General features: G+C 72.1%; 42 protein-coding genes. 11 read left to right on the top strand and 31 right to left on the bottom strand.

The genetic code is table 11. The features are described 5' to 3' along the window. Nucleotides 1-91: 91 nt before the first annotated feature. Nucleotides 92-1,276: a type VII secretion-associated serine protease mycosin gene (mycP, locus tag AB0K65_RS23520; RefSeq protein WP_365719568.1), complete on the bottom strand. Its 1,185-nt coding sequence runs from the start codon at nucleotides 1,274-1,276 to the stop codon at nucleotides 92-94. Beyond that, nucleotides 1,273-2,700, bottom strand: coding sequence for a hypothetical protein (locus AB0K65_RS23525; RefSeq protein WP_365719570.1), 1,428 nt, complete (start codon nucleotides 2,698-2,700; stop codon nucleotides 1,273-1,275). The genes mycP and AB0K65_RS23525 overlap by 4 nt, the downstream gene beginning before the upstream one ends. A 109-nt stretch (nucleotides 2,701-2,809) precedes the next feature. Here AB0K65_RS23525 and AB0K65_RS23530 point away from each other — a divergent pair, with 109 nt between their 5' ends. Continuing rightward, nucleotides 2,810-4,012, top strand: a complete 1,203-nt coding sequence (locus AB0K65_RS23530) for an amino acid deaminase/aldolase (RefSeq protein ID WP_365719572.1) — start codon at nucleotides 2,810-2,812, stop codon at nucleotides 4,010-4,012. A 36-nt stretch (nucleotides 4,013-4,048) separates the two neighbouring features. Here AB0K65_RS23530 and AB0K65_RS23535 read toward each other — a convergent pair whose 3' ends face one another. From AB0K65_RS23535 to AB0K65_RS23550, 4 genes are all read right to left on the bottom strand, one after another. Then, nucleotides 4,049-4,969: a DUF2510 domain-containing protein gene (locus tag AB0K65_RS23535; RefSeq protein WP_365719574.1), complete on the bottom strand. Its 921-nt coding sequence runs from the start codon at nucleotides 4,967-4,969 to the stop codon at nucleotides 4,049-4,051. A gap of 263 nt (nucleotides 4,970-5,232) precedes the next feature. Next, nucleotides 5,233-6,015, bottom strand: coding sequence for a 3-oxoacyl-ACP reductase (locus tag AB0K65_RS23540; protein ID WP_365719576.1), 783 nt, complete (start codon nucleotides 6,013-6,015; stop codon nucleotides 5,233-5,235). Between the two features lie 4 nt (nucleotides 6,016-6,019). Then, complete coding sequence (locus AB0K65_RS23545) at nucleotides 6,020-7,393, bottom strand: aldehyde dehydrogenase family protein (protein WP_365719578.1); 1,374 nt, start codon at nucleotides 7,391-7,393, stop codon at nucleotides 6,020-6,022. Nucleotides 7,394-7,401: 8 nt separating this feature from the next. Further along, nucleotides 7,402-8,766 carry a glutamine synthetase family protein gene (locus AB0K65_RS23550; protein ID WP_365719580.1) on the bottom strand — a complete coding sequence of 455 codons (1,365 nt, stop codon included), beginning with the start codon at nucleotides 8,764-8,766 and terminating at the stop codon, nucleotides 7,402-7,404. 204 nt (nucleotides 8,767-8,970) lie between these two features. Here AB0K65_RS23550 and AB0K65_RS23555 point away from each other — a divergent pair, with 204 nt between their 5' ends. The 3 genes from AB0K65_RS23555 (at nucleotide 8,971) to AB0K65_RS23565 (ending at nucleotide 12,024) form a co-directional block, all read left to right on the top strand. After that, a complete protein-coding gene (locus tag AB0K65_RS23555; RefSeq protein WP_365719650.1) occupies nucleotides 8,971-9,660 on the top strand; it encodes an FCD domain-containing protein in 690 nt (229 codons plus the stop codon). A 142-nt stretch (nucleotides 9,661-9,802) separates the two neighbouring features. Then, nucleotides 9,803-11,257: an ethanolamine permease gene (gene eat / locus AB0K65_RS23560; RefSeq protein WP_365719582.1), complete on the top strand. Its 1,455-nt coding sequence runs from the start codon at nucleotides 9,803-9,805 to the stop codon at nucleotides 11,255-11,257. A 32-nt stretch (nucleotides 11,258-11,289) separates the two neighbouring features. Continuing rightward, entirely contained in the window at nucleotides 11,290-12,024 is a 735-nt protein-coding gene (locus AB0K65_RS23565; protein WP_365719584.1) for a gamma-glutamyl-gamma-aminobutyrate hydrolase family protein, read from the top strand. A 36-nt stretch (nucleotides 12,025-12,060) separates the two neighbouring features. Here the strand turns inward: AB0K65_RS23565 and AB0K65_RS23570 are convergent, their stop codons facing one another. After that, entirely contained in the window at nucleotides 12,061-13,011 is a 951-nt protein-coding gene (locus AB0K65_RS23570) for a LysR family transcriptional regulator (RefSeq protein ID WP_365719586.1), read from the bottom strand. Nucleotides 13,012-13,081: 70 nt separating this feature from the next. On the opposite strand from AB0K65_RS23570, the gene AB0K65_RS23575 reads away from it, so the two are divergent. Further along, nucleotides 13,082-14,239, top strand: coding sequence for a TDT family transporter (locus tag AB0K65_RS23575; RefSeq protein ID WP_365719588.1), 1,158 nt, complete (start codon nucleotides 13,082-13,084; stop codon nucleotides 14,237-14,239). Here AB0K65_RS23575 and AB0K65_RS23580 read toward each other — a convergent pair. The 4 genes from AB0K65_RS23580 to AB0K65_RS23595 all read right to left on the bottom strand — a co-directional run bounded on the left by AB0K65_RS23580 (nucleotide 14,166) and on the right by AB0K65_RS23595 (nucleotide 18,700). Continuing rightward, nucleotides 14,166-15,065 (bottom strand): helical backbone metal receptor, encoded by a 900-nt coding sequence (locus tag AB0K65_RS23580; protein WP_365719590.1) that lies wholly within the window; start codon nucleotides 15,063-15,065, stop codon nucleotides 14,166-14,168. The two genes, AB0K65_RS23575 and AB0K65_RS23580, sit on opposite strands and share 74 nt — an antisense overlap. Continuing rightward, nucleotides 15,062-15,613, bottom strand: coding sequence for a cupin domain-containing protein (locus AB0K65_RS23585; protein ID WP_365719592.1), 552 nt, complete (start codon nucleotides 15,611-15,613; stop codon nucleotides 15,062-15,064). Before AB0K65_RS23585 ends, AB0K65_RS23580 begins: the two co-directional genes overlap by 4 nt. A gap of 170 nt (nucleotides 15,614-15,783) precedes the next feature. Beyond that, entirely contained in the window at nucleotides 15,784-17,595 is a 1,812-nt protein-coding gene (locus tag AB0K65_RS23590; RefSeq protein ID WP_365719594.1) for an ABC transporter permease/substrate binding protein, read from the bottom strand. Continuing rightward, nucleotides 17,588-18,700 carry a glycine betaine/L-proline ABC transporter ATP-binding protein gene (locus tag AB0K65_RS23595; RefSeq protein ID WP_365719596.1) on the bottom strand — a complete coding sequence of 371 codons (1,113 nt, stop codon included), beginning with the start codon at nucleotides 18,698-18,700 and terminating at the stop codon, nucleotides 17,588-17,590. Before AB0K65_RS23595 ends, AB0K65_RS23590 begins: the two co-directional genes overlap by 8 nt. A 585-nt stretch (nucleotides 18,701-19,285) precedes the next feature. On the opposite strand from AB0K65_RS23595, the gene AB0K65_RS23600 reads away from it, so the two are divergent. Together AB0K65_RS23600 and AB0K65_RS23605 are read left to right on the top strand one after the other, a co-directional pair. Next, entirely contained in the window at nucleotides 19,286-20,191 is a 906-nt protein-coding gene (locus tag AB0K65_RS23600) for a 5'-3' exonuclease (RefSeq protein WP_365719652.1), read from the top strand. A gap of 85 nt (nucleotides 20,192-20,276) precedes the next feature. Beyond that, nucleotides 20,277-21,113 (top strand): siderophore-interacting protein, encoded by an 837-nt coding sequence (locus AB0K65_RS23605; protein ID WP_365719598.1) that lies wholly within the window; start codon nucleotides 20,277-20,279, stop codon nucleotides 21,111-21,113. Between the two features lie 328 nt (nucleotides 21,114-21,441). On the opposite strand, the gene AB0K65_RS23610 is transcribed toward AB0K65_RS23605, so the two are convergent. Next, nucleotides 21,442-22,080 carry a MerR family transcriptional regulator gene (locus AB0K65_RS23610; RefSeq protein WP_365719600.1) on the bottom strand — a complete coding sequence of 213 codons (639 nt, stop codon included), beginning with the start codon at nucleotides 22,078-22,080 and terminating at the stop codon, nucleotides 21,442-21,444. A gap of 178 nt (nucleotides 22,081-22,258) precedes the next feature. On the opposite strand from AB0K65_RS23610, the gene AB0K65_RS23615 reads away from it, so the two are divergent. Beyond that, a complete protein-coding gene (locus AB0K65_RS23615) occupies nucleotides 22,259-23,167 on the top strand; it encodes a hypothetical protein (protein WP_365719654.1) in 909 nt (302 codons plus the stop codon). A gap of 49 nt (nucleotides 23,168-23,216) precedes the next feature. Further along, the gene (locus AB0K65_RS23620) at nucleotides 23,217-24,155 is read left to right on the top strand and encodes an ADP-ribosylglycohydrolase family protein (RefSeq protein WP_365719602.1); all 939 of its coding nucleotides are present in this window, start codon (nucleotides 23,217-23,219) and stop codon (nucleotides 24,153-24,155) included. A 52-nt stretch (nucleotides 24,156-24,207) separates the two neighbouring features. Here AB0K65_RS23620 and AB0K65_RS23625 read toward each other — a convergent pair whose 3' ends face one another. The 12 genes from AB0K65_RS23625 to AB0K65_RS23680 all read right to left on the bottom strand — a co-directional run bounded on the left by AB0K65_RS23625 (nucleotide 24,208) and on the right by AB0K65_RS23680 (nucleotide 37,313). Continuing rightward, complete coding sequence (locus AB0K65_RS23625) at nucleotides 24,208-25,632, bottom strand: cytochrome P450 (protein WP_365719604.1); 1,425 nt, start codon at nucleotides 25,630-25,632, stop codon at nucleotides 24,208-24,210. Nucleotides 25,633-25,850: 218 nt separating this feature from the next. Beyond that, nucleotides 25,851-28,682, bottom strand: a complete 2,832-nt coding sequence (locus AB0K65_RS23630; RefSeq protein WP_365719606.1) for a DEAD/DEAH box helicase — start codon at nucleotides 28,680-28,682, stop codon at nucleotides 25,851-25,853. A 195-nt stretch (nucleotides 28,683-28,877) separates the two neighbouring features. Further along, on the bottom strand, nucleotides 28,878-29,780 hold the full coding sequence (tatC, locus tag AB0K65_RS23635; protein WP_365719608.1) for a twin-arginine translocase subunit TatC: 903 nt from the start codon (nucleotides 29,778-29,780) through the stop codon (nucleotides 28,878-28,880). A 104-nt stretch (nucleotides 29,781-29,884) separates the two neighbouring features. Next, nucleotides 29,885-30,169, bottom strand: a complete 285-nt coding sequence (tatA, locus tag AB0K65_RS23640) for a Sec-independent protein translocase subunit TatA (RefSeq protein ID WP_365719610.1) — start codon at nucleotides 30,167-30,169, stop codon at nucleotides 29,885-29,887. A gap of 184 nt (nucleotides 30,170-30,353) precedes the next feature. Beyond that, on the bottom strand, nucleotides 30,354-30,551 hold the full coding sequence (locus AB0K65_RS23645) for a hypothetical protein (RefSeq protein WP_365719612.1): 198 nt from the start codon (nucleotides 30,549-30,551) through the stop codon (nucleotides 30,354-30,356). A 91-nt stretch (nucleotides 30,552-30,642) separates the two neighbouring features. Continuing rightward, nucleotides 30,643-30,906 (bottom strand): hypothetical protein, encoded by a 264-nt coding sequence (locus AB0K65_RS23650; protein ID WP_365719614.1) that lies wholly within the window; start codon nucleotides 30,904-30,906, stop codon nucleotides 30,643-30,645. A 123-nt stretch (nucleotides 30,907-31,029) separates the two neighbouring features. Next, the gene (locus tag AB0K65_RS23655) at nucleotides 31,030-31,986 is read right to left on the bottom strand and encodes a WYL domain-containing protein (protein ID WP_365719616.1); all 957 of its coding nucleotides are present in this window, start codon (nucleotides 31,984-31,986) and stop codon (nucleotides 31,030-31,032) included. Between the two features lie 16 nt (nucleotides 31,987-32,002). Next, nucleotides 32,003-32,959 carry a WYL domain-containing protein gene (locus AB0K65_RS23660; RefSeq protein ID WP_365719618.1) on the bottom strand — a complete coding sequence of 319 codons (957 nt, stop codon included), beginning with the start codon at nucleotides 32,957-32,959 and terminating at the stop codon, nucleotides 32,003-32,005. Between the two features lie 152 nt (nucleotides 32,960-33,111). Beyond that, complete coding sequence (locus AB0K65_RS23665) at nucleotides 33,112-33,483, bottom strand: FKBP-type peptidyl-prolyl cis-trans isomerase (RefSeq protein ID WP_365719620.1); 372 nt, start codon at nucleotides 33,481-33,483, stop codon at nucleotides 33,112-33,114. A 61-nt stretch (nucleotides 33,484-33,544) separates the two neighbouring features. After that, nucleotides 33,545-34,477, bottom strand: a complete 933-nt coding sequence (locus tag AB0K65_RS23670; RefSeq protein ID WP_365719622.1) for an FKBP-type peptidyl-prolyl cis-trans isomerase — start codon at nucleotides 34,475-34,477, stop codon at nucleotides 33,545-33,547. Nucleotides 34,478-34,619: 142 nt separating this feature from the next. Further along, the gene (gene pafA, locus AB0K65_RS23675) at nucleotides 34,620-35,981 is read right to left on the bottom strand and encodes a Pup--protein ligase (protein WP_365719624.1); all 1,362 of its coding nucleotides are present in this window, start codon (nucleotides 35,979-35,981) and stop codon (nucleotides 34,620-34,622) included. A 9-nt stretch (nucleotides 35,982-35,990) separates the two neighbouring features. After that, the gene (locus AB0K65_RS23680; RefSeq protein WP_365719626.1) at nucleotides 35,991-37,313 is read right to left on the bottom strand and encodes an MFS transporter; all 1,323 of its coding nucleotides are present in this window, start codon (nucleotides 37,311-37,313) and stop codon (nucleotides 35,991-35,993) included. Nucleotides 37,314-37,434: 121 nt separating this feature from the next. Here AB0K65_RS23680 and AB0K65_RS23685 point away from each other — a divergent pair, with 121 nt between their 5' ends. Next, nucleotides 37,435-38,454: a LacI family DNA-binding transcriptional regulator gene (locus AB0K65_RS23685; RefSeq protein ID WP_365719628.1), complete on the top strand. Its 1,020-nt coding sequence runs from the start codon at nucleotides 37,435-37,437 to the stop codon at nucleotides 38,452-38,454. A gap of 71 nt (nucleotides 38,455-38,525) precedes the next feature. Here the strand turns inward: AB0K65_RS23685 and prcA are convergent, their stop codons facing one another. From prcA to arc, 6 genes are all read right to left on the bottom strand, one after another. Further along, nucleotides 38,526-39,287: a proteasome subunit alpha gene (gene prcA / locus AB0K65_RS23690; RefSeq protein ID WP_365719630.1), complete on the bottom strand. Its 762-nt coding sequence runs from the start codon at nucleotides 39,285-39,287 to the stop codon at nucleotides 38,526-38,528. A gap of 75 nt (nucleotides 39,288-39,362) precedes the next feature. Continuing rightward, complete coding sequence (gene prcB, locus AB0K65_RS23695) at nucleotides 39,363-40,202, bottom strand: proteasome subunit beta (protein ID WP_365719632.1); 840 nt, start codon at nucleotides 40,200-40,202, stop codon at nucleotides 39,363-39,365. Further along, nucleotides 40,154-40,531, bottom strand: a complete 378-nt coding sequence (locus tag AB0K65_RS23700) for an endonuclease domain-containing protein (RefSeq protein WP_365719634.1) — start codon at nucleotides 40,529-40,531, stop codon at nucleotides 40,154-40,156. The genes prcB and AB0K65_RS23700 overlap by 49 nt, the downstream gene beginning before the upstream one ends. A 191-nt stretch (nucleotides 40,532-40,722) precedes the next feature. Beyond that, the gene (locus tag AB0K65_RS23705) at nucleotides 40,723-40,935 is read right to left on the bottom strand and encodes a ubiquitin-like protein Pup (RefSeq protein WP_365719636.1); all 213 of its coding nucleotides are present in this window, start codon (nucleotides 40,933-40,935) and stop codon (nucleotides 40,723-40,725) included. A gap of 148 nt (nucleotides 40,936-41,083) precedes the next feature. Further along, nucleotides 41,084-42,595 (bottom strand): depupylase/deamidase Dop, encoded by a 1,512-nt coding sequence (gene dop, locus AB0K65_RS23710; protein WP_365719638.1) that lies wholly within the window; start codon nucleotides 42,593-42,595, stop codon nucleotides 41,084-41,086. Nucleotides 42,596-42,824: 229 nt separating this feature from the next. Then, complete coding sequence (gene arc, locus AB0K65_RS23715) at nucleotides 42,825-44,591, bottom strand: proteasome ATPase (RefSeq protein ID WP_365719640.1); 1,767 nt, start codon at nucleotides 44,589-44,591, stop codon at nucleotides 42,825-42,827. Nucleotides 44,592-44,847: 256 nt separating this feature from the next. Between arc and AB0K65_RS23720 the strand changes: the two genes are divergently transcribed. After that, nucleotides 44,848-45,159: a ferredoxin gene (locus AB0K65_RS23720; RefSeq protein ID WP_365719642.1), complete on the top strand. Its 312-nt coding sequence runs from the start codon at nucleotides 44,848-44,850 to the stop codon at nucleotides 45,157-45,159. Between the two features lie 21 nt (nucleotides 45,160-45,180). Here the strand turns inward: AB0K65_RS23720 and AB0K65_RS23725 are convergent, their stop codons facing one another. Then, nucleotides 45,181-45,750, bottom strand: a complete 570-nt coding sequence (locus AB0K65_RS23725; RefSeq protein WP_365719644.1) for a hypothetical protein — start codon at nucleotides 45,748-45,750, stop codon at nucleotides 45,181-45,183. Nucleotides 45,751-45,954: the final 204 nt, after the last annotated feature.

Raw genomic sequence — 45,954 nt, forward strand, 5'->3', positions numbered from 1 at the left:
AGCGCTCACGGCGCATGCCCCCGGTCCGGGTCGGGAGCCCGGGGCCGACGGGCGCGGGGCGGGGGACGGGGGACGGGAGGGCGGTCGGGCCTCAGCGGGGCGGGCGGGGGCCGGTGTGGGCGGTGCGCCACAGCACCACCGCGGCGGCGAGCAGCAGGGCGCCGAGGCCTCCCGCGACGGGGGCGAGCAGGCCGACCGGTTCGCCGTCGTCGGCGGCCGGGCTCGGTCCCGGCCCGAAGTACCGCCCGCCGTAGCCGGCGGCGGCGTTCTTGATGTCGGAGCCCTTCAGCGAGGCCCCGGCCTCGATCGCGGCGGCCGGGTCGACCGTCCCGTACCCCTTGGCGTCGCTGCGCCCGGCCTTGGGGCGGTTGCGGGCGGTGTCGGTCAGCAGCCTCTTGACCTGGGCGGGGGTCAGGTCGGGGTGGGCGGAGCGGACCAGCGCCACGGCGCCGGAGACGAAGGCGGCGGCGGCGCTGGTGCCCCAGCCCTGGTAGTAGCGGCGGTCGGGGTCGGCCATGACGATGTCGACGCCGGGCGCGCTGACCGTGGCGTACCAGCGACTGGTGGAGAAGGAGGCGTGGGTGCCGTAGCGGTCGACCGCGGTGACGGCGATGACGCCCGGGTAGGCAGCGGGGAAGGAGATGTGGTCGCCCTTCTCGCCGCCGTTGCCGGCCGAGGCCACCACCGAGACGCCCTTGGCCAGGGCGTACTGGACGGCGGCGTCCTCGCCGGCGTCGGGGTGGGCGGACTCCGAGTCGTCGCCGAGGGAGAGGTTGATGACGTCGGCGCCGTGGTCGACGGCCCAGCGAATGCCCTGGGCGAGGGCGGTGCCACGGGACTTGCGGGCCTTGTCCCGGGCCTTGTCGGTGCCTTCGAGGATGACCCGGACGGGCAGGATCCTGGCCTGGGGCGCGACGCCGAGGACCCCGTCCTGGCGGTCGGGGCCGTGGCCGTGCCCGGCGATGATGCCGGCCATGGCGGTGCCGTGACGGGCCCAGGCGCGATCGCCCTGCCGCGCCCCGAAGCCGATCAGGTCCTTGCCGGTGAGGACCGAGCCGGCCAGGTCGGGGTGGTCGGCGTCGACGCCGGTGTCGAGGACGGCGACGGTGACGCGCTCCCCCTCGGTGGTGCGCCACGCCTCCTCGGTGCGCAGGGCTTCCAGGCCCCACTGCTGGGCGCGGATGCTGTCGGCGTGTGCGGGGGTGGTGGTGGCGGGGAGGACGGCGAAGGCGGCGGCGAGGAGGGTCGCGGCGGTACGCGTACGGCGGGCGGTCACCGGTCGTCGTCCTTCGTCACGGCCGCGGCCACGGTCGTGCGCAGGCCGCGCTCGACGCCGTCGGCGACTCCCTTGGCCTCATGGCCGAGGCCTGCCTGGGCGGGCGCGGTGGTCCGGTCGGCTGTCATGGCCTGGGCGGCGGGCTCGGGGCTGACGGAGCGGCCGTCGGCGAACCCGGAGACGGAGAAGACGACGACGGGCAGGTCGGGCAGGGCGCGCGTCCACCAGCTGGCGCGCTGGCCGGCGCCGAAGCGTTCGGCGACCGTGCCCGGCGCGGACAGCGGCGGGGGGACGTCGTCGCCGATCAGCGGCCCGCCCAGGGAGCGCATGGTGGCGGGGTCGGCCGGGGTGAAGGCCATGCCGACGGTGATGACGCTGCTGGCGGTGGCGTCGGTGTACGTGGCGCGCAGGACCCGGTCGCAGCCGGCGGGGCGCAGGGCCGTGAGAACGCTCCGGGGCAGGACGGCGGCGGAGCACGGGGCGTCGGGGGCGACGACGACGCGCGTCCAGGTGCGGGCCGCGCCGCCGGGGCCGGCCTCGGGTCCCTTGAGGGTGCGGGGGAAGAGGGTGTCCACGGGAGCGTTGTGCCAGAGGGTCCTGGTCAGGGAGAAGCCGGGGGGCTCCGGGGGCTCGCCGACGTCGCTGGCCGCGAGGACCGCCCCGGCGGCCGCGCCGCCGATGAGCCCGAGTCCCACGACGAGGCACACGCCGGCCGCGGCGACGCGCCCGACCCGGCGCTCGCGGATGGGGCGGAGCCGTGTGGTCGTCTCGGTGAGCGTCTCGGGCGGCACGGTGTACGCCCGGTAGGCGCCGTAGGTCCCGTACGCCTGCTCCGGCCGCGCCTCCCGCTCCGGCCACTCCGCCTCGGGCCGGGCGGAGCCGGCGTACGCGGGCCCGGGCGGAGCGGCGGGCCGGGGCGGCTCGGGGCGGCGGGGGTCGCTTGGCGTGCGGGGCGCGTCCGTGGCGTGCTCGGGGCGGCGGGGGCCGCCCGGCGTGCGGGGCGCGTCGGGCTGCCGCGCGGCGGGCGTCGTGCCAGGGCGGGGTGCGGTGCCGGAAGAGGGGCCGGTGCCGCGGATCGGCCGGAGCCGGGCCGTCGTCTCGACGGCGGGCGCCTCGGCCGGCTGCGGCGGTACGCCGGGGCGGCCGCCGCCTCGGCCGGTGGACGGTGCGCCGCCGGGTCGCGAGGGCGGGCTGCCCGGCATGCGCGGGGGCCCGGCGGGGTGCGGCGGGGCGTTCTCGGGCGCGGAGGGGCCGGACGCGTACGCGCCGGACGTCCTGGAGGAGGGAAGCGCCGTGGAGGAGCCGGGCGGGGTGGAGGGGCGCGCGTCGTCGGCGGGGCGCGAGGGGGCCGGAGCGGGGGGCGTCGGCGGGAGCAGTGCCTCGGTGATGCGGGACGACGTGGGAGGGTGCGCGTCGGTGGTCATACCCGTCCCCCTGGTCGTTCTGGCAATGCCCGTCACTCTACGGGCTGTTCCCCCCTGCGCGGGAACCGAGGGGCTACCCTGCCGTAACCCCGTCTGGCAAGCTCGGCCCATGACTCCCCGCGCCGCCGACCGGGCCCGGTACGACCGGGCCACCGCCGATCTCGACGCGCCCGTGGCGATCGTCGACCTGGAGGCGTTCGACGCCAATGCCGACGATCTCGTCCGCCGGGCCGGCGGCAAGCCGATCCGGGTGGCGAGCAAGTCCGTACGGTGCCGCGCGCTGCTGGAGCGGGTCCTGGCGCGCGAGGGTTTCGCCGGGATCATGTCGTTCACGCTCGACGAGTCCCTGTGGCTGGCCCGCGCGGGCTTCGACGACGTGCTGCTCGCCTATCCCTCCGCCGACCGGGCCGCCTTCGCCGAGCTGGCCGGCGACCCCAAGCTCGCCGCCGCCGTCACCGTCATGGTGGACGACCCGGCGCAGCTCGATCTGATCGACCACGCCCGGGCCGGCGGTGACGAGGAGATCCGGGTCTGCCTGGAGCTCGACACCTCCCTCCGGCTGCTCGGCGGGCGGATCCGGGTCGGCGCCCTGCGCTCCCCGCTGCGCGAGCCCGCCCAGCTCGCCGAGCTGGCCCGGTCCGTCGCCCGCCGCCCGGGCTTCCGGCTCGTCGGGATCATGGCGTACGAAGGGCATGTGGCCGGCGTCGGGGACGCGCTCGCCGGGCGGCCGCTGCGCTCCCGGGCGATCCGGCTGATGCAGGCCGCCGCCCGCAAGGAGCTGGCGGAGCGCCGCGCCGCCGTGGTCCGTGCGGTGCGGGCGGTCGCGCCGGACCTGGAGTTCGTCAACGGCGGCGGCACCGGCAGCGTGCAGCACACGGCGGCCGAGGAGGCGGTGACCGAGATCGCCGCCGGGTCGGGGCTCTTCGTGCCGCGCCTCTTCGACAACTACACGTCCTTCACCGGCCGTCCCGCCGCGCTCTTCGCCCAGCCGGTCGTGCGGCGTCCCGGCGTCGGCGTGGTGACGGTGCTCGGAGGCGGCTATCCGGCGTCCGGCGCGGCGGGGCCGGACCGGCTGCCCGTGCCGTACCTGCCGGAGGGGCTGCGGTACGACCCGCAGGAGGGGCCGGGCGAGGTGCAGACGCCCCTGCTCGGCTCCCCCGCCGACGACCTGCTCATCGGGGACAAGGTGTGGTTCCGGCATGCGAAGGCCGGTGAGCTGTGCGAGCGGTTCGACAGCCTGCGGCTGGTCGAGGGCGACCGGATCACGGCGACGGTGCCGACCTACCGGGGCGAGGGCCGCACGTTCCTCTGAGCCGCGCCGGGATCCGGCCGGTCAGGATCCGGCCGGTCAGGACCCCGGGGTGATCGGGGCGCCCACGCCGCCGTTCGTCGTGCTGCCGATGGGGAGGATCCCCCGGATGATCTCGTCCATCGCTGCGAGCGGCGGGCCGTCGGGTCCCGCGTCGAAGGCGAAGCGGACGACGACCGGGGACTCGCTGCCGAGCGGGGAGGGGAAGGCCAGCGACTGGACGTAGGCGCCGGGCCCCTTGCCCGTGGTGACCCGCCAGCGCACCAGATAGCCAGTGCGGCCGGCGACGACGGCGGGGCGGGCCGCGATCTGCCGGTGGGAGACGATCCCGCCGTAAGGGCGGTTGCCGAGGACGTCGTCCTCGTAGAAGGCGTCGGCGGCCAGGGCGATGTCCTCCTTCGCGAGCGCCTCCGGGGTGGCGGCGTCCGTGCCGGACGGCGTGCGGGAGTCGACCGTGCCGCGGCGGCAGTCGACGGTGGGCGCGCCGGGGCAGGGATAGGTGCCCACGGTCGTGACCGTCGGCATGCCGCCCGCGGTGTAGCGCGGCTTCTCCCAGCCGTCGATCACGGGCAGGCTGATGCCGTTGAGCTGGTCGGCCACACGCGTCGGGTCCTCGCTCGACGGGTCGGCCGAGGACGACGTGGTCGGGGCCGCCGAGGTGGTGGTCGGGCTCGCCGGGGGCGGTCCCGCGGTCCCCGGGTCCTCGTCCTCGCCGCCGAGGACGAGGACTCCCACGACCACGGTCGCCGCGACGGCGGCGACCGCCGCCGCGCCCAGGGCGACGGACCTGCCCGGTCGGGCGCGCGGAGGAACGACGACCGCTTGCGGAGCGGTGACCGGGAGCGGGGCGACGCCCGGCAGGAGCCGGGTGTGGGCGCTCCAGGCCGTACCGTCCCACCAGCGTTCGACGGTGGGCGTGGTCGGGTCCGGGTACCAACCGGGAGGGGTCGTCATGCTCATCCGGCCACCCTAGAGGGCGGGTTCGGGGCCCGTGCACGGAGTCCCGCCGGCCGGCCGCCGCGCGCGCCCGGCTGCCGGGCGGGAGCCTAGGGGCCTGTTGCGAGAGCCCCGCCGGGCACGCGACGCCTGGCACGCCCGCTCGTCGCGTGGTCGGGATCGTCCGAGCACACCCAGACGAGGACGATCCTCCGCCGTGCGAGCGCACGCACCAGACCCCGCGGGGCCCGCCCTTCGGGCGGGCGGCGGGACTTTCGCCACGCGCCCTAAAGCGGGGTCACGTAGGCGCCGGAGATGCCGCCGTCGACGAGGAAGTCGGTGGCGTTGACGAAGGAGGAGTCGTCGCTGGCGAGGAAGGCGACGGCGGCCGCGATCTCCTCGGCCTCGGCGAAGCGGCCGACCGGGATGTGCACGAGGCGGCGCGCGGCGCGCTCGGGGTCCTTGGCGAACAGTTCCTGGAGAAGGGGGGTGTTGACCGGCCCCGGGCAGAGCGCGTTGACGCGGATGCCCTCGCGGGCGAACTGGACGCCCAGCTCGCGGGACATGGCGAGGACGCCGCCCTTCGACGCGGTGTACGAGATCTGGCTGGTCGCCGCGCCCATCACGGCGACGAAGGAGGCCGTGTTGATGATCGAGCCGCGGCCCTGCTGCCGCATGTAGGGCAGGGCGGCCTTGCAGCAGAGGTACACGGAGGTGAGGTTGACGTCCTGGACGCGCTTCCACGCCTCCAGGCCGGTGGTGAGGATGGAGTCGTCGTCGGGCGGCGAGATGCCGGCGTTGTTGAAGGCGATGTCGACGGAGCCGTACGTGTCGAAGGCGGTCTTGAAGAGCGCCTCGACCTGCTCGGGGTCGGTGACGTCGACCTGGACGAAGGTGCCGCCGACCTCTTCCGCGGCGGCCTTGCCCGCGGTCGCGTCGATGTCGCCGCAGACGACGTTCGCGCCCTCGGAGGCGAGGCGGCGGGCGGCGGCGAGCCCGATGCCGCTGCCGGCCCCGGTGATGACGGCGGTACGGCCGACGAGGCGCCGGCAGACGATCGAGTCGGTCATGGGGTTAGGCCTCCGTGCTTTCCGTGCTGATGAAGACGTTCTTGGTCTCGGTGAAGGCGGTGAGCGCGTCGGGACCGAGTTCGCGGCCGAGGCCGGACTGCCGGTAGCCGCCGAAGGGGGTCCAGTAGCGGACGCTGGAGTGGGAGTTGACGGACAGGTTCCCGGCCCGGACCGCCCGGGAGACGCGCAGCGCGCGGCCGACGTCCCGGGTCCAGATCGAGCCGGACAGTCCGTACTCGGTGGCGTTGGCGAGCCGGATCGCGTCGGCCTCGTCCTCGAAGGGCAAGGCGACGGCGACGGGACCGAAGATCTCCTCGACGGCGCAGGGCGCGTCCTCGGCGACGCCGGTGAGGACGGTCGGCGGGAACCAGAAGCCCGGGCCTTCGGGGGCCTTGCCGCGGATGGCGGGCGCGGAGTCGGGGACGTACGCCCGTACGCGCTCCAGCTGGGCGCGGGAGATCAGCGGACCCATGTGGGTGCTCTCGTCGGCGGGGTCGCCGACGACGATCTCCTCGATCGCGGGGGTGAGCAGTTCGAGGAAGCGGTCGTACACGGATCGCTGGACGAGGATGCGGGTGCGGGCGCAGCAGTCCTGGCCGCTGTTGTCGAGGAAGGACATCGGCGCCGCGGCCGCCGCCGCCTCGATGTCGGCGTCGGCGAAGACGATGTTCGGGCTCTTGCCGCCGAGTTCGAGCGTCACTCGCTTCACCTGGTCGGCGCACTTCGCCATGATGCCCTTGCCGACCCGTGTCGAGCCGGTGAAGACGATCTTGGCGATGCCGGGGTGCTCGACGAGCGCGTCGCCCGCGACGGCTCCCTCGCCGGGCAGGACCTGGAAGAGGCCCTCGGGGAGTCCTGCCTCCAGGGCGAGTTCGGCGAGGCGGAGCGCGGTGAGCGGGGTGGTCTCGGCGGGCTTGAGGATCACCGCGTTGCCTGCGGCGAGGGCCGGCGCGGTGGCCCAGGCGGCGATCGGCATGGGGAAGTTCCAGGGCGCGATCACGCCGACGACGCCGAGGGGTTCGAGGAGGGTGATGTCGATCCCGCCGGCGACGGGGATCTGGCGGCCGTTGAGCCGCTCGACCCCTCCGGCCGCGAAGTCGAGCAGGTCGCGGACGTTGCCCGCCTCCCAGCGGGCATTGCCCAGGGTGTGACCGGCCTCGCGGACTTCGAGGAGGGCCAGCTCCTCGGTGTGGGCGTCGACGACGGCGGCGAAGCGGCGCAGCAGCCGGGCCCGGTCGGCGGGGGCCGCGGCGGCCCAGGCGCGCTGGGCCTCGGTCGCGCGGACGACGGCGGCGTCGACGTCCTCGGGTGTGGCGGCCGGGACGGTCGCGACGACCTCTTCGGTCGCCGGGTTCAGGACAAGCAGTTCGTGCGGCAACTCGTTCCTCACATGCGTTCGAAGGAGCGGCGCAGTTCCCAGTCGGTCACCGCGGCGTCGTACGCGTCGAGTTCGACGCGGGCCATGTTGCGGTAGTGGGCGACGACCTCGTCGCCGAAGGCGGCCTTGGCGATGGGGCTCGTCTCCCAGAGCTCGGCGGCCTCGCGCAGGGTGGTGGGGACGTGCGCGTAGTCGGCGCTGTAGGCGTTGCCCTCGCAGGCCGGCGGCAGCTCGAGCCGCTGTTCGATGCCGTACAGACCGGCGGCGACGAGTCCGGCGACTGCGAGGTGGGGGTTGACGTCCCCGCCGGGGAGACGGTTCTCGAAACGCGTCGAGCGGCCGTGGCCGACCACGCGCAGGGAGCAGGTGCGGTTGTCGACTCCCCAGGCGACGGCGGTGGGGGCGAAGGAGCCGGGCTGGAAGCGTTTGTAGGAGTTGATGTGGGGGGCGTAGAGGAGGGAGAAGTCGCGCAGGGCGGCGAGCTGCCCGGCGAGGAAGTGCCGCATGGTCTCCGACATCCCCCCGGGCCCGTCACCGGCCATGACGTTCGTACCGTCGGCGTCCTGCAGGGAGAGGTGGATGTGGCAGGAGTTGCCCTCGCGCTCGTTGTACTTCGCCATGAAGGTGAGCGAGACGCCCTCCTGGGCGGCGATCTCCTTGGCGCCCGTCTTGTAGACGGCGTGCTGGTCGCAGGTGACCAGGGCCTCGTCGTACCGGAAGACGATCTCGTGCTGCCCCGGGTTGCACTCGCCCTTGGCGGACTCGACGGTCAGTCCGGCTCCGGTCATCTCGTTGCGGATGCGGCGCAGCAGGGGTTCGATCCGGCCGGTGCCGAGGACGGAGTAGTCGATGTTGTACTGGTTGACCGGGGTGAGGCCCCGGTAGTTCGCGTCCCAGGCCTGCTCGTAGGTGTCCTTGAAGACGATGAACTCCAGCTCCGTGCCGACGTGCGCGGTGTAGCCGTGCTCGGCGAGCCGTTCCAGCTGGCGGCGGAGGATCTGGCGGGGCGCGGCGACGACGGGTGAGCCGTCGTTCCAGGCGAGGTCGGCGATGAGCATCGCCGTACCCTCGTTCCAGGGGACGCGGCGCAGGGTGGAGAGGTCGGGGAGCATGGCGAAGTCGCCGTACCCCCGGTCCCAGGACGACATCGCGTATCCGCCGACCGTGTTCATCTCGGTGTCGACGGCCAGGAGATAGTTGCAGCCCTCGGTGCCGTGGTCGAGGACGTCGTCGAGGAAGAACGGTGCGGCGAACCGCTTGCCCTGGAGCCGCCCCTGCATGTCGGGGAAGGCCAGGACGACTGTGTCGATCTCACCGCTCGCGACGAGGGCACGCAGGTCCTCGACGGAGAGCGGGGCTTGGCGGTCTGCCACGGGATGACTCCTCCTTCGGCCAGCCGGAAGCCATAAGGTATTGCCGAAGACCATTGCTTGGGAAGGGGAAACCGCGACGTGGCGAAGATCGGCGGAGAGACGGACCCGGCGCCGGGCGCGACCGCGGGCGCCGACGCGGGTGCCGCGTCGGGCCCGGGGAGGGGCCCCGGCACGGGCGCCGGCGCGCCGGACCGGCTCACGCCCGTGCTGCGGCCGGTGCGGGCGGGCAACGGCTTCGAGGAGGCGCTGGAGCAGATCCTCCAGGTGGTACGCCTCGGACTCGTGCCCGGCGGGGAGCGCCTGCCGGCCGAGAGGGAACTGGCCGACCGGATGGGCATCAGCCGCGTCACCCTGCGCGAGGTCCTGAAGGTCCTCCAGGAGCAGGGGCTGGTGGAGAGCCGCCGGGGGCGGTACGGCGGAACGTTTGTGCTGCCCCGGACCCAGACGGCCGACGAGGACGAGCTGCGGCGCCGGATCGCCACGGTCGACATGGAGGACACCCTGCGGTTCCGCGAGGTCCTGGAGGTCGGCGCCGCCGGGCTCTGCGCCGCCCACGGCCTCGACGACGAGGGCGCGGACCGGCTGCGCGCCGCACTGGTGGCGACGCACGACGCCCCGCTGGGCGACTACCGCCGCCAGGACACCCTGCTGCACCTCACGCTGGCCGAGCTGTCGGGGTCGCCGACGCTCACCGCGCAGTACGCGGGCGTCCGGGCGACGGTGAACGATCTGCTCGACTGCATCCCGCTGCTCGTCCGCAACCTGGAGCACTCGCAGCACCAGCACACCGCCCTGGTGGAGGCCGTGCTGGACGGGGACGCCGACGCGGCCCGCGAGGTCATGCGCGAACACTGCGGCGGCACGGCGGCGCTGCTCCGCGGCTTCCTGACGTGAGGAGCCATGACGCCCGGCCGGGCCGCGCCGGGGCGGCGGCCCCCGTAACGCGAAAGTAACGCACGGGGGTTGCGTTCCCGCCGACCCGGCGCAAAGGTATGGGGCCAATCCATTGGGCCCGCTGCGGGGAGCTGACGCTGCCATGACGCTCGAAGACACCACCGGGGACAAGACCGGGGCCACGGCCGCCCCCGACGACTATCTCGAACGCCGCGCCCTGCGGCGCGGCAGCGCCGGCTGGCTGCTGCTCACCGGACTCGGCGTCGCCTACGTCGTCTCCGGGGACTTCTCCGGCTGGAACATCGGTCTCTCCAAGGGTGGTTTCGGCGGACTGGCCGTCGCCACCGTGCTGATGGGCGCGATGTACGCCTGTCTCGTCTTCGCGCTCGCCGAGCTCTCCGCCATCCTGCCGACGGCGGGCGGCGGTTACGGCTTCGCGCGCCGCGCTCTGGGCACCTGGGGCGGTTTCCTCACCGGCACCGCGATCCTGATCGAGTACATCCTCGCCCCCGCCGCCATCTCCATCTTCATCGGCGACTACGTCGAGTCGCTGGGCCTCTTCGGCCTCGAGTCGGGCTGGCCCGTCTACCTCGCGTGCTTCGCGGTCTTCATCGGGATCCACCTGTGGGGCGTGGGCGAGGCGCTGAGGTTCAGCCTGGTCGTGACGGCGATCGCGGTCGCGGCGCTCGTGGTCTTCGCGCTCGGCGCGCTGAGCGACTTCCACGTCGCCGGGCTCGACGACATCCCGGTCGACGGCGAGGCGTTCGGCGCCAACTCCTGGCTGCCCTTCGGACTGCTCGGGATCTGGGCGGCGTTCCCCTTCGGCATGTGGTTCTTCCTGGGCGTGGAAGGCGTACCGCTCGCCGCCGAGGAGGCCAAGGACCCGGTCCGTTCCATGCCGAGGGCTCTCGCGATCTCGATGGGCGTCCTGGTGCTCCTCGCCGTGGTGACCTTCCTCGCCGCGACGGGCGCCCGCGGCTCGGCCGCCATCCAGGAGGCGGGCAACCCGCTCGTGGTGGCGCTCCAGGGCGACGGGGAACCGACGGCGCTCAGCCGGTTCGTGAACTACGCCGGGCTCGCGGGGCTCGTGGCCTCCTTCTTCTCCCTCGTCTACGCCGGCTCCCGGCAGCTCTTCGCCCTCTCCAGGGCCGGCTACCTGCCCCGCTTCCTGTCGCTGACCAGCCGCCGCAAGTCGCCCTACCTGGGGCTGCTCATCCCGGGCGCGATCGGCTTCGCGCTCGCGGCGGGCACCGGGAACGGAGCGCGGATGCTGAACATCGCGGTGTTCGGCGCCACCATCTCGTACGCCCTCATGGCGCTGTCGCACATCGTGCTGCGCCGCCGGGAGCCCGGCCTGTACCGGCCGTACCGCACCCCCGGCGGTGTCGTGACCTCGTCGGTGGCGTTGGTGCTCGCCCTGTCGGCGCTGGTGGCGACGTTCCTGGTCGACCAGGACGCGGCCCTCATCGCCCTCGGGGTGTATGTGATCGCCCTCGCCTACTTCGCCTTCTACAGTCGGCACCATCTGGTGGCCAAGGCGCCGGAGGAGGAGTTCGCGGCGCTGGCGGCGGCCGAGTCCGAGCTCGAACGCGACTGAATCCCCCCGTACTCCCTCCTGGAGGCTCCCTCATGACCAAGCCGCTCATCGGTGTGACGACCTATCTGGACCAGGCCCGCTGGGGGGTGTGGGACATGCCCGCCGCGCTGCTTCCCGCGCGGTACCCGCAGCTGGTCCAGGCGAGCGGCGGCCTCGCGGTGATGCTCCCGCCGGACGATCCGTCCGCCGCGGCGGGGGTGGTGGCGCGCCTCGACGGCCTGGTGGTGGCGGGCGGCGCGGACGTGGAGCCCGTACGGTACGGAGCCGCGCCCGATCCGCGCACCGGACCGCCGGCCCGCGCGAGGGACGCGTGGGAGCTGGCCCTGGTGGAGGCGGCGCTGGCTTCGGGGGTCCCGCTGCTGGGCATCTGCCGGGGCATGCAGCTGCTGAACGTGGCCCTCGGAGGCACGCTGGTGCAGCACCTCGACGGGCATGTGGAGTCGGTCGGCGTGATCGGCCGCCACAGGGTCGAGCCGGTCCCGGGGACGCTGTACGCCTCCCTGGTGCCGGAGCCGGCGTCCGTTCCGACCTACCACCATCAGGCGGTGGACCGCCTGGGCCGGGGCCTGACCGCCTCGGCGTACGCGGAGGACGGCACGGTCGAGGCGGTGGAGCTGGCCGAGCCGGTCTGGGCCCTGGGCGTGCAGTGGCATCCGGAGATGGGCGAGGACCCGCGGGTCATGGAGGGCCTGGTCCGGGCGGCGTCGTCCGAAACCGCGGCGGGGAGGAACGACGCACCGGCCCTGGCCCACGCGGCGGGCGCCTGAGGCCCGCGCTGCCCTCCCGCCGGCCCCCTCTTCCCGCTACCCCCGCGTCAGGGAGAGCAGGTCCCGCGCCGGGCCCGTGGGGCGGTGGCCCGTGGGCCAGACCGCGCGGAGGTCGCGGCGGAGGAGGACCCCGGCGACCGGGATCGCGACCAGGCGGCGGGAGGCCAGCTCCTCGGCGACCGCGAGTTCGCTGAGGACCGCGGGGCCCGCGCCGCTGACCGCCGCCGCCTTCACGGCGGTGGTGGAGGCCAGCTCCATGAGCGGCTGGGCGAGGCCACCGTGGGCGGAGAGCGCCGAGTCGAGGACCTGGCGGGTGCCCGAGCCGCGTTCGCGCAGGATCAGCGGGGTGGCGGCCAGTTCGGCGGGGTCGAGCGGCCTGCTGCGGCGGGCCCACGGGTGGGAGGGGGCGGCGACCACCGCGAGCCGGTCGTGGGCGACGACCGCACCGTCCAGGCCGTCGGGCACGGCGAGTCCTTCCACGAACCCGAGGTCCGCCTCGTCGGCGAGGAGCTTCTCGGCGACCACCGCCGAGTTCCCCGCCATCAGGGACACGGCCGTGTCCGGGCGTCCGGCACGCAGCGCGATCAGCCAGCCCGGCAGCAGGTACTCGGCGATCGTCATCGACGCGGCGACCCGCAGCCGCGAGTCCCGCCGCCCGCGCAGCGCCTGGGCGCCCGCGTCGAAGGCCTCGGCTGCCTCCACGATCCGCCGGGCCCAGTCCGTCACCAGGGCACCGGCGTCGGTGAGCCGCGAGCCGCGCGGCGAACGGTCCACCAGGGCCACCCCGAGCTGCCGCTCCATCGACCGGATCCGGCTGCTCGCCGCGGGCTGGGTGATCCCGACCTCGCGGGCCGCCCGGCCGAGGCTTCCGTGGCGCGCCACGGCCAGGAGGAGTTCGAGCGCGCCGAGGTCGGGAACCCGGTGGGACAGGGGGGCGCCGCCCCCGTGCGGGTGGTCACCGCTCGCGCTGCTCATCTGACCGGTCATAAAGCCAGCTTATGGCGTCATAGGCCCATGATCCCTGGTGGGGCCGGTCCGGCCGGACGACGGTGGGGTCATGGCAACACTCGCACCCTCCCGTCCGGCTCCCCTCGCCACCACCCCCGGCGGGCGGGCGGCCTCGGTCCGTCATCTCGGCCCCCACTGGTACGCCTCGGTGATGGGCACCGCCGCCGTCGCCACGGCGGGAGCGAGCCTCCCGGTGCACGTCCCCGGACTCCGCACCGTCTGCACGGCCGTCTGGGCGCTCTCCTTGGTCCTTCTCCTGACCCTGCTCACGGCCCGCGCCCTGCACTGGATCCACCATCGCGACCGGGCCGGGGAGCATCTGATGGATCCGGCCGTGGCCCCCTTCTACGGCTGTCTGTCGATGGCCCTGCTGGCGGTCGGCGGCGGCACGATGCTGCTGGGCCGGGACTGGATCGGGCTTCCCGCGGCCCTCGCGATCGACACGGTCCTGTTCACCGCGGGAAGCGCGATCGGGCTGGCCGCCGCCGTGGCGATCCCGTACCTCATGGTGGTGCACCACCGGATCGAGGCCGCCTCCCCGGTGTGGTTGCTGCCGGTCGTCGCGCCGATGGTCTCCGCGGCGCTCGGTCCGCTGCTGGTGCCGCACCTGCCGGAGGGGCAGCCCCGCCAGACGCTGCTGATCGCCTGCTACGCCATGTTCGGCATCAGCCTGCTCGCCACCCTCGTCATGCTGCCGCTGGTCTTCGGCCGGCTGGTCACCGCCGGTCCGCCGCCCCTGGCGCTCACCCCCACTCTCTTCCTGGTCCTCGGACCGCTGGGCCAGTCCACGACCGCGGCGAACACGTTCGCCGACACGGCCCCGGGCGTGCTGCCCGCCGCGTACGCCCACGGCTTCGGCGCTTTCGCCGTCCTCTACGGCGTGCCCGTCCTGGGCTTCGCGCTGCTGTGGCTGGCCCTCGCCGGGGCGCTCGTGCTGCGGGCGCGGCGGCGGGGCATGGGGTTCGCCCTGACCTGGTGGGCGTTCACGTTCCCCGTCGGTACGTGCGTGACGGGAGCGGAGGGGCTGGCGCTGCACACCGGACTCGAGGTCCTCCGCTGGCTCGCGGTCGGGCTGTACGTCCTCCTCGTCGCGGCCTGGCTGGTGGCGGCCCTGCACACCCTGCGCGGTGTGGTCAGCGGCGCGCTGCTCGCAGGGCCCGGCCCAGCACGGCCGGCGCCTCGGCGAGCGAGGGTCCGTACCACGTGAGGTGACGTCCGCTGACGAGCGCGGCCGGGATCGCCGGAAAGGCCTCGGGTCCGTCGTCGGGCGTGAAGCGGTACGGCTCGTCGGGCAGGACGACGAGGTCGGCCCCCGCGGCACACAGCTCGTCGAGGGGGACGCGGGGGTAGCGCTCGGCGTGATCGGCGTACAGCTGGCGGATCCCGAGCCGGGCGAGCAGGTCTCCGGCGAACGTGTCCCGGCCGAGGACCATCCAGGGGCGCCGCCAGATCGGCACGACGGCGGCCGGGGCGGGCCCCACCGTCGCTTCCCGGCCCTCGGCCGCCGCTGCGGCGGCCGCCGTGGCGGGCTCGGCGGCGCCGACGGCCGGTGCGGCGGTCCCGGCGGGGTCGCCGGCCGGCAGGTCGAGGGGGTCTTCGGCCGACAGGTCGACGGGGTCCACGGGCGGCACGTGGGCCCCCACGGCGGCCCACGCGGCCTCGGCCTCGTCCAGCCAGCGGGGGCGGGTGGCCACACCGCAGGCCCGCAGCACCCGGTCCAGTTCGACGAACGCCTGGTCGAGGGTACGGATCTCGGTCACCAGGACGTCGATCCCGGCGGCGCGCAGGGCCGCCAGGTCGGGGGCCCGGTTCTCCTCCTCGTTGGCGATCACGAGGTCGGGGCGGAGGGCGGCGATGGCCGGGACGTCCGGATTCTTGGTCCCGCCGACGCGTACGACGTCGAGATCGGCCGGGTGCGTGCACCAGTCGGTGGCGCCGACCAGGAGGCCGGGGGCGGTGACGGCGACGGCCTCGGTCAGCGACGGCACCAGGGAGACGACCCTCCGCGCCCCTCGCGACACGGCCGCGCTCATGCGTCGGTGGCCTCGATGTGCTCGGCGACGGCGACGACGAGGAGGCGGGTGCCGGGCTCGGTGGCGCGCCACCGGTGACGCACGCCGCCGGAGAGGTAGAGCGTGTCGCCGCGCTCGAGCCGGTACGCGCGGCCTTCGGCCTCGACCTCGGCCGCGCCGTCGGCGACGTACAGCAACTCGTCGTTGCGGTGGAGGAATTCACGCCCCGCGTCCTGCTCGCCGGTGAACTCCAGGGCGTGCAGCTGGTGCCGGCCCCGCACCACGGTGCGTACGCCGGGGGGCAGGTCGCCGGGCGCCTCGTGGGAACGGACGATGTCGACGGTGCGGGCGGCCTCGGCGGCGGCGAGCAGCTCGCCGGCCGTGGTGTCCAGGGCCTCCGCGACGAGCTGGAGGGAGCGCGTGCTGGGGCGGGCCCGCTCGTTCTCGACCTGGCTGAGGAAGGGCACGGACAGGCCGCTGCGGGAGGCGACGACGGCGAGGGTGAGCTGCAGTGCTCTGCGGCGCCTCTTGACGGCCGCGCCCACGCGAAGTGATTCCTTGTCGTCCATGCCGGCTCCCTCCCTCGTGTCTCAGGCTCGTACCGCGTACTGGTCGGTTACCTGCACCTTACGCAGCTTTGGGGCGGGGTTTCGCGTCGTGGCGAAAAGGGGTGGCCGCCGAATACGCTCGGCGACCACCCCTTTTCGGACAGCAGTCGGACATCGTGCCCCGGTGACCCTTACTGCGGGGTCAGCTTCTCCGCGAGGCCGGGGTTCTTCTCCAGCCAGCCGCGGACGGCGTCCTGCTCCTTGCCCTTGCCGGTCTTCTGGATGACGGCTTCGAGATCCGTGAGCTGCTTCTCGGTCAGCCTGAAGTTCTTCAGCCAGGCCCCGACCTCGGGGTTGTCGGAGGCGAAGCCCTTGCGGGCGAGGGTGTGAACACCGTCACCCTTGCCCCAGCTGCCCTTGGGGTCCTTCAGCTTCTTGAGGTCGTAGGTCGAGTACGCCCAGTGCGGCGACCAGAGGGTGACGGCGACGGGCTCCTTCTTGTCGTACGCGCGCTTCAGCTCGGACAGCATGCCGGGGGTCGAGCCGTCGAGGACCTTGTACTCCCCCGCGAGGCCGTAGTCGTTCAGCACCTTGTCCTTGAGGATGCCCATCATTCCGGCGCTCGGCTCGATGCCCACGATCCGGCCCTTGAACTGCCCGGCCTTCCCCTTCAGGTCGTCGAGGGTGTTGACGTCCTTCATGTAGGACGGCACGGAGAGCTCCAGGGAGGTGGGTCCGTACCAGGAGCCGAGGTCCTCCAGCTTGTCGCGGTACTTCTCCCAGTACTGGGCGTGGGTGACGGGGAGCCAGGCGTCGGTCTGGAAGTCGATCTGACCGCTGGCCAGTCCGGTGTAGAGCGCGCCGGCCTCCAGCTGCTTGGTCTCGACCTCGAAGCCGCGCCGTTCGAGCAGTTCCTTCCAGAGGAAGGTGGAGGCGATGCCCTCGTCCCAGGGGATGTAGCCGAGGCTGATCTTCTCGCCCTGGCCGACGTTCTTGCCGCCGTCGGCGGTGGGGGCCGTCGAGCCGCCGGCGCCGAGGAATCCCATGCCGCCGGCGACGAGGGCGAGGACGACCACGCCGACGAGCGCGGTGACGGGCTGCGGGCGGTGGCTCCAGATCTTGGCCCCGGCCCGGGAGGCGACCGCGGCACGGGCCTTGGCCAGCGACCGGCGGCCGAGCGGCGAGACCTGACGGCCGAGCGCGCCGGTGATCCGGTCCAGGTACATGGCGAGGATGACGATGGAGATGCCCGCCTCGAAGCCGAGGCCGATGTCGACGTTGCCGATGGCGCGGTAGACGGCGCCGCCGAGTCCGCCGCCGCCGACCATGCCCGCGATGACGACCATCGACAGGCCCAGCATGATCACCTGGTTGACGCCGGCCATGATCGTGGGCAGGGCGAGCGGCAGCTGCACCCGCAGCAGGGTGGCGCGCGGGCTGGTGCCGAAGGCCTCGGCGGCCTCGACGAGTTCGCCGTCGACCTGGCGGATGCCGAGTTCGGTCATCCGTACGCCCGGCGGGAGGGCGAAGACGATGGTGGCGATGATGCCGGGGACCACGCCGACGCCGAAGAAGATGATGCCGGGGATGAGGTAGACCATCGCCGGCATGGTCTGCATGAAGTCCAGGACCGGGCGGAGCACGGCGCTGACGGTCGTGGAGCGGGCCGCCCAGATGCCGAGCGGGACGGCGATCACGAGGGTGACGAGGGTGGCGACGAGGACCAGGGAGAGGGTCGACATGGCGTCGTCCCACAGCTCGATGGAGTCCACGAGCGCGAAGCCGGCGAAGGCGAGCACACCGGCGGTGAGGCCGCGCAGCCACCAGGCGACGACGGCGAGGATGCCGGCGAAGAGCAGCGGTTCGGGCGCGGAGAGGACCGCGTCGATCCCGTCGTAAAGGCCGGTGACGGCGGTGCTGATGGCGTCGAAGAGCCAGGAGAGCTGGACCTGGAGCCAGTCGACGGCGCTGTCGACCCACTGGCCGAGGGGGAGCCTAGGCATGCGCGGGGACCTCCTCGGTGCCGGTTCCCGGGGCGTCGCAGGCGGTGGGGGGCCTCTGCTCGTCGCCGATGAAACCGATGAGACGGGACTGCGGTACGACGCCGAGGACGGTGCCGTCGGCGTCCTTGACCGCCACCGGGTGGGGGACGCGGGCACTGACGGCGCACAGGTCGGCGACGAGCGTGTCGGGGCCGACGGTCTCGCAGCCGCAGGCGTCGGCCGCGGCGCGGCCGGATCCGGAGACGCCCGTTCCCGCCGGGCCGGGCTCGGTCATCACGGCGGCGGCCGTGAGGACGCGGGAGCGGTCGACGTCCTGGATGAAGGAGGCGACGTAGTCGTTGGAGGGGCGGATCAGGATGTCCTCGGCGGTGCCGAGCTGGACGATCCGGCCGTCCCGCATCACCGCGATCCGGTCGCCGAGGCGCATGGCCTCGTTGAGGTCGTGGGTGATGAAGACGATGGTCTTCTTCAGCCGCTTCTGCAGTTCGAGGAGCTGGTCCTGCATGTCGCGGCGGATCAGCGGGTCGAGGGCGCTGAAGGACTCGTCCATGAGGAGCAGGTCGGCGTCGGTGGCGAGGGCGCGGGCGAGGCCGACGCGCTGCTGCATGCCGCCGGAGAGCTCGTCGGGCCAGGAGTCCTCCCAGCCGGCGAGCCCGCACAGCTCGAGCGCCTCGCCGGCGCGGGCCAGGCGCTCGGCGCGCGGGACGCCCTGCACCTCCAGGCCGTAGGCGGCGTTCTCCAGGACGCTGCGGTGCGGGAAGAGCGCGAAGTGCTGGAAGACCATGCTGATCTTGGTGGACCGCACGGCGCGCAGGTCGCGGGGGCTCAGCGCGGTGAGGTCCTTGCCGTCGAACAGGACGCGGCCGGCCGTGGGCTCCAGCAGGCCGTTGAGCATGCGCAGCAGGGTCGACTTGCCGGATCCGGACAGACCCATCACGACGAAGATCTGGCCCGGCTCGACGATGAAGGAAGCGTCGATCACGGCGGCCGTCGTGCCGTCCGCGCGCAGGTCGTCGCGGTCAGCGCCGTCGGCGAGCTTCCGGACGGATTCATCGGGTCGTCTGCCGAACACCTTGTACAGGTGATCGGCCTGGAGCCTGGACACATATACCTCACGTGTAGCAACGAAAACGGCCCTCCCCCCAGGACTCCGTCCCGGGGAACCGGAGCCCCCACCCCGCAGCCGGGCCGTGGAGCGGGGCGGTTTCGGCCCGCTTCTCCCTGCGCACGGGATTCGATCGTTGAATCCCGTACCGGGTCCGCTCCGGGCCCGCATCTGCCCGGGGGCCGGAGGGCCAAACGCGATGGTGACGGGGCTCACGGCACGCGGCCGGCGGTGAGGGTCGCGCAGGTCGGCGCCATGTGGGGGCGGCGGACCGCGTGAGGGCCATGGCGGCGTCGCGGCGCAGGGGTGCGGCGGCGCGGGGCGGTCGGTGGGGGCGGGGGGACTGGGCAGTCGGTGGGGGCGGGGGGACGGCCGGGTGGGGGAGAGCGATCGGTGGCGGCGGCGCGACGGCCGCGGCTGGGGCGAGGACTGGGCGGCGGGGTGATGTCGTGACGCCCGGGGCGAGGGACGTCGGCCGGGGCGGGGGCTCGGCCCCTTCGTGGGGGACGGCGTCACGACGAGGCACTCGCCAGGCGGGTCGATGTCGGTGGGGTGCGGCATGATCGGGGTGTGACGCCACGCCTGATGCTCCTGGACACCGCCTCCCTCTACTTCCGTGCCTACTTCGGCGTGCCGGACTCCGTCCGGGCCCCCGACGGCACCCCGGTCAACGCCGTGCGCGGACTGCTCGACTTCATCGGCCGCCTCGTCCAGGACCACCGTCCCGACGAACTCGTGGCCTGCTGGGACGCCGACTGGCGGCCGCAGTGGCGGGTGGACCTGATTCCCTCCTACAAGGCACACCGGGTGGCCGCGGAGACGGAGACGGGCCCGGACGAGGAGGAGATCCCCGACACGCTCTCGCCGCAGGTACCGGTGATCGAGGCGGTCCTCGACGCGCTGGGCATCGCCCGCGTCGGGTCGGCGGGTTACGAGGCGGACGACGTCATCGGCACGCTGGCCGGGCGGGCGAAGGGCCCGGTGGACATCGTGACCGGCGACCGCGACCTCTTCCAGCTCGTCGACGACGAGCGCGGGGTGCGGGTGCTGTACCCGCGCAAGGGCGTCGGGGACTGCGACCTGGTCGACGACGAGATGATCCGTACGAAGTACGGCGTGCGCCCCGGCCAGTACGCCGACTTCGCGGCACTGCGCGGAGACGCCAGCGACGGCCTGCCCGGCGTGAAGGGGATCGGCGAGAAGACGGCCGCGCAGCTGATCACGGAGTACGGCGATCTGGCGGGCGTGCGTGCGGCCGCCGTCGACCGCACGTCGAAGCTGACTCCGGCCAAGCGGCGGGGGATCGTGGAGGCGGCGGCCTATCTGGACGTGGCTCCGACGGTCGTCCGGGTCGCCGGCGACGTACCGCTGCCCGGCTTCGACCCGGCCCTGCCGAAGGCGCCTCGGGACCCGGCCGCCCTGGAGGCACTCGTGGCCCGATGGGGGCTGGGCGGCGCGGTGGGCCGACTGCTCACGGTGCTGGAGCGGTGACGGCGGATTCTGGGCGGAGTCCGCGAGGGGTGCTAGCTTAGGTGAACCTAAGTTCATCTCAGTTCACCGAAGCCAGGGAGACGTCGTGGCAGAGCAGCCGGCGCGCAAGGGACCGAAGGCCCACGAGGCACGGGTCGTGCGCACGGAGCGGATCACTCCGCACATGGTGCGGGTGGTGCTGGGCGGGGCGGGCCTCGACGCCTTCGAGATCGGCGAGCACACCGACCACTATGTGAAGCTGCTGTTCGCCCCCGAGGGCGTGAGCTATCCCGAGCCGTTCGACATGGACCGCGTCCGCGCCGAGTTCCCGCGCGAGCAGTGGCCCACCACCCGGACGTACACGGTGCGGAGTTGGGACCCGGCGCAGCGGGAGCTGACCGTCGACTTCGTGGTCCACGGGGACGAGGGACTGGCCGGACCCTGGGCCGCGCGGGCGCAGGCCGGGGAGGTCATGCGCTTCCTCGGGCCGGGCGGCGGGTACGCCCCGGACCTCGCCGCCGACTGGCACCTCCTCGTGGGTGACGAGAGCGCGCTGCCGGCGGTCGCCGTGGCGCTCGAGCGCCTGCCGGAGGGGGCGACGGTGCACGCGTTCCTCGAGGTCGCGGACGCGGCGGAGGAGCAGAAGTTCGCGACGGCGGCGGGCGTGGAGGTGACCTGGCTCCACCGCGGTGACCGGCCGACGGGCGAGGCCCTCCTGGACGCCGTGCGCGGCCTGGACTTCCCGGCCGGCGAGGTCCACGCCTTCGTCCACGGCGAGGCGGGCTTCGTGAAGGACCTCCGTCGCCATCTGCGTCTGGACCGTGGCGTCCCGCGCGAGCGGCTCTCGATCTCGGGCTACTGGCGCCTGGGCAAGACGGACGAGGCCTGGCGCGCGATCAAGCGCGACTGGAACGACCAGGTGGAGCGCGAACAGGAATCCTGACCGCCACACCCCCGCCCACGCCCGGCCCGCTCCCCCGCCGGCCGCCGCACCCGCCGGCACCGCTTCAGGCGCGCGGGCGCGACGGAGAACACCGGCCCCCGGGCGGGGGCCGCCCGGGGGCCTTGCCCCTCGCGGACGGGCCGCCACCGCGGAACGGCCACGCAGCGCGGACACCACCGAACAACGCGTACGCCCCCGGTGAGGAGAAGCGACGCCGGGGTCCCGGTGGCACTCATGACCGGGACGACAGGAGCAGCTGACGCCCCATGAGGGCGCGCCCTTCCGCGGCGCGGGAGCCGCTCCTCGCACCTCCGCTCGCCGCGCCCTCTTACACTCCTTCACCGAACGCGCGTCCCGACGCGTCCACATGGGCCATCCGCCGCAGCGCCGCGAACACCGCGTCCCCGAGCACGGTCCCCACCACCGCGGCCTCCACCAGCTCTTCCCGCGCCACACCGCCGCGCGTCACGTACCCCAGGTCCGCCCGGGCGACCTCTTCCGCCGCCTCGGCATAGGTGTCGAGCAGTTCGGCGAACGTCCCGTGGCCCACCTCGTCCAGCGCCGCGAGCGCCACCGCCAGCGCCTCGCCCGCCGGGCCGCCGCCCGCCTCCGCGCGCCAGCCCCGCCGCCCGACCAGCTCGGCCACCACCTGCCGTGCCTCGATGACGCCGGCACCCGGATCCTGGTCGTAGCGGGGCACCAGACGGTCCGCCGCCGCGCCCAGCACCTTGTGGACCGGCCGCTCCCGGTCGTCGATGGCCGTCATCACCTCGCGGATGGCCGCGACCGAGAGCCCTCCGACCTCCAGAAGCGCCCGGATCAGGCGGATCCGCGCTTCGTGGGACTCGTCGTACGACGCCTGGTTCGGGCTCGTCAACTGCCCTGCCGGCAGCAGCCCTTCGCGTACGTAGTACTTGATCGTCGGCACCGAGATTCCGGTCCTGCGACTCAACTCGCCGATCCGCACAGCGGGTTCACCTTTCCGATGTCACCACGGCCTTGCAGCCCACACCCCCATCATAGATAGTGGAACTATCAGATAGTGGGGAGTGCCACTATCTATTCTCTGACGGGGGTCAGCCATGTCCTTACCGATGCCACGCCTGCGCGACCTGCACCGCCCGCTCGTCTGGTTCTCCGCCTCCATGGTGGCGCTGGCGTTCGTCTCCGCCTTCGGTCTGCTCCTGGACGACCGCGTCCTCGTCGGAGCGCCCATCTGGTACAAGCCGTTCAAATTCGCGGTCTCCTTCATCGCCTACTGCGTGACCCTCGCCTGGATGCTCACCCTGCTCCCCCGCGCCCGCCGGGCCGGCTGGTGGGCGGGCACGGTCGTGGCAGTGGCGAGCGCCGTCGAGATGGCCCTCATCACCCTCCAGGTGGTCCGCGGAAGGCAGAGCCACTTCAACAACGAGACGGCCTTCGACGCCGCCGTCTTCCGGGCGATGGGCCTCACGGTCGTCGTCCTCTGGCTCGCCGCACTGGTGATCGCCGCCCTCCTCCTACGGGCCCGGATCCTCGACCGCGCGACCGCCTGGTCCGTGCGTCTCGGCTCGCTCCTCGCCCTCGCCGGCGCGGCCGTCGGCTTCCTGATGGTCCGCCCCACCCCTGATCAGCTCGCGGCCGGTGACGGCGCCGGAATCATCGGCGCCCACAGCGTCGGCGTCCCGGACGGCGGTCCGTCGATGGCGGTGACCGGCTGGTCGACGACCGGCGGTGATCTGCGCATCGCCCACTTCTTCGGCATGCACGCCCTCCAGGTCCTTCCCCTGTTCCTCCTCGCCCTCGTCGCGCTCGCCCCGCGCTTCGTCCGGCTCCGTGACGACCGGGTGCGACTCCGGCTGACGCTCGCGGCCTCGGGTTCCTACGCGGCGGTGTTCGCGCTCGTCACCTGGCAGGCCCTGAGCGGCCGCCCCCTGCTCACCACCGACGCCCCCACGCTCATCGCCGCGGCCGCGATCGCCCTTCTCTCGGCGGGCGCGACCGTCCTGGCCCTGCGCACTCCCTCCCGCCCCGTGTCGCCCCTCCCCGACCAGGAGTTCGCTGCCCGGGTATGAGGCCCCGGTTCCCGAGGACGTCCCCGAGACGGTCGCCTAGGCTGCCCCCATGCGCACCATCGACCGGGCCGTGGGGGCTGTCCTGGGCTCCGCCGTCGGGGACGGGCTGGGCGCTCCCTTCGAGTTCGGGCTGCCGGGTGTCTTCCGCGAGCGCTTCCCCGACGGAATCGGCACGATGTGCGGAGGCGGCGGCTGGGACCCGGGCGAGGCCACCGACGACACGCAGATGGCCGTCCTCGTCGGCGAGTCGCTCCTCGACCGGGGCGGCCTCGACCTTCCCGACGTGTTCGGCCGCTTCCGCAGATGGGCGGCGGCCGAACCCAAGGACATCGGGCTCCAGACCGAGGACGTCCTCACGAGCGGAGAGTCCTGGGACACGGCCGCCGCCCTCCACTTCCAGATCAACGGCCGCGCGGCGGGCAACGGATCCCTGATGCGGGCCTCGACCTCAGCGGTCTACTTCGCCGCAGCGGGACGCGCGGCCACGATGGCCGCGGCCCGGCGCCTCGCCGCCCTCACGCATGGCGACGGTGCCGCGTGGGAGGGCACGGCCGTGCTCCACGAACTCGTCCGCGTCGCCCTCCTCGGCGAGGACCCGCTCACCGCCCTGCCCGCCACCCTCGCTGCGGTCGCCCCCGCCCACCGGGAGCGCTGGTCACGCGTCCTCGCCCCCCACTGGCACCCGGACGACGCCACGGAGTTCAACGGCGCCGTCTGGCCCTGCCTCGCGTCGGCGGTCTGGGCTCTGCGCACGACCACGTCGTTCGAGGCGGCGCTCGCCCGCGCGATCGACCTCGGCGGGGACACCGACACGGTGGCGGCGGTCACCGGCCTCCTCGCCGGCGCGGTCCACGGCCCGACCGCGATCCCGACCCGCTGGACCGCCCCGCTCCACGTACCGCTGCCCGGCTTCGGCGCCCGCGTGCTGACCACCGACGACCTGTGCGAGCTGGCCGAGTCCCTCACCCGCGCGGGATCGGCGCGCTGACGCTCCCCCACCCCCGCGATCCCGTCACAGGAGGTGCGACCCGGCCCTCGCCCTAGCCCTGGGGTGCCGCCTCGCCCTCCTGGCCGTCGGCCCTCACAGGACGTGCGTGGACCGTGGCGAGGACCTCGCGGTCCGGCTGGAGGGTAAGGCTGGGGACGGGCAGCACCTGAGCCGGGTCGACGGCGAGGGAGAACCTGCGGGCCAGTACGGCGAGGACGAGGACGGCCTCGACCATCGCGAACCGGGTACCGAGGCAGACGCGCGGTCCGCCGCCGAAGGGGAACCAGGCGTACTCCGGTATCTCCTCGGCGGGTTCGCCCCCGGTCGCCCCCCAGCGCTCGGGACGGAACTCCTCCGGGTCGGTGAACCAGCGGCCGTCGCGGTGGGTGGCCCACTGGCTGCTCCACACCCGCGTGCCGACGGGTATCGGCATGCCTCCGAGGGTCGCTCCCTCCTTGGCGATGCCGGTGAGGAGCCAGATGGTCGGGTAGAGCCGCAGGGTCTCCTTGACGACGGCCTGGGTGTAGGTCAGCCGGGCGTAGTCGTCGAAGCCGGGCTCCCGGTCCCCGAGGACCCGGTCCAGTTCCTCGGCGAGGGCGCGGCGGACGCGGGGGTTCTGGGAGAGGAGCTGCCAGGCCCAGACGAGGGTGGAACTGGTCGTCTCGTGTCCGCCGATGTAGAGGGTGACGGTCTCGTCGCGGATCTCCCGGTCGGACAGGTGGGCCCCGGTCTCGTCCTGGGCGGTGAGGAGCCGGCTGAGGAGGTCGGGACGCTCGTGGTCGCCCTCGCGGTGGCGGGCGACGACCCGGCCGACTTCGGCGTCGATGACGGCGGTGGCGCGTTTGATGCGGGCACGCCCCGGAGTGGGCACCCAGTCGGGGAGCAGGGCTCCCAGGCCGCTGAACTCGGCTCCGATCTCCTTCTGGGCGATGTCCATGGCCTTGCCGATCGCCTCGGCGTCGGCCGCGGTGTCGACGCCGAAGATGGTGCGGACCGCGATGAGCTGGGTGAGGGCCGCCATCTCCTTCTTGATGTCGACCCGCTGACCGTCGGTCCACCGGTCGGCGAGGTCGATCGCGCATCCGGCCATCGTGTCGGCGTAGGACCGCACCTGCCTGGGCCGCACGGAGGGCTGGACGAGGGAGCGCTTGCGTCGCCAGTCCGCGCCCTTGGCGACCACGACGCCGTTACCGAGGAGGGTACGGAAGGCGATGCCGAGGTCGGGCTGGTCGAAGGTCCGCTCGACCTCGGTGAGGAGCTCGCCGATCGTGTCGGGATGGGCGATGAAGAGGGCACGCCCCCGGCCGAACCGCCAGCTGACGAAGTCCCCGCGCTCCCGCAGCCGCTCGAAGAAGGCGAGAGGATCCCCGCCGAACTCCGGCAGGTTTCCCAGCAGCGGAACGCCCCGCGGCCCCGGCACGATCTTCTGTCCGCCGGTCGCCTTCTCGGCGGCGGCCGGACCGGCTTGCGTGGTCACGAGCGTTCCCTCCCCCTGGTGTTGCCCGGTGTGTGAGTCCATGGAATCGGAGAGCACCGACACTCCGCCACCCCTGTGGACAACTGCCTGTGGACAAAGGCGTGCACGGAAAGCGGAAGAAGGCCCGTGGTGTCGACCACGGGCCTTCTCAGGCGACTTCACGCATCCCCCCGACCGTCGGACTCGTCACCTCACGAGCCCGACGGCAGGAAACCTCGTCAGGTCACGGAGCTGTAGGCGACGACGCCCCTCAGAAGCGCGTCGACGGCCTTGCGCGCGTTCTTGGCGACGGTGCTGTCACCGTCCCTCGGCGCCGCGGCGGCGATCTGCCCGAGGACGTCGATCACCTGCTTGCACCAGCGGACGAAGTCGCCGGCGGGCATCTCCGCCTCGCGCAGCACCTCGTCGAGTCCCCGGTCCGAGGCCCACTGGTGAGCGGCCCAGGCGAAGCCGAGATCGGGTTCACGCTGTCCGACCCCCTCCGCCTGGTTGATCTTGAACTCCTCTTCGAGAGCGTCCAGTCGCCCCCAGATCCGCACCATCTCGCCGAGTGCGGCCTTGGCGTTGCCCGTGGGCAGCTTCGGCGGGACGGCGTCGTCGGCCTGCCGTGCCTCGTAGACCAAGGCGGAGACGCAGGCGGCGAGTTCGGCCGGATTGAGTCCTTCCCAGACGCCTTCGCGCAGGCACTCGCTGGCGAGCAGGTCCAGCTCGCCGTAGAGCCGGGCGAGCCGCTTGCCGTTGTCGGTGACCTCGCTGCCGCGGAGATAGTCCAGCTCCGTGAGGAGGGCGACGATCCGGTCGAAGGTGCGGGCGATGGTGTTGGTACGGCCTTCGATGCGCCGTTCCAGCTGGCGGGTGTCGCGCTGGAGACGGTGGTAGCGCTCGGCCCAGCGGGCGTGGTCCTCGCGCTCGTCGCAGCCGTGGCAGGGGTGGGCGCGCAGCTCGGTACGCAGCCGGGCGATCTCGCGGTCGTCGGCGGCGGGCGAGCGGTCCCTGCGGTGCCGCTCCGGGTTGATGTGCCCCGCCTTGGTCCGCAGGGCGGAGGCGAGGTCGCGGCGGGACTGCGGGGAGCGCGGGTTGAAGGACTTGGGGATCCTCATCCGCTCCATGGCCTCGACCGGGATCGGGAAGTCGATCGAGGCGAGCCGCTTGACCTGGCGCTCGGCGGTGAGCACGAGCGGGCGGGGCCCGTCGTGGTGCTCGAAGCCGCGGTGGCCGTTGGTGCGTCCGGCGGGGATGCCCGGGTCGAGGACGAGGGCGAGCCCGGCGAACTTGCCGGTGGGGACGTGGATGACGTCGCCCGGCTTGAGTCGCTCCAGCGAGGCGGCGGCCTGGGCCCGACGCTGCGCGGCGCCCTGCTTGGCCAGTTCGGTCTCGCGGTCCTTGAGGTCACGGCGCAGCCGTGCGTACTCCTCGAAGTCCCCGAGGTGGCAGGTCATGCCCTCCCGGTAGCCTTCGAGCCCCTCTTCGTTCTTCTGCACCTGGCGGGAGATGCCGACGACGGACCGGTCGGCCTGGAACTGCGCGAACGACGTCTCCAGCAGCTCGCGGGAGCGGTGCCGGCCGAACTGGTCCACGAGGTTGACGGCCATGTTGTACGACGGCTTGAAACTGGAGCGCAGCGGGTACGTACGGGTGCCGGCGAGGCCGGCGAGGTGGCCGGGGTCGAGCCCGCGCTGCCAGAGCACGACGGCGTGGCCCTCGATGTCGATGCCCCGGCGGCCCGCGCGGCCGGTGAGCTGGGTGTACTCACCGGGGGTGATGTCGGCGTGCTGTTCGCCGTTCCACTTGACCAGCTTCTCCAGGACCACGGAGCGGGCGGGCATGTTGATGCCGAGGGCGAGGGTCTCGGTGGCGAAGACGGCCTTGACCAGGCCGCGGACGAAGAGCTCCTCGACGACCTCCTTGAACGTGGGCAGCATGCCGGCGTGGTGGGCGGCGATGCCCCGCTCCAGGGCCTCCAGCCATTCGTAGTACCCGAGGACGTGCAGGTCCTCGGAGGGAATGGAGCTGGTGCGCTCCTCGACGATCTCGCGGACGCGTCGGCGGGCGTCGTCGTCGTTGAGCCGCAGGCCGGCGTAGAGGCACTGCTGGACGGCGGCTTCGCAGCCGGCGCGGCTGAAGATGAAGGTGATGGCGGGCAGGAGCCCCTCGGCGTCGAGCCGTTCGATGACCTCGGGCCGTCCCGGCGTCCAGATGCGGGAGCGCTGACGGCGCTCGCGTTCGCGGTCGGCTTCGCGGATCATCTTGCCGCGGCGCCGGTCTCGCGGGTTGTACGTGCGGGAGTTCTCGGTGTGGGCGAGGCGCAGCAGGTCGGGATTGACCTCGCGGCGGGACGCGCCGCGGCCGCCGTGGTCGGTCTCCTCCTCGAAGAGGTCGTACATCCGGCGGCCGGCCAGCACGTGCTGCCACAGCGGCACGGGGCGGCTCTCGGAGACGATGACCTCGGTGTCGCCGCGCACGGTGTCGAGCCAGTCGCCGAACTCCTCGGCGTTGGAGACGGTCGCGGAGAGTGAGACGAGCGTCACGGACTCGGGGAGGTGGATGATCACTTCCTCCCAGACGGCGCCGCGGAAGCGGTCCGAGAGGTAGTGGACCTCGTCCATGACGACGTAACCGAGCCCGGACAGCGCCTGGGACCCCGCGTAGAGCATGTTGCGGAGGACCTCGGTGGTCATCACGATGATCGGCGCATCGCCGTTGACGCTGTTGTCGCCGGTCAGCAGGCCGACCTTGGCGTTGCCGTACCGCTTGACGAGGTCGGCGTACTTCTGGTTCGACAGCGCCTTGATGGGCGTCGTGTAGAAGCACTTGCGCCCTTGCAGCAGGGCGAGGTGGACGGCGAACTCGCCGACGATGGTCTTGCCCGAGCCCGTGGGTGCCGCGACGAGCACGCCTTTGCCCGCTTCGAGAGCCTGGCATGCCTCGATCTGGAAGGGATCCAGGCCGAACTCGTACATCTCGCGGAAGGGGGCCAGCGCGGTGGCCTGCTCGGCGTTGCGGGCCCGGGCAGCTGCGTACGCTTCGGCTGGTGTGAGGTCCTCTGTCATCTTGTTGTCGAGCCTACCCGCCACCTCTGACAGTGACGCGATCTTTAACGACCTGTGCCAGGAAGGGCGGGAGCGGGGGCTCGCGGACACGGAGCGCCGCCGATGCGCGACGCGCGGTGAGGGCCGCCGCTCCCGCCCTCACTCCGGGCACGGGCGCCCCCCGGGGGGACGAGGTCCGGGGGGGTGCGTCCGCGATCAGGTGATGTCGTCGTAACCGATCTGCCGGTGCGCTCGGGCACCGTCCGGCTCGCCGGTGGCCTGCTCGGGCAGGGCGCGCGAGGCGCCGACCGGCTCGACCGCTCCGACGGCCTCAGGGGTGAGGTCGAGGCTCGACGCCTCGTCGTCGGCGAGTTCGGCGTCGGGGTTGTTCCGCTTGCGGCGCCGGTCGTTGAGGAGCGAGAAGCCGACGGCGGCGAAGTACAGGACGGTGATGGGACCCGCGAGGGCCAGCATGCCGATCGGGTCCGTGGTGGGGGTGATGATGGCGCCGAAGACGAAGACGCCCATGATCACGCCGCGCCACCAGCCGGCCATCCGCCGACCCGTGAGGACACCGGTGATGTTGAGCATCACCAGGACGAGCGGCAGCTCGAAGGCGAGGCCGAACACGAGCACCATGCGCAGGGTGAAGTCGAGGACGTCACCGAGCGAGAGGATGTTCGCGGAACCTCCGGGCGTGAGGCTGATGAGCACCTTCACGCTGATGGGGAGGATGAGGTACGCGAGGTAGGCGCCTGCGGCGAACAGCGGGACCGCCGCTCCGACGAAGGCGTACGTGTACTTCTTCTCGCTCTTGTGCAGGCCGGGCGCGATGAAGGCCCACAGCTGGTACAGCCAGACCGGGCTCGCGACGACGAGACCCGTGACGAGGCTGACCTGGATCGTCGTGCTGAACGGGGCGATCAGCGTGTTGAAGGAGACGACCGCGCAGTTTCCGCCGTCGCCCATCGTGCCCTGCGCACACTTGGGCACGGACTTCGTCAGGAACTGCATCAGGTCCTCGCTGTACACGAGGGCCACGACGGTGACCGCGGCGACGGCCAGCAGGCCTTTCGCCATACGGTTGCGAAGTTCACGCAGGTGTTCCACGAGGGGCATGCGACCCTCGGGATCCTTCTCCTGCTTGCGGGCAGACTTGGGCAACCCACGTCCTCATCTCGTGCGGCAGCCGCCGCTCGGTGCGGCGGCCGCGGCGGACCGGGTCAGCGCTTGGTGGTGTCCGTGGGCTCGGTCACCGGTCGTGCGCTGGTCACGTCGCCGGGCGCGGCCTGGATGGTCCTCGGGGCGGTCTGCTCCGGGGTGCCGGGGTGAGGCGGGTCCGCGGGGGCGCTCTGCTGGTCGTCGGACTTCATCGCCTTGGCCTCGCTCTTGAGGATGCGAGCCGACTTGCCCAGCGAACGGGCCATGTCGGGAAGCTTCTTGGCGCCGAAGAGCAGGATGATGACGACGAGAATGAGGATGATCTCGGTGGGGCCGAGCCTACCCATAGCTGTTTACCTTCTTCACCGAGGCGACATGGAGTGCGTGTCCGGCGAGTCGGACATGCGTCCGGCCACCGCGCTGTCAGCGATCGTAACCCGCGGGAGTAAACGAGGGGCAATGCCTGTGCATACTCGCGATTGCGGCCCGCGCCCCCTCACGAGGGCGCTTTGTGCAGCGTACGGCACGCCCTCAGCGCAGCGCCTCGCCGGTGCGGGCCAGGTCCGAGGCCGCCTTTTCGAGGTCTTCCGCCGCGCGGTTGATGCGCTCGGCGGTACCGGCGACCTGGCGGCCGAGCCGCTGGACCTCCAGGAAGACCTTGATGCCGAGGACGCCGAGGACGGCGATCCCGAGGAATCCGAGTGCGATGGCGAGCATGGGCCAGAACATGTGCCGAGCCTAGAGGTAGGAGGGGTGCCGGTGCGCCGGCCGGGACCGGCGCCGGGGCGCGCCGGGTCCGTGGGCGGAGCGAGCGGGGGCGTCAGACGGTGGAGTGCAGGCGCAGGGTCCGTACGCCGCCCCCGGTGAGGAGTTCGATGATCCTTTCCCCCGCGGGCTTGCGCACCGCGCTGCCGCACTCGGGGCAGGTGAAGGAGTAGAAGGTGGTGCGGCGGCTGCCGCCGATCGCGAGCCGCAGCGCGCTCGCGGAGAGTTCGCAGCGGGAGCGGCAGTCGGGGCAGGCGGCCTTGAAGAGGACCGGTGCGATCGACGCCGTCATTCCGTGCATCACGGACATTTCCCTCATCCCTCTCGACTCCCGCGCTCTCGTGCCTCCGTCGGCTCCGCAAGGAACAGCGCCGACTTCGCGGGGAATGTCACATCCCCCTCACTTCCCGGCCCCCGCCCACCGCCCCGGGAGGGGGGCGGCTCACTCCACGCCGTCGTAGGCGGCCAGGGCGGCCGCCGCGGCCGACCGCGCGCTGTCGGCCAGCTCGGGCGGGGAGACGATCCGTCCGTCGCTCCCCAGCCGCAGCGCGAGGCGCCGCAGCGAGGCGGGGGCGGGGGTGCGGAGCGTGATCCGCAGCCCCCCGTCGGCCAGCTCCTCGGCCCGGTCGTGCGGGTAGTACTCCGCCACCCAGCGGCCGCCGGGCCCGACCTCGACCACGACCTCCGGGTCGTCGGCGGAGGGCTGGACCAGCCCTTCGGAGAGATCGCGCAGCTCCAGCTCAGGCGGCGCCGCGTGCTCGTCCAGGATCCGGATCTCGGCGACCCGGTCGAGCCGGAAGGTGCGGCGCGCCTCGGAGAGCCGGCACCACGCCTCCATGTACGTGTGCCCCACGGCGAACAGCCGGATCGGGTCGACCTCCCGCTCGGTCAGCTCGTCGCGCGCGGGCGAGTAGTAGCGCACCCACAGCCGCCGCCGCTCCGAGATGGCCCGGTCGACCTCCGCGAAGACACCGCCTTCGGATTCGAACGTCACCGAGAGGCGCGCGCTCGCGCCCGCTGCCTCGCCGGCCGCCGCCTCCAGCTTCGCGGTGGCTCGCAGCAGCGCCTCACGGTCGCTCTCGCGCAGGCCGGGCAGGGTGGACACGGCCCGCGCGGCGACAAGGAGCGCGGTGGCCTCGTCGGCCGCCAGACGCAGCGGCGCCGCCACGTCGTCCGGGTTGTGCCACCAGATCCGGTCGCCGTCGGTGTCGATGTCCAGCAGGTCGCCGCCCCGGAAGCTGGTCCCGCACATGGGCAGCACGTCGAGGTCGGAGATCAGCTCGTCCTCGGTGATACCGAAGGCACGGGCGACGTCGGCGACGTGCGCACCGGGGCGTTCCCGCAGGTAGGTGACGAGGGAGAGCATCCGCCTCGTCTGGTCGATCGCGTTCGCGGCCATGCCGTACGTCTCCCCTTCAGCCCTTGGCCACGGCGCGCAGCCGGTCCACCACATCGGCCCGCAGGTCCGCGGGTTCCAGTACGACGACATCGGGGCCGAACTCGACGAGCCAGGCGTCGAGGCCGTGCCCGTACGGGATCTCCAGCTCGTCCCAGCCGTCCGCGCCTTCCCGTACGGACTGGGCCCTGGCCCGCAGGGGATAGCCGCAGCCGGTGCGCAGCCGGATCCGGGCGGAGCGGGTGGCGGTCTCGCCCGCCCAGCTCTCGACCGTCTCGCGGACGGTGACGACGTCGGGCACGGGCGCGGTGAAGGCGCCGGCCCGGGAGCGGACCTTGCCGGTGATCCGGGAGAGGCGGAAGACCCGCTCGGCGCCCCGGTCGCGGTCCCATCCGGCCAGGTACCAGTGGCCCCGCCAGCACTCCAGTGTCCAGGGTTCGACCTGGCGCGTCTCGGGGCGGGCCGCCGTGGCCTTGCGGTAGTCGAAGACCACGGGCCGCCGGTCACGGCAGGCCAGCATCAAGGGCTCGAAGGCGGTCTCGTGGACGGGGATGCGGGGTTCCAGGGCGCTGTGCTGGATGTCGTACGAGTCCTCCGCCTCGGGCATCCCGGCGGCGCGGAGCTTCTGCAGGGCTCCGCTGGCGGCGCCGGCGAGACGGGCCTGCTGCCAGACCTTGGCGGCGAGGCCGAGCGCGGCGGCCTCCTCGGCGTCGAGGGTGATGGGCGGGAGCCGGTTGGAGTCTCGGCGGGCGAGATAGCCGGTCTCGCCCTCCAGGTTCTCGACGGTCTCGATGACCAGGCCGAGCTCGCGCAGATCGTCCTTGTCGCGCTCGAACATTCGGTTGAAGGCGTCGTCTCCGCCCGCTTCGAGATAGGCCTCGATGGAGCCGCGCAGCTCACGCTTGCTCAGTGGGCGGCGGGTTCCGAGCAGGCACAGGGCCAGATTCATCAGCCGCTCGGCCTTGGCAATCGCCATCGACGCCCCGCACCTCTTCTGCCGGATTGACTTCTCAGACGTCCGACCGTACCGCCCCGGGGTGTCGCGGCAAAAGCCGAGGGCCCATGCCGGACGGCATGGGCCCTCGGGGTGATCGGTTCCGGGTCGGGATCCGGTCACACGGGGTCCGATCAGACCGCGACCAGGTCGCAGACGAAGATCAGGGTCTCGCCCGGGGCGATCTTGCCGCCGGCGCCGCGGTCGCCGTAGGCGAGGTGGGCGGGAATGATCAGCTGGCGGCGGCCGCCGACCTTCATGCCCTGCACGCCCTGGTCCCAGCCGGAGATGACCTGGCCGACACCGAGCTGGAACTGCAGCGGGGTGCCGCGGTTCCAGGAGGAGTCGAACTCCTCGCCGGTGGAGAAGGAGACGCCGACGTAGTGGACGGAGACGGTGGCTCCGGCCTTCGCCTCAGGGCCGTCGCCCTCCCAGATGTCCTTGATCTCAAGTTCCTTCGGCGGCTCGCCACCCGGGAAGTCGACCTCGGGCTTCTCGATGCTCACTGAACTGCTCCTCATACTGATGAACTGCGCGAACGGGACAGTCTTACATCCCCGGGCGACTTCACTTGGCCAGGATGTCCACGGTGAAGACGAGAGTCGACTTGGCGGGGATGCCCTGGTTGGCCTTGTCCCCGTACGCCATGTCCGGCGGCACGACGAGCAGCACGCGGCTGCCGACCTTCTTGCCCTCCAGGCCCTTCTGCCAGCCGGGGATGACCTGCGCGAGCGGGAAGCTCACCGGCGCGCCCCGGCCGTAGCTGCTGTCGAACTCCTTGCCGTCCTTCCAGAGCACGCCCTGGTACTGCACGGTCAGGGTGTCCGCGGCGGTGACGGCCGGTCCGGTGCCCTCGATGATGTAGTTCGACACCAGCTTGGTGGGGGCCGGCTTCTTCGGGACGGTCAGCGAGGGAGCCTTGCCGTCGGTGTTGGTCCCCACCTTCGGCAGGTCGGCGTTGTCCTGTGCGACTTCGGTGCCCTTGGCGGAGACGGGCACGCTCTCGCTCTTCACGATGTCCATCACGAAGACCAGGGTGGCGTTGGGCGGGATCTGCCCCTGGCCCTGCGCGCCGTAGCCGAGGGCCGGCGGGATCGACACCTCCAGGCGGCTGCCGACCTTCTGTCCGTCGAGGGCCTTCTGCCAGCCCTCGATGACACCGCCACCCCCGATGTTCACGGCGAAGGGCTGCCCACGGTCGAAGCTGTTGTCGAACGGCTTGTCGCCGTCCCACAGTTGTCCGAGGTAGTTGACGTCGGCCTGGTCGCCCTTCTTCAGGACCGCACCCTTGCCCTCGCTGATGACGTTGACCTTGAGGTCCTTGGGCGGTTCGCCCTCCCCCTTGGCGAGGGTCGGCTTCTCTCCGAACTTCTCGCCCGCGGTGATGGCGGGCAGTCCGTTCGTCATCGAGGCGGAATCGGAGCCCTTGTCGTCGCTGCCGCAGGCCGCTGTCGAGAGCAGCAGCAGCGGTACGACCAGTAGGCCGGCAAGTCGGCGCACGTGTTCCTCAGATCTCAGACGGCACATTAGTTGCCCGACACTCTAGGGGGTGCCCGCCGGATCCCGCCTGGCTCACGGTCCAGGCGTGCCGGGGCCCCGCACGCTCCTCGTGCGGGGCCCTGACGCCGTGTGCGCCGCCGGGTCACATGCCGGCGATCAGCTTCTCCACCCGGTCGTCGACCGACCGGAAGGGGTCCTTGCACAACACCGTGCGCTGCGCCTGGTCGTTCAGCTTGAGGTGGACCCAGTCGACGGTGAAGTCCCGTCGCTGCTCCTGGGCGCGGCGGATGAAGTCGCCGCGCAACCGCGCCCTGGTGGTCTGCGGGGGCACGGACTTGCCCTCGAAGATCTTCAGGTCGTTGCAGATCCTCGCCGCCTGGCCCTTCTTCTCCAGAAGGTAGTAGAGCCCGCGGCGGCGGTGGATGTCGTGGTACGCGAGGTCTATCTGCGCGACCCGGGGGTTCGACATGGTCATGTTGTTCTTGGCGCGGTACCGCTCGATGAGCTTGTACTTCATGACCCAGTCGATCTCGGTGCCGATGCGGTCGAGGTCCTCGGCCTCGATCGCGTCGAGCGTGCGGCCCCACAGCTCCAGGACCTGCGCGACCGTGCCCGTCCGGATGCCCCGGCGGTCGACGAAGTCCGCCGCCTTCTCGTAGTACTCCCGCTGGACCTCCAGGGCGGAGGCCTCGCGGCCGCTGGCGAGGCGGACCTTGCGCTGGCCGGTGATGTCGTGGCTGACCTCGCGGATGGCCCGGATGGGGTTCTCCAGCGTCAGGTCGCGCATGACCGTGCCGGCCTCGATCATGCGCAGCACGAGGTCGGTGGCGCCCACCTTGAGGAGCATGGTCGTCTCGGACATGTTCGAGTCGCCGACGATGACGTGGAGCCGGCGGTAGCGCTCGGCGTCCGCGTGCGGCTCGTCGCGGGTGTTGATGATCGGCCGGGAGCGGGTGGTGGCCGAGCTGACGCCCTCCCAGATGTGCTCGGCCCGCTGCGAGACGCAGTAGACCGCGCCCCGCGGGGTCTGCAGCACCTTTCCGGCGCCGCAGATGAGCTGTCGGGTGACCAGGAACGGAATGAGGATGTCCGCGAGCCGGGAGAACTCTCCGTGGCGGGCGACGAGATAGTTCTCGTGGCAGCCGTAGGAGTTTCCCGCCGAGTCGGTGTTGTTCTTGAAGAGATAGACGTCGCCGGCGATTCCCTCCTCGTGCAGGCGGCGTTCGGCGTCGACGAGAAGGCCTTCGAGAATGCGCTCGCCGGCCTTGTCGTGGGTGACCAGTTCGGTCACGTTGTCGCATTCTGGTGTTGCGTATTCCGGATGCGAACCCACGTCGAGGTAGAGGCGGGCGCCGTTCCGCAGGAAGACATTGCTGCTGCGGCCCCATGACACGACACGGCGGAAGAGGTAGCGCGCCACTTCGTCAGGTGACAGTCGGCGCTGTCCCCTGAACGTGCACGTGACGCCGTACTCGTTCTCCAGCCCGAAAATGCGGCGGTCCATGTCTGAACATTACGCCTGATGGCCTGAGCTGAAACCGGGTTGGGCGGCCCCGTTTCGATCATTTTCCGATGAGTGCGCGTTCTTTTCGGCGTGTCCGGTGTGACCGCCGCCCCCGCTGACGGCGTGTCGCACGCTCCGGCCCGGGACCGTGAGGACCCGTGCGGTGGCGAGCAGAACCAGGAGGGCCGCGAGGCCGCCGGCCGCGGCCACGGAGAAGCCCGCGGTGGTCCCGGCGAGTTCGACGACGGGGCCCGCGACGGCGGAGCCGAGGGCGGCCCCGACGCCGAACGTGGTGACGAGCCAGGAGAACGCCTCCGTGACGGTCCCGACGGGGGCGTGCCGGTCGACCACGATGAAGCCGCAGGCGAGCGCGGGGGCGAGGAAGACGCCGGAGAGCGCGGCCAGGCCGGTCATCGCGACGACACCGGGCGTGAGCATGAGCGGCAGATAGCCCAGCGCGAGCAGGCCGACGATGACCGTCAGCCGCTTCTCGGGGGAGCCCGCCCACCGGCGGGCGCCGTAGAGGACGCCGCCGATGAGGGCGCCGAGCCCGAGCGCGGCCATGATCCAGCCGTAGGCGGACTCGTTGCCCCGCTCGTCGGCGTAGGCCAGACCGGCGACGGTGATGGAGCCGAGCGCCAGGCCGACGAAGAAGAACGAGCCGAGCAGGGCGAGGAGGCCGGGCGAGCGCAGCGCGCCCAGCCAGTGCGCCTCGCGGGGCTCCGAGCGCCAGGCGCGCGAGGGCGGGGACAGGACGACGGAGAGGGCGCCGAGGACGCCCAGGACGTTGATGACGAGGAGGGCGGCCGCCGGGGACCAGAGGGCGACCAGCAGGGTCACCAGGAGTGGGCCGACGGTGAACATCACCTCCTGGGCCACGGCGTCCAGGGCGTAGGCCCGGTGCACCCGGTCCTCCCGGCCCAGGACGCTCGGCCACAGGGCCCGTAGTCCGCCTTCGAGGGGCGGGGTGAAGAGCCCCGCCACGAGGATCGCGGCGTAGGCGAGGGCGATGTGACCGATGCCCGTGAGCGCGAGGACCGCCATGCCGAGGGCGGAGAGGATCGCGGCGGGCAGCTGGACCCGCGGCTGCCCCTTCAGGTCCACCGCCCGGCCGAGGAGCGGCTGCCCGACGGCCGTCGCGACGCCGTACGCCGCGACGAGCCCGCCGGCGAGGCTGTAGCTGCCCCCCTCGGCACGGGTGAAGACCACCACCGCGATCGGTCCCGTGCCGTTGGGGAGACGGCCGACCAGGGTCCCGGTGAGCAGGCGGAGGGCGTGCGGCGCCCTGAGTATGTCGCGGTAGCCGCCGCCCGCCGTGGCCTCGGAGGCCATGTCCGTCTCCTCTCCCCCGGCATCCACCGGGGTTTTACGTATAACGTCCGGCGTCATACGTACCATGGCCCCATCCCCAGGGTCCACCCCGCGGGTACGGACCGCATCCACGGAGGCACGCGTGCACACCCCGGAACCGCCCGCCGCGGCCAGGCCCACCAGCCGCGACGTCGCCCGCGCCGCCGGAGTGTCCCAGGCCACCGTCTCCCTGGTCCTCGGCGACAAATGGCGCGGCCGGGTCTCCGAGCGCACCGCGCGGTCGGTACGGGACACCGCCCAGGAACTCGGCTACCGCCCCAACCTCGCCGCCCGCAACCTCCGGCTCGGCCGCACCAGGACCGCGCTCCTCGTCGTCCCGGCCCTCACCAACGAGTTCTTCGCCCGCGTCTACACCGGCGCGGCCGCCGTCGCCGCCCGGCACGGCTTCGGCGTGGTCCTGTACCCCTCCCCCGACGGCGTCGGCCCCGCGAAGGACCCCTTCGCCTCCGCCCGCGCCGCCCTGGACGGCGTCATCGCCTCCTCCATGGCGGCCGACGCCCTCGCCGCCTTCCGCGGCACCGACCTCCCCCTGGTCATGCTCGACAGCGACCCCGCGGACACCGGCGCCGCCGCGCACGTCAACCTCGACATCGCCGACGGCATGCGCCAGGTGACACGGCACCTGCTGAGCCTCGGCCACCGCCGCTTCGTGCACCTGGCGTCGGCCGTGCCCTCCTGGACCTTCGACGTCCGGGCCGCGGCGCTCGCCGACTCCCTGCGCGAGGTCTCCGTGCGCACCGTCCGGTCGTCCCTCGACGTCGACGGCGCCCGGGCCGCCGCGGAGATCGCCCTGACCGGGCCGGGGCCCCGGCCGACCGCCCTGGTGTGCGACGACGACATCCTGGCCGCCGGGGCGTGCAAGGCCGCCCGCCGGCTGGGCCTGCGGGTCCCCGAGGACGTCTCCGTCACGGGCTTCGACGACCTCGCGCTGGCCACCGCCGTCGAACCGGAACTGACCACCGTCCGCCTGCCCGCCGAACGCGTCGGCGAGCGCGGGATGGCGGCCCTCCTCGCCGTCCTCGACGGGCGCGCCCCGGAGCCCGGCGGCCTCCCGGTCACCCTGGTGACCCGCGGCTCGTCCGGCCCGCCGCCCGCCGCCTGAACGGCCCGGCACGCACGACGGCCCCGGTCCGCTGGTGCGGGCCGGGGCCGTCGTCCACGTCGGCGGAGGACCTACTCCTCCGTCTCCTCCGGGATCTCGTCCGAGGGGTCGTCGGTCTTGGCGATCGCGGCGTTGTCCGCCTCCAGCAGACGGACCAGCTGCCGGCCGACGATCCGCTTGAACTTGCGCTGCTGCGGCCGCGTGCGGTCCAGGACGGCCACTTCGAGCCGCTCCGCGGGGATCTCCCGCTCGCTGCCGTTCGTGTCGCGGGACAGCGCCTGCACGGCCAGCTTCAGCGCCTCGGCCAGGGACATGCCGTCACGGTGCCGCTGGTCGAGGAAGCTGCCGATCTGCTCGGCGTTGCCGCCCACCGCGACGGAGCCGTGCTCGTCCACGATGGAACCGTCGTGCGGCAGCCGGTAGATCTGGTCGCCCTCCGGCTCCGTGCCCACCTCGGCGACGACCAGCTCCACCTCATAGGGCTTCTCGCCCGCGCTGGAGAAGATCGTGCCGAGCGTCTGGGCGTACACGTTGGCGAGGCCCCGGGCCGTCACGTCGTCCCGGTCGTAGGTGTAGCCCCGCAGATCGGCGTAGCGCACGCCGCCGATCCGGAGGTTCTCGTACTCGTTGTACTTGCCGGCGGCGGCGAAGCCGATCCGGTCGTAGATCTCGCTGAACTTGTGCAGGGCGCGGGACGGGTTCTCGCCCACGAAGACGATGCCGTCGGTGTACTGCAGGACGACGAGGCTGCGGCCACGGGCGATGCCCTTGCGGGCGTACTCCGCCCGGTCGGCCATGGCCTGCTGGGGTGAGACGTAGAACGGGGTCGACACCGGCTATCCGTCCCTTTCTTCTGGGCGGCTGGGGTCCCCCGGACGGAGTCGGGGGCGTGAGGACGAGGGAAGGGGTCAGAGCAGCGCGGCGCGCGGTCCGTCGGGCTGCTCCAGGCGCCGATCGGTGACCGAGCGGGCGAGCGCCGAGGACTCCTCCTCGCTCAGCCTGCGGAAGCCCTCGTCGGTGATGACGGTGACGATCGGATAGATGTTGCGGTAGAGGTCCGGCCCGCCCGTCGCCGAGTCGTCGTCGGCGGCGTCGTACAGCGCCTGGACGACCAGGGTGGTGGCCTGCTCCTCCGTCAGGTCGGGACGGTAGAGCTTCTTCATCGAGCCCCGGGCGAAGATGGACCCGGAGCCGGTGGCCGCGAAGCCGTGCTCCTCGGAGCGGCCGCCCGTCACGTCGTAGGAGAAGATCCGGCCCTTCTCCTTGCCCTCGTCCCAGCCGGCGAACAGGGGAACGACGGCCAGGCCCTGCATCGCCATGCCGAGGTTGCCGCGGATCATGGTGGACAGGCGGTTGGCCTTGCCCTCCAGGGAGAGGGTCGTGCCCTCGACCTTCTCGAAGTGCTCCAGCTCCAGCTGGAACAGCTTGACCATCTCCACGGCCAGGCCGGCCGTACCGGCGATGCCGACGGCCGAGAACTCGTCGGCCGGGAAGACCTTCTCGATGTCGCGCTGGGCGATCATGTTGCCCATCGTCGCCCGCCGGTCACCCGCGAGCACGACGCCGTCGGCGAAGGTGGCGGCGACGATGGTGGTGCCGTGCGGCGCCTCGATGACCCCGTCCGGCAGCTTGCGGTTGCGCGGGAGGAGCTCCGGCGAGTGGTCGGACAGGAAGTCCAGGAAAGAGGACGACCCCGGCGTCAGGAAGGCAGCTGGTAGACGCCCGGTGCTGCGAGTGTTGGCTTCCACGCGTGTCCCTCCAAAGGTGAGATGGCCCGACGCAGAGTGTCGGGATCGTCTCCCAACGTGCCGACGGCCGAATTGCAGTTGAAGCACAGTACGCCACGGACCCTACCCGCATCGTGACGGTGATCAACATGGGCTGCCGGGGCTTGCGGGCAGACCACGCGGATCCTCGTCCGGGCGGAGACCATCTCGTCGCGCTGTGCTCCCGTGGTGCCGTGCGCATGTCCGGAACGCCCCGCGCGGCTCGCCTCGCCCGGCGCCGTGAACGGTGGGTGGAGACCGTCGACGGCGGGCCTGGGCCGCTTCGCACGCGAAGCGGCTCCCGGCACCACCGACAGCGCTCAGGCCCTGCCGGCTCCGCCACCTCGTCCCGTACGGCCTGAATGCCGGACGGCTGAATTCGTCGCAGCGCCGCGACGCCCCGGTTCAGCGTCCGCTCAGGGAAAGGACCGCCCGCCCACGGCTGAGGCGCGACATTCCTCGGACGTTTCCCCGCCCCTCGGCGTCACCTTCGAAGCGAAGGTCACTGACCGCCCTTCTGGACGAACGACCGCACGAAATCCTCAGCGTTCTCTTCCAGGACGTCGTCGATCTCGTCCAGGACGGAGTCCACGTCGTCGCTCAGCTTCTCCTGGCGTTCCTTGAGGTCGGAGCTTTCCTCCGCGGTCGTCTCCTCGACCTCCTCCGTGGAACGCGTCGCCTTCTGCTGTCCGCCGCCGGTGTCCTTGGTCGCCATATCCCTCACCCCGCTCGAATCGGCCCGCTCGGTTGGGTCTCTCTCAAGATCAGACCCTACAAGGCAGGTCTGACATCGGCCCTGTGGTTGCTGCAACGTCCGGGCACTAGTTCCATGATTCCCAGTGCCCGGGCATTTCAGCCGCGAATCAGTGGCCGGACAGCACGCGGACCAGTTCCTCCGCCGTCCTGCACCGGTCCAGAAGGTCCTTCACATGCTCCCGGGTGCCCCGCAGGGGCTCCAGAGTGGGGACGCGCTGGAGCGAGTCCCGGCCCGGCAGATCGAAGATCACCGAGTCCCAGGAAGCCGCCGCCACGTCGTCCGCGTACTGCTCCAGGCAGCGGCCCCGGAAATAGGCCCTGGTGTCCTCGGGGGGCTTGGTCTCCGCCCGCCGGACCTCGTCCTCGCCCAGCAGCCGCTTCATGCGCCCACGGTCCACCAGACGGTTGTAGAGCCCCTTCTCGGGCCGCACGTCGGCGTACTGCAGGTCCACGAGGTGCAGGCGGGCGGCGTCCCAGTCCAGGCTGTCGCGCCGACGGTAGCCCTCCATGAGCTCCCGCTTGGCGATCCAGTCCAGCTCCCCTGCCAGGCTCATCGGATCGTGCTCGAGCCGGTTGAGGGTGTCCTCCCAGCGGATCAGGACGTCCTTGGTCTGGTCGTCGGCGTCGGCGCCGAAACGCTCCTCCACGTACTTCCTGGCCAGCTCGAAGTACTCCATCTGGAGCTGTACCGCGGTGAGCGTCCGGCCGCTGCGGAGCGTGACGAGATACGCCAGGCTCGGGTCGTGCGAGACCTCGTGCAGGGTGCGGACCGGCTGGTCGACGGCGAGGTCCACGTTGATGAACCCGTCCTCGATCATGGACAGGACCAGCGCGGTGGTACCCAGCTTGAGGTAGGTGGAGATCTCCGAGAGGTTGGCGTCCCCGATGATCACATGGAGGCGGCGGTACTTCTCCGCGTCCGCGTGAGGCTCGTCGCGGGTGTTGATGATGGGCCGCTTGAGGGTGGTCTCGAGGCCCACCTCGACCTCGAAGTAGTCCGCGCGCTGGCTGATCTGGAAGCCGTGCTCGCGGCCGTCCTGGCCGATGCCGACCCGGCCGGCGCCGGTGACGACCTGGCGGGAGACGAAGAAGGGGGTCAGGTGGCGCACGATGTCCGAGAAGGGGGTCTCCCGCTTCATCAGGTAGTTCTCGTGCGTGCCGTAGGAGGCGCCCTTGTTGTCGGTGTTGTTCTTGTAGAGGTGGATCGGCTGGGCGCCGGGGAGCTGGGCGGCTCTCTCGGCGGCCTCGGCCATGATCCGTTCGCCGGCTTTGTCCCAGAGGACGGCGTCGCGGGGGTTGGTGACCTCGGGGGCGCTGTACTCGGGGTGGGCGTGGTCGACGTAGAGCCGGGCGCCGTTGGTGAGGATCACATTGGCCAGGCCGATGTCCTCGTCCGTGAGCTGGCTGGAGTCGGCGGCTTCGCGGGCGAGGTCGAAGCCTCGGGCGTCCCGCAGGGGGTTCTCCTCCTCGAAGTCCCAGCGGGCGCGGCGCGCCCGGTGCATCGCCGCCGCGTAGGCGTTGACGATCTGGGACGAGGTGAGCATGGCATTGGCGTTGGGATGCCCCGGAACGGAGATCCCGTACTCCGTTTCGATGCCCATTACTCGCCGTACGGTCATGCGGCCCTCCTTGCCCGGCGGCGCGCCCGTTCGGGTGCGGCGCTCAAGTACCGCGCTTTCTCGTGCGTGTGCGGTGCCCGTCCCCGCACTGCGCGATTCGGCGGTACCGATGAGCCTAGAGCGACTCCGCGCCGGTGGGGAGATCGATTACGTCATTGTGCGTCGTTGCTGGCGGAAAGCGGCGGCTGCGGATGCCCGTCTTCCGGACATCCGCAGCCGGTGTGCGTTCCTACAGGTACTGACCGGTGTTCGCCACGGTGTCGATGGAGCGACCCGTGTCGGCGCCCTGCTTTCCGGTGACGAGGGTGCGGATGAAGACGATCCGCTCGCCCTTCTTTCCGGAGATCCGGGCCCAGTCGTCGGGGTTGGTGGTGTTGGGCAGGTCCTCGTTCTCCTTGAACTCGTCCACGCACGCCTGGAGGAGGTGGGAGACCCGAAGACCCTTCTGGTTGTGGTCGAGGAAAGCCTTGATGGCCATCTTCTTGGCCCGGTCGACGATGTTCTGGATCATCGCTCCGGAGTTGAAGTCCTTGAAGTAGAGGACTTCCTTGTCGCCGTTGGCGTACGTCACCTCGAGGAAGCGGTTCTCCTCGGATTCGGCGTACATCTGTTCCACGACCGACTGGATCATGGCGTGGGCGGCGGCCGGCTTCGATCCGCTGTGTTCGGACAGGTCGTCCGCGTGCAGCGGGAGCGAAGGTGTGAGGTACTTGGCGAAGATGTCCTTGGCCGCTTCCGCGTCCGGACGCTCGATCTTGATCTTGACGTCGAGCCGGCCGGGCCGCAGGATCGCGGGGTCGATCATGTCCTCGCGGTTGGAGGCGCCGATGACGATGACGTTCTCCAGCCCCTCCACGCCGTCGATCTCGGCGAGCAGCTGCGGGACGATGGTGTTCTCCACGTCCGAGCTGACACCGGACCCACGGGTGCGGAAGAGGGATTCCATCTCGTCGAAGAAGACGATGACGGGAGTACCCTCGCTCGCCTTCTCCCGGGCACGCTGGAAGACGAGGCGGATGTGCCGCTCGGTCTCGCCGACGTACTTGTTGAGGAGCTCGGGGCCCTTGATGTTCAGGAAGTACGACTTCCCGGCGGGCTGACCGGTAACCTCGGCGACCTTCTTGGCAAGGGAGTTGGCCACCGCCTTGGCGATGAGCGTCTTGCCGCATCCGGGCGGGCCGTAGAGCAGGATGCCCTTCGGCGGACGCAGTTCGTGCTCCTTGAAGAGATCCGGGTAGAGGTACGGAAGCTCGACCGCGTCGCGGATCATCTCGATCTGGCCGCCCAGACCGCCGATCTTGTCGTAGTCGACGTCCGGGACCTCTTCGAGGACGAGCTCTTCGACCTCGCTCTTGGGGATCACTTCGTAGACGTAGCCGGACCTGGGCTCGAGCAGCAGGGCGTCACCGGGACGGATGGTGATGTCCAGCAGCGGCTCGGCGAGCCTCACCACCCTCTCCTCGTCGGTGTGCCCGACCACCAGGGCGCGCTCGCCGTCCTCGAGGATCTCCTTGAGGGTGACGATGTCCCCGGCCCGCTCGAACGTCATGGCCTCGACCACGTTGAGCGCTTCGTTGAGCATGACTTCCTGGCCGCGCCTGAGCTCGTCGAGCTCGACGCTGGGACTGACGTTCACCCGGAGCTTGCGGCCCCCGGTGAAGATGTCGCAGGTGCCGTCCTCATTGGTCTGAAGAAAGACACCGAAGCCTGCCGGCGGCTGTGCGAGCCGGTCGACTTCCTCCTTGAGGGCCACGATCTGGTCGCGGGCCTCACGGAGTGTGTTGGCGAGCCGCTCGTTCTGCGCGGACACGCCGGCCAGGTTGGTCTGCAGCTCGACGATCCGCTCTTCGAGAATCCTCGTATGACGCGGAGAGTCGGCGAGCTTGCGGCGCAGGACGGCGATTTCCTGCTCGAGATAGGCAACCTGGCCGGCGGGGTCTTCAGACCCCCGCCCCGGCCGGATGCCGCGGTTGATGTCGTCGTCGTGGGCTGCCACGGTCCTCACCTCCTCCAAGGGGAGCTGGACGCTTCCTGACCCTACCTGCGTGGGTGGTGATTGAAACCCCTAGATCACAAAGACGTCGGGGTGTGTCCGATCTTCACCCTTGCGCTTCCCCTCACGCCAAGGGAATACCCACCCATCAACATCGGAAAGCGGGCGGTTGTATCGTCGTCATTGGTCAACACCCGTCAGGGCTGGCCGGACTTAGCAGGAACGCTCTCTTTCACACGCTTCAGGATCGGCAGGAGACATGACCGTGCGGCACGAGGTCCCGACGGCGGGCGCCGGTGAGGCGCTGGAGGTCTGGATCGACCAGGACCTCTGTACCGGGGACGGCATCTGCGTGCAGTACGCGCCCGAGGTCTTCGAGCTGGACATCGACGGGCTTGCGTATGTGAAGAGCGCGGACGACGAGCTGCTCCAGGACGCGGGGGCCACGACGCCGGTGCCGCTGCCGCTGCTGAGCGACGTGGTGGACTCGGCCAAGGAGTGCCCGGGCGACTGCATCCACGTACGTCGGGTCTCGGACCAGGTCGAGGTCTACGGCCCTGACGCGGAGTGACGATCGCGCACGGAGCGTGAGTCAGAGGGCGATGGGATCGGTGCGGGCGGTGCGGACGAACGCACTGCCCTTCCAGCGCCATTCGACGCGTTCCCGCTGGTCGGGGCAGCAGCTGGGGACGTCGGGCGACGAATAGCCGAGCACGGTGGCGACGACGGCCCCGTCGCGGACGGCGAGGTCGGCGACGTTGTTCCGCCGGGCCGGATCCAGCAGGGTGGCGACCACGCGCGCGGTGGCGTCCTTGCCCCGGGTGAGGACGTAGATCCCGCTGGGGGGCGTCCCGGAACCGGCTTCGCAGTGGACGACCGCCACGGTCTCCGGGTTCCCGTCGCCGTCCAGGTCCCCGCGCGCCTGCCGGGCGACGGTGCTGGGCGCTCGTCCGCAGTCCAGGGGGTAGTCGGCAGCGGCGGCGTCCGGGGCGGGCGCGGCGGCCGGAGCGGCCTGGGGGCCGGCGGCGGTGGTGGCGGTCGCGGGGCCGGGCTGCAGCAGTCCGGCGGCGGCGACGACGGCGGCCATGGCGGTCGCGGTGGCCAGCCAGTGCACCGGCCGGGCGTGGGTGTGCGCGAGGTCCGGTACGGCGGAGGGCTGCACGCGAGAAGTCTCCTGTGAGGGCGGCGCGGAAGGAGTTGCGGGCATCGTGCCACACGTCACAGGAGCGGGGAACAGCCGGGGTGGAAACCGGTCTCGGTGCGGAAGCGAACGTTCGAACACGAGCGTGCCGCCGTCGAGTTCCCGCCGTGCGGCGCGGGTTTCGTCGCCGCCGGCCTCTACGCCATGCGCCGTGCGGTGGCCGCG

Origin of the sequence: Streptomyces sp. NPDC053755, from assembly GCF_040677675.1 — a bacterium.
Taxonomy (GTDB): Bacteria; Actinomycetota; Actinomycetes; order Streptomycetales; family Streptomycetaceae; genus Streptomyces.

Excerpts from the sequence above, each read along its gene's own strand:
- AB0K65_RS23600 (WP_365719652.1), top strand. The coding sequence starts at position 19,286 with ATGCTCCTGGACACCGCCTCCCTCTACTTCCGTGCCTACTTCGGCGTG.
- tatA (WP_365719610.1), bottom strand. The coding sequence starts at position 30,169 with ATGGGTAGGCTCGGCCCCACCGAGATCATCCTCATTCTCGTCGTCATC.
- AB0K65_RS23580 (WP_365719590.1), bottom strand. The coding sequence starts at position 15,065 with ATGAGCGCGGCCGTGTCGCGAGGGGCGCGGAGGGTCGTCTCCCTGGTG.
- AB0K65_RS23650 (WP_365719614.1), bottom strand. The coding sequence starts at position 30,906 with ATGAGGGAAATGTCCGTGATGCACGGAATGACGGCGTCGATCGCACCG.
- AB0K65_RS23720 (WP_365719642.1), top strand. The coding sequence starts at position 44,848 with ATGACCGTGCGGCACGAGGTCCCGACGGCGGGCGCCGGTGAGGCGCTG.
- AB0K65_RS23655 (WP_365719616.1), bottom strand. The coding sequence starts at position 31,986 with ATGGCCGCGAACGCGATCGACCAGACGAGGCGGATGCTCTCCCTCGTC.
- pafA (WP_365719624.1), bottom strand. The coding sequence starts at position 35,981 with ATGGACCGCCGCATTTTCGGGCTGGAGAACGAGTACGGCGTCACGTGC.
- AB0K65_RS23620 (WP_365719602.1), top strand. The coding sequence starts at position 23,217 with ATGCGCACCATCGACCGGGCCGTGGGGGCTGTCCTGGGCTCCGCCGTC.
- eat (WP_365719582.1), top strand. The coding sequence starts at position 9,803 with ATGACGCTCGAAGACACCACCGGGGACAAGACCGGGGCCACGGCCGCC.
- AB0K65_RS23575 (WP_365719588.1), top strand. The coding sequence starts at position 13,082 with ATGGCAACACTCGCACCCTCCCGTCCGGCTCCCCTCGCCACCACCCCC.
- AB0K65_RS23525 (WP_365719570.1), bottom strand. The coding sequence starts at position 2,700 with ATGACCACCGACGCGCACCCTCCCACGTCGTCCCGCATCACCGAGGCA.
- AB0K65_RS23630 (WP_365719606.1), bottom strand. The coding sequence starts at position 28,682 with ATGACAGAGGACCTCACACCAGCCGAAGCGTACGCAGCTGCCCGGGCC.
- AB0K65_RS23615 (WP_365719654.1), top strand. The coding sequence starts at position 22,259 with ATGGTGGCGCTGGCGTTCGTCTCCGCCTTCGGTCTGCTCCTGGACGAC.
- AB0K65_RS23705 (WP_365719636.1), bottom strand. The coding sequence starts at position 40,935 with ATGGCGACCAAGGACACCGGCGGCGGACAGCAGAAGGCGACGCGTTCC.
- AB0K65_RS23540 (WP_365719576.1), bottom strand. The coding sequence starts at position 6,015 with ATGACCGACTCGATCGTCTGCCGGCGCCTCGTCGGCCGTACCGCCGTC.
- AB0K65_RS23585 (WP_365719592.1), bottom strand. The coding sequence starts at position 15,613 with ATGGACGACAAGGAATCACTTCGCGTGGGCGCGGCCGTCAAGAGGCGC.
- AB0K65_RS23565 (WP_365719584.1), top strand. The coding sequence starts at position 11,290 with ATGACCAAGCCGCTCATCGGTGTGACGACCTATCTGGACCAGGCCCGC.
- AB0K65_RS23660 (WP_365719618.1), bottom strand. The coding sequence starts at position 32,959 with ATGGCGATTGCCAAGGCCGAGCGGCTGATGAATCTGGCCCTGTGCCTG.
- AB0K65_RS23590 (WP_365719594.1), bottom strand. The coding sequence starts at position 17,595 with ATGCCTAGGCTCCCCCTCGGCCAGTGGGTCGACAGCGCCGTCGACTGG.
- tatC (WP_365719608.1), bottom strand. The coding sequence starts at position 29,780 with ATGCCCCTCGTGGAACACCTGCGTGAACTTCGCAACCGTATGGCGAAA.
- AB0K65_RS23570 (WP_365719586.1), bottom strand. The coding sequence starts at position 13,011 with ATGACCGGTCAGATGAGCAGCGCGAGCGGTGACCACCCGCACGGGGGC.
- AB0K65_RS23680 (WP_365719626.1), bottom strand. The coding sequence starts at position 37,313 with ATGGCCTCCGAGGCCACGGCGGGCGGCGGCTACCGCGACATACTCAGG.
- AB0K65_RS23645 (WP_365719612.1), bottom strand. The coding sequence starts at position 30,551 with ATGTTCTGGCCCATGCTCGCCATCGCACTCGGATTCCTCGGGATCGCC.
- dop (WP_365719638.1), bottom strand. The coding sequence starts at position 42,595 with ATGACCGTACGGCGAGTAATGGGCATCGAAACGGAGTACGGGATCTCC.
- AB0K65_RS23530 (WP_365719572.1), top strand. The coding sequence starts at position 2,810 with ATGACTCCCCGCGCCGCCGACCGGGCCCGGTACGACCGGGCCACCGCC.
- AB0K65_RS23535 (WP_365719574.1), bottom strand. The coding sequence starts at position 4,969 with ATGAGCATGACGACCCCTCCCGGTTGGTACCCGGACCCGACCACGCCC.